Source organism: Haloferax denitrificans ATCC 35960, from assembly GCF_000337795.1.
Lineage (GTDB): Archaea > Halobacteriota > Halobacteria > Halobacteriales > Haloferacaceae > Haloferax > Haloferax denitrificans.
The window spans coordinates 111,805-169,475 of the sequence record NZ_AOLP01000009.1; the positions used below are offsets into that span (position 1 = coordinate 111,805).

At 67.1% G+C, this 57,671-nt stretch carries 52 protein-coding genes (2 of these 52 only partly in view); 18 read left to right on the top strand and 34 right to left on the bottom strand.

Translation table 11 applies throughout. The features are described 5' to 3' along the window. The 3 genes from C438_RS07620 to C438_RS07630 all read left to right on the top strand — a co-directional run. Positions 1–328, top strand: partial view of an NUDIX hydrolase gene (locus C438_RS07620; RefSeq protein WP_004968768.1) — the 3' portion only. It extends 95 nt beyond the left edge of the window; only the last 328 of its 423 coding nucleotides appear in the window; its start codon lies off the left edge, out of view; it ends in the stop codon at positions 326–328. A 408-nt stretch (positions 329–736) separates the two neighbouring features. Further along, positions 737–1,819, top strand: coding sequence for a sulfite exporter TauE/SafE family protein (locus tag C438_RS07625; RefSeq protein ID WP_004968770.1), 1,083 nt, complete (start codon positions 737–739; stop codon positions 1,817–1,819). 68 nt (positions 1,820–1,887) lie between these two features. After that, positions 1,888–2,328, top strand: a complete 441-nt coding sequence (locus C438_RS07630; RefSeq protein ID WP_004968771.1) for a universal stress protein — start codon at positions 1,888–1,890, stop codon at positions 2,326–2,328. 27 nt (positions 2,329–2,355) lie between these two features. Here C438_RS07630 and C438_RS07635 read toward each other — a convergent pair whose 3' ends face one another. Next, positions 2,356–2,850: an acyl-CoA thioesterase gene (locus C438_RS07635; protein WP_004968772.1), complete on the bottom strand. Its 495-nt coding sequence runs from the start codon at positions 2,848–2,850 to the stop codon at positions 2,356–2,358. 446 nt (positions 2,851–3,296) lie between these two features. Next, entirely contained in the window at positions 3,297–4,511 is a 1,215-nt protein-coding gene (locus tag C438_RS07640) for an SPFH domain-containing protein (RefSeq protein WP_004968773.1), read from the bottom strand. Positions 4,512–4,603: 92 nt separating this feature from the next. Between C438_RS07640 and C438_RS07645 the strand changes: the two genes are divergently transcribed. Next, positions 4,604–4,798 (top strand): DUF7554 family protein, encoded by a 195-nt coding sequence (locus tag C438_RS07645; protein WP_004045037.1) that lies wholly within the window; start codon positions 4,604–4,606, stop codon positions 4,796–4,798. A gap of 55 nt (positions 4,799–4,853) precedes the next feature. Beyond that, the gene (locus C438_RS07650; RefSeq protein WP_004968776.1) at positions 4,854–5,351 is read left to right on the top strand and encodes a 2'-5' RNA ligase family protein; all 498 of its coding nucleotides are present in this window, start codon (positions 4,854–4,856) and stop codon (positions 5,349–5,351) included. 51 nt (positions 5,352–5,402) lie between these two features. On the opposite strand, the gene C438_RS07655 is transcribed toward C438_RS07650, so the two are convergent. From C438_RS07655 to C438_RS07765, 23 genes are all read right to left on the bottom strand, one after another. Further along, complete coding sequence (locus C438_RS07655; RefSeq protein WP_004968777.1) at positions 5,403–6,779, bottom strand: cytochrome P450; 1,377 nt, start codon at positions 6,777–6,779, stop codon at positions 5,403–5,405. A 78-nt stretch (positions 6,780–6,857) separates the two neighbouring features. After that, on the bottom strand, positions 6,858–9,062 hold the full coding sequence (locus C438_RS07660; protein ID WP_004968778.1) for an ATP-dependent DNA helicase: 2,205 nt from the start codon (positions 9,060–9,062) through the stop codon (positions 6,858–6,860). A 142-nt stretch (positions 9,063–9,204) separates the two neighbouring features. Continuing rightward, the gene (gene argF, locus C438_RS07665; protein ID WP_004968779.1) at positions 9,205–10,101 is read right to left on the bottom strand and encodes an ornithine carbamoyltransferase; all 897 of its coding nucleotides are present in this window, start codon (positions 10,099–10,101) and stop codon (positions 9,205–9,207) included. 92 nt (positions 10,102–10,193) lie between these two features. Then, the gene (locus tag C438_RS07670; RefSeq protein ID WP_004968781.1) at positions 10,194–11,336 is read right to left on the bottom strand and encodes a [LysW]-lysine hydrolase; all 1,143 of its coding nucleotides are present in this window, start codon (positions 11,334–11,336) and stop codon (positions 10,194–10,196) included. Continuing rightward, on the bottom strand, positions 11,333–12,469 hold the full coding sequence (locus C438_RS07675) for an aspartate aminotransferase family protein (protein WP_004968783.1): 1,137 nt from the start codon (positions 12,467–12,469) through the stop codon (positions 11,333–11,335). Before C438_RS07675 ends, C438_RS07670 begins: the two co-directional genes overlap by 4 nt. Then, positions 12,466–13,398 carry an acetylglutamate/acetylaminoadipate kinase gene (locus tag C438_RS07680; RefSeq protein ID WP_004968784.1) on the bottom strand — a complete coding sequence of 311 codons (933 nt, stop codon included), beginning with the start codon at positions 13,396–13,398 and terminating at the stop codon, positions 12,466–12,468. Before C438_RS07680 ends, C438_RS07675 begins: the two co-directional genes overlap by 4 nt. A gap of 54 nt (positions 13,399–13,452) precedes the next feature. Continuing rightward, positions 13,453–14,496 (bottom strand): N-acetyl-gamma-glutamyl-phosphate reductase, encoded by a 1,044-nt coding sequence (argC, locus tag C438_RS07685; RefSeq protein ID WP_004968785.1) that lies wholly within the window; start codon positions 14,494–14,496, stop codon positions 13,453–13,455. Further along, positions 14,493–15,416: a lysine biosynthesis protein LysX gene (gene lysX, locus C438_RS07690; protein WP_004968786.1), complete on the bottom strand. Its 924-nt coding sequence runs from the start codon at positions 15,414–15,416 to the stop codon at positions 14,493–14,495. The genes argC and lysX overlap by 4 nt, the downstream gene beginning before the upstream one ends. Before the next feature lies 1 nt (position 15,417). Then, positions 15,418–15,597, bottom strand: coding sequence for a lysine biosynthesis protein LysW (gene lysW / locus C438_RS07695; protein WP_004968787.1), 180 nt, complete (start codon positions 15,595–15,597; stop codon positions 15,418–15,420). A gap of 281 nt (positions 15,598–15,878) precedes the next feature. Continuing rightward, positions 15,879–17,345: an argininosuccinate lyase gene (gene argH, locus C438_RS07700; RefSeq protein WP_004968788.1), complete on the bottom strand. Its 1,467-nt coding sequence runs from the start codon at positions 17,343–17,345 to the stop codon at positions 15,879–15,881. Between the two features lies 1 nt (position 17,346). Then, positions 17,347–18,564, bottom strand: a complete 1,218-nt coding sequence (locus tag C438_RS07705) for an argininosuccinate synthase (RefSeq protein ID WP_004968789.1) — start codon at positions 18,562–18,564, stop codon at positions 17,347–17,349. A gap of 531 nt (positions 18,565–19,095) precedes the next feature. Next, positions 19,096–20,310 (bottom strand): cation:proton antiporter, encoded by a 1,215-nt coding sequence (locus C438_RS07710; protein ID WP_004968790.1) that lies wholly within the window; start codon positions 20,308–20,310, stop codon positions 19,096–19,098. Next, positions 20,310–20,795 (bottom strand): cation:proton antiporter regulatory subunit, encoded by a 486-nt coding sequence (locus tag C438_RS07715; RefSeq protein ID WP_004968791.1) that lies wholly within the window; start codon positions 20,793–20,795, stop codon positions 20,310–20,312. The genes C438_RS07710 and C438_RS07715 overlap by 1 nt, the downstream gene beginning before the upstream one ends. Positions 20,796–20,838: 43 nt before the next feature. Next, a complete protein-coding gene (locus C438_RS07720; protein ID WP_049917870.1) occupies positions 20,839–21,441 on the bottom strand; it encodes a dolichol kinase in 603 nt (200 codons plus the stop codon). A gap of 6 nt (positions 21,442–21,447) precedes the next feature. Next, the gene (gene glyS / locus C438_RS07725) at positions 21,448–23,232 is read right to left on the bottom strand and encodes a glycine--tRNA ligase (RefSeq protein WP_004968793.1); all 1,785 of its coding nucleotides are present in this window, start codon (positions 23,230–23,232) and stop codon (positions 21,448–21,450) included. Then, positions 23,225–24,079, bottom strand: coding sequence for a CBS domain-containing protein (locus tag C438_RS07730; protein ID WP_004968794.1), 855 nt, complete (start codon positions 24,077–24,079; stop codon positions 23,225–23,227). The genes glyS and C438_RS07730 overlap by 8 nt, the downstream gene beginning before the upstream one ends. Positions 24,080–24,210: 131 nt before the next feature. After that, on the bottom strand, positions 24,211–24,795 hold the full coding sequence (locus C438_RS07735) for a DUF7529 family protein (protein WP_004968795.1): 585 nt from the start codon (positions 24,793–24,795) through the stop codon (positions 24,211–24,213). 61 nt (positions 24,796–24,856) lie between these two features. Then, a complete protein-coding gene (locus C438_RS07740; protein ID WP_004968796.1) occupies positions 24,857–25,312 on the bottom strand; it encodes a DUF7555 family protein in 456 nt (151 codons plus the stop codon). 2 nt (positions 25,313–25,314) lie between these two features. Then, positions 25,315–26,649 carry an ABC transporter ATP-binding protein gene (locus C438_RS07745; protein WP_004968797.1) on the bottom strand — a complete coding sequence of 445 codons (1,335 nt, stop codon included), beginning with the start codon at positions 26,647–26,649 and terminating at the stop codon, positions 25,315–25,317. Further along, positions 26,646–27,725, bottom strand: coding sequence for an ABC transporter ATP-binding protein (locus C438_RS07750; protein ID WP_004968798.1), 1,080 nt, complete (start codon positions 27,723–27,725; stop codon positions 26,646–26,648). The genes C438_RS07745 and C438_RS07750 overlap by 4 nt, the downstream gene beginning before the upstream one ends. After that, positions 27,722–29,161, bottom strand: a complete 1,440-nt coding sequence (locus C438_RS07755) for an ABC transporter permease (RefSeq protein ID WP_004968799.1) — start codon at positions 29,159–29,161, stop codon at positions 27,722–27,724. Before C438_RS07755 ends, C438_RS07750 begins: the two co-directional genes overlap by 4 nt. A gap of 6 nt (positions 29,162–29,167) precedes the next feature. Then, positions 29,168–30,217: an ABC transporter permease gene (locus C438_RS07760; RefSeq protein ID WP_004968800.1), complete on the bottom strand. Its 1,050-nt coding sequence runs from the start codon at positions 30,215–30,217 to the stop codon at positions 29,168–29,170. A gap of 211 nt (positions 30,218–30,428) precedes the next feature. Next, the gene (locus C438_RS07765) at positions 30,429–32,258 is read right to left on the bottom strand and encodes an ABC transporter substrate-binding protein (protein WP_004968801.1); all 1,830 of its coding nucleotides are present in this window, start codon (positions 32,256–32,258) and stop codon (positions 30,429–30,431) included. 234 nt (positions 32,259–32,492) lie between these two features. On the opposite strand from C438_RS07765, the gene C438_RS19660 reads away from it, so the two are divergent. The 3 genes from C438_RS19660 (at position 32,493) to C438_RS07775 (ending at position 36,768) form a co-directional block, all read left to right on the top strand. Further along, the gene (locus tag C438_RS19660; RefSeq protein WP_004968802.1) at positions 32,493–32,660 is read left to right on the top strand and encodes a DUF7556 family protein; all 168 of its coding nucleotides are present in this window, start codon (positions 32,493–32,495) and stop codon (positions 32,658–32,660) included. 74 nt (positions 32,661–32,734) lie between these two features. Then, a complete protein-coding gene (locus C438_RS07770) occupies positions 32,735–33,154 on the top strand; it encodes a PPC domain-containing DNA-binding protein (RefSeq protein ID WP_004968803.1) in 420 nt (139 codons plus the stop codon). Positions 33,155–33,156: 2 nt separating this feature from the next. Next, a complete protein-coding gene (locus C438_RS07775) occupies positions 33,157–36,768 on the top strand; it encodes a DNA polymerase II large subunit (protein WP_004968804.1) in 3,612 nt (1,203 codons plus the stop codon). Positions 36,769–36,922: 154 nt separating this feature from the next. Here the strand turns inward: C438_RS07775 and C438_RS07780 are convergent, their stop codons facing one another. Continuing rightward, entirely contained in the window at positions 36,923–38,200 is a 1,278-nt protein-coding gene (locus tag C438_RS07780; protein WP_004968805.1) for an outer membrane protein assembly factor BamB family protein, read from the bottom strand. A 169-nt stretch (positions 38,201–38,369) separates the two neighbouring features. On the opposite strand from C438_RS07780, the gene C438_RS07785 reads away from it, so the two are divergent. The 4 genes from C438_RS07785 to C438_RS07800 all read left to right on the top strand — a co-directional run bounded on the left by C438_RS07785 (position 38,370) and on the right by C438_RS07800 (position 42,195). Further along, entirely contained in the window at positions 38,370–38,657 is a 288-nt protein-coding gene (locus tag C438_RS07785) for a DUF7130 family rubredoxin-like protein (protein ID WP_004968806.1), read from the top strand. A gap of 137 nt (positions 38,658–38,794) precedes the next feature. Beyond that, a complete protein-coding gene (gene hisD / locus C438_RS07790; protein ID WP_004968807.1) occupies positions 38,795–40,063 on the top strand; it encodes a histidinol dehydrogenase in 1,269 nt (422 codons plus the stop codon). A 106-nt stretch (positions 40,064–40,169) separates the two neighbouring features. Continuing rightward, the gene (locus C438_RS07795) at positions 40,170–40,949 is read left to right on the top strand and encodes an SDR family NAD(P)-dependent oxidoreductase (protein ID WP_049917872.1); all 780 of its coding nucleotides are present in this window, start codon (positions 40,170–40,172) and stop codon (positions 40,947–40,949) included. 148 nt (positions 40,950–41,097) lie between these two features. After that, positions 41,098–42,195 (top strand): glycerol dehydrogenase, encoded by a 1,098-nt coding sequence (locus C438_RS07800; RefSeq protein ID WP_004968809.1) that lies wholly within the window; start codon positions 41,098–41,100, stop codon positions 42,193–42,195. 70 nt (positions 42,196–42,265) lie between these two features. On the opposite strand, the gene C438_RS07805 is transcribed toward C438_RS07800, so the two are convergent. Beyond that, positions 42,266–43,447 carry an extracellular solute-binding protein gene (locus tag C438_RS07805; RefSeq protein WP_004968810.1) on the bottom strand — a complete coding sequence of 394 codons (1,182 nt, stop codon included), beginning with the start codon at positions 43,445–43,447 and terminating at the stop codon, positions 42,266–42,268. A 387-nt stretch (positions 43,448–43,834) separates the two neighbouring features. Here C438_RS07805 and C438_RS07810 point away from each other — a divergent pair, with 387 nt between their 5' ends. After that, positions 43,835–44,485, top strand: coding sequence for a helix-turn-helix domain-containing protein (locus C438_RS07810; RefSeq protein ID WP_004968811.1), 651 nt, complete (start codon positions 43,835–43,837; stop codon positions 44,483–44,485). Between the two features lie 71 nt (positions 44,486–44,556). Next, on the top strand, positions 44,557–45,675 hold the full coding sequence (locus tag C438_RS07815) for an ABC transporter ATP-binding protein (RefSeq protein ID WP_239640667.1): 1,119 nt from the start codon (positions 44,557–44,559) through the stop codon (positions 45,673–45,675). Positions 45,676–45,747: 72 nt separating this feature from the next. Here C438_RS07815 and C438_RS07820 read toward each other — a convergent pair whose 3' ends face one another. From C438_RS07820 to C438_RS07835, 4 genes are all read right to left on the bottom strand, one after another. Next, positions 45,748–46,731, bottom strand: a complete 984-nt coding sequence (locus C438_RS07820; protein WP_239640668.1) for a C-terminal binding protein — start codon at positions 46,729–46,731, stop codon at positions 45,748–45,750. A gap of 67 nt (positions 46,732–46,798) precedes the next feature. Further along, positions 46,799–47,950, bottom strand: a complete 1,152-nt coding sequence (locus C438_RS07825) for a pyridoxal phosphate-dependent aminotransferase (RefSeq protein ID WP_004968814.1) — start codon at positions 47,948–47,950, stop codon at positions 46,799–46,801. A gap of 54 nt (positions 47,951–48,004) precedes the next feature. Further along, the gene (locus C438_RS07830) at positions 48,005–48,448 is read right to left on the bottom strand and encodes a RidA family protein (protein WP_004968815.1); all 444 of its coding nucleotides are present in this window, start codon (positions 48,446–48,448) and stop codon (positions 48,005–48,007) included. Between the two features lie 61 nt (positions 48,449–48,509). After that, complete coding sequence (locus C438_RS07835; RefSeq protein ID WP_004968816.1) at positions 48,510–49,757, bottom strand: Zn-dependent hydrolase; 1,248 nt, start codon at positions 49,755–49,757, stop codon at positions 48,510–48,512. Between the two features lie 114 nt (positions 49,758–49,871). Between C438_RS07835 and C438_RS07840 the strand changes: the two genes are divergently transcribed. The 3 genes from C438_RS07840 (at position 49,872) to C438_RS07850 (ending at position 53,593) form a co-directional block, all read left to right on the top strand. Then, on the top strand, positions 49,872–50,378 hold the full coding sequence (locus C438_RS07840) for an LUD domain-containing protein (RefSeq protein ID WP_004968817.1): 507 nt from the start codon (positions 49,872–49,874) through the stop codon (positions 50,376–50,378). Continuing rightward, complete coding sequence (locus C438_RS07845) at positions 50,375–52,585, top strand: LUD domain-containing protein (RefSeq protein ID WP_004968818.1); 2,211 nt, start codon at positions 50,375–50,377, stop codon at positions 52,583–52,585. Before C438_RS07840 ends, C438_RS07845 begins: the two co-directional genes overlap by 4 nt. Before the next feature lie 105 nt (positions 52,586–52,690). Beyond that, entirely contained in the window at positions 52,691–53,593 is a 903-nt protein-coding gene (locus tag C438_RS07850) for a carbohydrate kinase family protein (RefSeq protein ID WP_004968819.1), read from the top strand. A gap of 42 nt (positions 53,594–53,635) precedes the next feature. On the opposite strand, the gene C438_RS07855 is transcribed toward C438_RS07850, so the two are convergent. Then, a complete protein-coding gene (locus C438_RS07855; RefSeq protein WP_004968820.1) occupies positions 53,636–54,445 on the bottom strand; it encodes an ABC transporter permease in 810 nt (269 codons plus the stop codon). Then, complete coding sequence (locus C438_RS07860; RefSeq protein ID WP_239640669.1) at positions 54,442–55,401, bottom strand: ABC transporter permease; 960 nt, start codon at positions 55,399–55,401, stop codon at positions 54,442–54,444. Before C438_RS07860 ends, C438_RS07855 begins: the two co-directional genes overlap by 4 nt. A 288-nt stretch (positions 55,402–55,689) precedes the next feature. On the opposite strand from C438_RS07860, the gene C438_RS07865 reads away from it, so the two are divergent. After that, entirely contained in the window at positions 55,690–56,586 is an 897-nt protein-coding gene (locus tag C438_RS07865) for a ketopantoate reductase family protein (RefSeq protein ID WP_004968822.1), read from the top strand. A gap of 9 nt (positions 56,587–56,595) precedes the next feature. On the opposite strand, the gene C438_RS07870 is transcribed toward C438_RS07865, so the two are convergent. Further along, a protein-coding gene (locus C438_RS07870; protein ID WP_004968823.1) for a sulfatase crosses the window boundary here: on the bottom strand, positions 56,596–57,671 show its 3' portion. Its footprint extends 466 nt past the window's final position; 1,076 of the gene's 1,542 nt are visible here — the last part of the coding sequence; its start codon lies off the right edge, out of view — the gene reads right to left on this strand; its stop codon occupies positions 56,596–56,598.

Here is a 57,671-nt window from a genome sequence, read left to right on the forward strand (position 1 = left end):
CGACTGGTCGCTCCCGAAGGGGAAACTCGAACCCGGCGAGACGCTGGTCGAGACCGCGGTCAGAGAGGTCCGCGAGGAGACGCGTTGTAACGTCGACTGCGACCGGTTCGCCGGGCGCTACGAGTACCGCGTCCCCGACGGCGCGGGGACGCCGGGCGGGCCGAAAGGCGTGTTCGTCTGGCACATGCGCGTCGCCGACGAGCGCCCGTTCGAACCGGACGGCGAGGTGGACGCGCGCCAGTGGGTCACCCCGGCCGAAGCCCGCCAGCGGCTCACCTACGAGACCGAACGGGCGCTGGTCGGACGGGCGTTCGAACTCAACGAGTGAACGCAGATTTTGGATAGAAACACATGTTACTGGTTTTTCGACGCGCGTCGGTGTGTGGACCGTACCCAAAATGCCGGGGAGACACCAAGACTTATTAGCCCGTCCTCGCTATGCCCGTTCCACCGTGATCCGCACCTCGGCGGACGAGCCTGCAACCCACACCGTTCACCACGCCTTCCCCAACGGAGGCATTACCTGAATGGTCCGCGGATTCGAGCACTCCGTGCTCGACAGTTCGGGCGACCACCGCACGCCGGTCCACCCGGCGTGCGACGCGGTCGCATCCTCGGGAGACGGTGAACACGCGCGGGTCGGTGCCGCTGATGACTCGGCAAACGGGCTGTTTTCGACGCGTCACTCCACGCGAGTGCACGCGAACGCTACTGCGAACTGACAACAACGAGAACCATGAGCTCTCAGTCTCTCAGTCACGTTCAGAAGTCGTTCCTGAAGTACCAACACATCCTCGTGTTCATCGCTCCCCTGCTGTTCCTCGTCTCGGTGTTCACCATGGCACCGACGCCGTCGGGTGCAGGCATGGAGTACTGGCTCCAGTACTGGTGGCTGTTCCCGGTGTTCCTCACCGGCGCGACCATCGTGAACACGGTCGGCATCAGCGGGTCGGCGCTCTTCGTCCCGTTCTTAATCTTCATCTTCCCCATCTTCGCGCACCCGCTGGACTCGTCGACGCTGGTGAAGGTGGGCCTCATCAGCGAGGCGTTCGGCCTCTCCAGTTCGGCCGTCGCCTTCATCCAGTACGGGCTCGTCGACCGTCGACTGGCGCTGACGCTCGTCGGCGGGTCGATTCCGTTCGTCGTCGGCGGCGCACTGCTGTCGTTCGTCATCCCCGACGTGGTGTTCCACGCACTGCTCGGCATCGCACTGCTCGCCGCGTCGTACCTGCTTTTCACCGCCGACCTCGGTCACGAGGACCACGGCTCGTCGGATTCCGACCACGCCGCGGCCACCGACGGCGGCGTCTCCGCGAGCCTCCCCAACGACCCCGGTAAGCTCGGTCCCGCGGGCGTCAACACGGCCGACGACGGGACCGTCACCCGCGTCGACCGCGACGGCGACGACTACACCTACACCCGCGGTGGCTACCTGCGCCGCTTCGCCAACTACAGCGTCGGCGGGATGTTCCAGGGCCTCGCCGGCTTCGGTATCGGCGAACTCGGCATCATCTCGATGCTCGGCACGAAAGTTCCCGTCCGCGTCGCCATCGGCACGAACCACATCGTCGTCGCGCTGACCGCCATCCTGGCGTCGCTCGTCCACGTCTTCGGCGGCGGCCTCGTCGGCGGCCACTCGCTGAGCCTCGCGACGACGCCGTGGAACATGGTCGTGTTCACCGTCCCCGCGACGGTGCTCGGCGGCCAAATCGCTCCCTACGTGTCGAACGCGCTGGAGACCAGCGTCATCAAGAACTTCGTCGGCGTCCTCTTCGCCGTCATCTCGGTCGCGCTGTTCCTTATGGCGCTGGGTATCTAACGACTCGGACCCACCCGAACCACCTCGCTGGCACCACTTTCACAGTCCCCGATTCTGAACGTCCACCCATGTACGACCACATCCTGCTTCCGACCGACGGCAGTGACGCGACCGACGCGACCATCGAGCACGCGGCGACCCTCGCGGAGACCTACGGCGCGACGGTCCACGTGCTGTCGGTGGCCGACTCGCGCAACCGCTTCGAATCGCCCTCGGCCGGCATCGCGCCGGACGTGTGGAAAAAATCCGAACTCGAACGCGCCGAGTCCGCGGCCGACGCCGCAATCGAGGCGCTTCCCGACGGCGTCGAGACCGAACGAACCGTCGTGGAGGGCGTCCCGCACTCGACTATCGTCGACTACGCCGCCGACGGCGACATCGACCTCGTCGTGATGGCGACCCACGGCCGCACCGGCCTCGACCACTACCTCGTCGGCTCCGTCACCGAGCGCGTCGTCCGCCAGTCGGACGCGCCGGTGTTGACCGTCCGCGCGACGGACGAAGAATAAGAACCCGCGGCCCGCTCGCGGGCCGCGCTACTCGAACTCTTCCGCCAGCGCGGCGCGGTGCTCGCGGCGCTTCTGGAGCGCCGAGTCGCGCAGTTCGCGCTCCTCTTGGGAGTCGCAGACGAGGTCCGGGACCGGAACCGGCTTCTCGTCGTCGTCGAGCGCGACGAAGGTGAAAAAAGAGGTGAGCGTCTCGCGGCGGTCGCCCTCGCTCGGGCGCTCGGCCGTCACGTCGACCTTGATGTCCATGCTGGTGCGACCGGTGTCGAAGACGTACGCCTCGACGGTCACCACGTCGCCCACGTCGATGGGCGCGAGGAAGTCCACGTGGTCCATCGACGCCGTGACCACCTGCCGCTCGGCGAAGCGCCGCCCGGCGATGGCCCCGCAGACGTCCATCCACTCCAAAATCCGACCCCCGAGGGCGCGCCCGAGGTTGTTCGTGTCGTTGGGCATCAGAATCTCGCTCATCTCGGCGCGAGACGCCGACAGCGACCGCGTCCCGACCGACGACTGCTGTTGCATACCACACGGTCCGTGACGAGCGGGGTTAAATTATTCTACGTCGTAAAAAATAGAAATAAAGGCGATTAATCGCTCGGGTTGGGTGGTTTTGCGGGTCGCTCGTCGTTTCAACGACCTAAATGATTAATAGTGTTTATCCCGTTTAGTACGGTGTCTGCGCGAACCGCAGACCGGTGGTGGGACGCCGACACCCGTCTCTCGTCCGCGTTCGGGGGGACGTTCCCGAAGGTTCCGACTCTCGTTCGACCGGACGGGCGGGGAATCAGCCGCGACCCGAAGTCGACGCACCGAACGGTCTCCCGTCTCACGTCCGCCTCGCGCCTCGCCGAACCGCGACGGCCGGATGACGGGACCGACGTCGGTTGCCCGCAGGCCGGCCACGACGCTGTACCGGCCCCCGGTGCGTCGAACGGGTCTCCGACTGATTCGCGTATCGGATTTTTCGCTCACTCGACGCGTTCAGTTTCGACGCCGCCGTCTTCGATTTCGATATCGACCGCGTCGGCGGAGATATCGGCCCTCTCGATGCCGTCCAACTCACCGAGTATCTCGCTGATGTCGTCGAGACCGAGGAGTTCGCGGGTCTCCTCGTCGAACGCCTTGCTTTCGAGGCCTGCGGCCTGCTGTATATCGGAACCGCTCAGCCCTTTCCCGTAGCGACCGAGAAGCGACGTGAGTTCCTGCGGCAGGACGTACGTCGTCGACGGTGAGGTGCCGATGTTCGCCAGCGTCTCCATGCCCTTGTCGATGATGGCGCGCTCGCCCATCGACTCCGCCGCGCGGGCCCGAAGCACCGTCGAGATGGCGTCCCCCTGCGCTTCGAGAATCTGTGACTGCTTTTCGCCCTGTGCGCGGATGATGTTCGACTGCTTGTCACCCTGAGCTTTCTCGACGGCGGAGCGACGCTTGCCCTGCGCTTCGAGAATCATGGCGCGGCGGCGGCGCTCGGCGGAGGTCTGCTGTTCCATCGCGTTCTCGACGTCCTTCGAGGGCTTCACCTCGCGGACCTCGACGGACTCCACGCGGACGCCCCACTCGTCGGTCGGCTCGTCGAGTTCCCGGCGGATGCGCGCGTTGATGTGGTCGCGTCGCGCCAGCGTGTCGTCGAGTTCCATGTCGCCGAGGGCGGCCCGGAGCGTCGTCTGTGCGAGCAACGAGACGGCCCGGCGGTAGTTGTCCACCTGCAGGAAGGCGCGTTCGGGGTCCATCACGCGGATGTAGACGACGGCGTCGGCCGTGACCGGCGAGTTGTCTTCCGTGATGGCCTCTTGGGAGGGCACGTCCAGCGTCTGGGTCCGCATGTCGAAGCGGTAGGTCTTCGAGACGAACGGCGGGACGACGTTCAGCCCCGGTTCGAGGATGCCCTTGTAGTCGCCGAACACCGTCAGCGTCCGCTTTTCGTACGCCTGCACGATTTCGACCGCGTCGTACACCGCGGCGACGGCGAGCGCGAGGGCGACGTAGCCCGCGAGCGTCAGCGGCGTGACGGGGAAGACGACGACGGCGAGGCCGAAGACGAGCACCGCGACCGCGAGGGGACCGAGCCACCGCGGGATTCGGCCGGGCTCGCTGTCGACCCGTGCCGCGCCCGACGAGGAGGACGAGGAGGACGACGACCCCGACGCCGAGAGCTTCCCGAGTTGGTAGAACAGGCTGTCCATGGTGGAGAGTGACACCGAGGCGGAATAAAGCTACCCGGCTGTTCCCCCACCCGGCCGCCAGCTATTTGTCCGCGAACGCCCCACGGCCCCGTATGCGAACGAACCGCGGCCGAATCGACGTGGAGGACCTGCTGAAAATCATCCTCCTGCTCGTCCTCGTCTGGCTCGTCCTCGAAATCATCGGCGAGGTGCTCGGGCTGTTCGGTGCGTTGCTCGGCCCGCTCCAGCCGCTCTTGGGCCTCGTCGTCGCGGCGCTCATCGTCCTCTGGCTCCTCGACCGAATCTAACCGCCCTCCGCGGCGACGACGATACGCCTTTGTGTCTCTCGCGTGAGACACGGGCGTGTACAGTCTGAACGTCCCGGTTCCGGGGCGGGTCGCCCGCCTCGCGTCCGACCTGTTTCCGTACCTCGCCTCGTTCGACCGGGTTCGCGACCGGCACACGCTCGTCTGTAAGCGGTTCGAAGACGACGACCTCGACCGCCTACGCGAACAGTTGCGGCACGCGCTCGCCGGCCAGCCGGCGTTCGAGGCCCGCGTGACCGACATCCGGTTCTTCGAGGACCCGCCGCGCGGGGCCGCGCCGGTCGTCTACCTCGCGGTCGAGAGCCCCGGCCTCCTCGACCTGCACCGCGCGCTCGCCGACGAGTTCGGCGCTATCGAGGGTATCGAGGGCGACGACTACGTCCCGCACGTCACGCTCGCCCGCGGCGGGAGCGTCGCCGACGCCCGCGCGGTCGCGAGCCAGCCGCTCGACCCCATCGAGTGGACCGTCTCACAGCTCGACGTCTACGACTCGTCGTTCCGCGAGACCGCCGCCTCGATTTCGCTCCCGGCCTGACCGCGAGGTCCCGACTCCCAGCGACGGCGCGTCGAGCCGCCGGTCCGCGCGTCAGTCGCGCGCCCGGAGCCGCATCCCCATCGGCTCTTCGGGGTGCATCGTCAGCGACCCGCGGAGCGAAAACGGCTCGTCGCGGACGTAGTCGAGTTCGTACCGCTGGGCGACGGTACCGAGGATGAGCCGCCCTTCGAGGAGCGAGAGGTGCTTGCCGATGCAGTGGCGCGGCCCGCCGCCGAACGGGAAGTACGCAAAGCGCGGGCGGTCGCCGGTCCGCTCGGGCGCCCAGCGGTCCGGGTCGAACGAAAGCGGGTCGTCCCACCACCGCTCCGACCGGTGGACGACCCACTGCGGGAGCATGATGGCCGACCCCGCGGGGACGCGGTAGCCGCCGAGGCGAACGTCCACCTTCGGCTCGCGGAACATCACGTACACCGGCGGGTACAGCCGCATCGCCTCGTTCAGCACGCGTTCTGTGTACTCCAGTTTTCGCACGTCCTCGAACGTCGGCGTCCGCCCGCCGAGCACCTCGTCCAGTTCGCGGTGGAGTTTCGCCTCCGCCTCGGGGTGTTGCGAGAGCAGATACCACGCGTACGTCAGCGTCAGCGCCGTCGTGTCGTGGCCCGCGAGGAGCATCGTCATCAGCTCGTCGCGGAGGTTCTTCTCCGTCTGTTCGCCCTCGTCGTAGGCGCGGAGCAGAATCGAAAGCAGGTCCATCGGCCCCTCCTCGCCCGTCGCGCCGCCCGACACCGACGACGCCGGCGTCTCGCCGTACTCGGTCCCGCGGCGCTCCTCGACGATGTCCCAGACGAGCGATTCGAGCTCCGACAGCGCCTCCTTGTACTGGCGGTTCTCCCGCGTCGGTACCCAGTCGGGCGTCAGGAACCGAAGCGGGTCGGGTTCGAACCGCGCGCCGAGTGGTTCGAGGTTCTCCTGTACCCGCCGGACGCGCCCCTCGTCGAGGTCGGTGCCGAACATGGCGTCGACGATTATCTCGACGGTCAGCCGCGCCATCTCCAACTGCACGTCGACCACGTCGCCGTCGCCCCACGACGACAGCATCGACGCCGTCCGGTCTGTCATCATGCCGGCCATCGTCGAGATGCGCCGCACGTCGAACGCCGGCTGGGCGAGTCGGCGCTGTTTCTTCCACGTCGCGCCCTCGCTCATCAGCAGGCCGTCGCCCAGCAGGTCGCCGATGGCTCTGTCTTGGAACTGCGGCTTTCTGAACTTCGACGCCTCGCTCACGAGCACCGTCTCGACGTCCGCCGGGTTCGTGAGCATGTACGTGTCGAGCGGGCCGAGGTCGAAGTGGACCACGTCGCCGTAGGCGTCCGCGACGGCCGTCAGGAACGTAAACGGGTCGCGGGCGTACTGTCTGCTCGCGCCGAACAGCGGGAGGCCCTTCGGTCCGGGAGGGGTCGAACTCATCACCCTGTGTTGGTTCGAACAGGTAAGAATCGCACGGCGGTCGCCGTCGCTGTCGCTCCGACTGCGAGCGCGACGCGCTCAGGGCCGCGGCGGGTCGCCGTCGTAGGCGTCGCGGTCGGCGTAGAAGTTCAGCATCGCGAACTTGAGTTTGTTCGGCGCGATGTCGACCATCTCGGCGCGCTCCTCGACCGGGAACGACCCGCGGACGCCGTACTTCCCCATGGAAGAGCTCTCGCGGGTGTAGCGCTTGTCGGCCAGCACGCGGACGCCGAAGTCGTCGGGCGCGCGGATGACCCGGCCGAGCGCCTGTCTGGTCTTCCGAATCGTCGGAATCTCGACGGCGTAGCGCCAGCCGGCGTCCCTCTTGCCGCGGTAGGCGCGGTCGTAGGCGGCCTGTACCGCCTCCAGCCGCTCGGAGAGATGCGGGTAGGGCACGCCGACGACCACGACGGTTCGGGCGTCGTCGCCGTCGAAGCTCACGCCCTCGGCGAGCGTCCCCCAAAGCGAGGTGAGAAGCACCGCGCCGTCCTTGCCGACGAACTCCCGGCGCAGTTCCTCGGCGCGGACGCCCGGCTCGTCCAGAAACAGCTCCGCGTCGACGTCCGGGTTCGCCCGCAGGCGCTCGTGGTGGCGCTCCGCCTCGGCGTACGACGGGAAGAACACGAGCGTGTTGCCCGGCGTGAAGGCGGCCGCGTCCGCGAGCATCTCCTCGATCGTCTGTTGGGTGCCGGGGTCGTCACGCTCGGAGGAGAACAGCGCGGGCAGTGAGACCGAAAACGTCCGGCGGTTCTCCTCGGGGTATTCGAGGCCGTAGGCCATCGTCACCGGGTTTTTGAGGCCGAGCGTGCCCTCCGTCACGTCGAACGGGCGGAGCGTCGCCGACATCAGGATGCTCGCGTGGACCTCCTCGAACAGCTCTTTGGTGACCTCTCGCGGGATGCAGGTGTACAGCTCGGCGCGGCCGTAAATCTCGTCGGTGCCGCCGTCGCGGCGGACCGACAGCATCGGATGGCGGCCGAGTTCGCCGCCCATCTCCGTCCAGTCGGCGATGAAGTTCGCCGCCTGTAGCGTCTGGCACTCCTTGCGCGTCGTCGCCTCGCCGTTCTTGTACGCGTCTTCGTACTGCTCGTCCAACTGCTTGCCCAACTGGAGGGCGAGTTCGACCTCCACGTCGATGCCGCGGCCCTCGTAGGACTGCAGGAACTCCATCGTCAGGTCGTCGCGGCGGCCCTGATTGGCGATAGAGAGGTCGTACCAGTTCTCGCCGACCTGCTCGCGCTCGCCGAAGCCGAACGCCTCCTCGTAGCTGTCGCGAAGCGCGTCGAGGAACGTCCCGATGACGTTGCGGGCGCTCTCGGCCCGCGAGTCGTCTTCGTCTTCCAGCTCGTTCATCGCGCTTTCGAGCGTGTTCTCCGTGAGCGCGCGACTGGCGTGGTCACGGGCGGCGCTCTCGATGTTGTGCGCCTCGTCGAACACCGTAATCACGTCGTCGGGATCGCGGTCCAGCCACCGGAAGAACTGCTCGCGTATCATCGGGTCGAGCAGGTGGTGGTAGTTGCAGACGACGAGGTCGATGCCCTCCATGCCCTCCTTGAGCAGTTCGTAGCCGCAGAGGTTCTGCTTGCCCGCGTACTCGAAAATCTCGTCGGGCGTCCGCACGTCGTCGAACAGCCACTGGAAGAACTCGTCGGTGTTCCGCGTGAGGTTGTTGTAGTAGTGCTCGCAGTAGTTGCCCTCCTTCAACTCCTCCAGTTCGTCGTCGATGCTGTCGAGTTCGTCAGTGACGGCGCTCCGCGCGTCGGCCGCGCCGGACTCGCCCTCGCGCATCCCGTCGAGGAGCGACTGCGCCTGCTCGGAGAGTTCGGCCTTGTCGGACTCCTTTTCGACGATGCTCCGGGTCGTATCGCGGAGGGTCTGACACTCCTGAAAGCCCACGTCGATGTGGCACATCGAGGACTTCCCGCGGAACACCACCGCACGGATGGCCTCCTCTCTGGTGATGGCGCGGGCGTCCTCGACGAACTGGCGCATCTGCTGGTGGACGTTCGTCGTGATGACGACCGTCTTGTCGTGCTCGCGGGCGTACGAGAGCGCGGGCACGAGCGCGGAGATGGTCTTGCCGGTCCCGGTCGCCCCTTCGAGGAGGACGTTCCGCTCGTCGTCGAGCGCGTCGGCGATGCCGGACATCGCCGCCTCCTGATTGGGGTACGGCTCGTCGTACGGGAAGAACCGCCACGCTCCGTCCGCGTCGCCGTCGTCGGGTGCGCCGTTGGCGTGGGCCACGGGAGAATCTCGGCCGCCATCCGATTAAAAGGCTCGGAGGCCTCGACACCGCCGGAGGCGACGGGAACGGTATAGCGTACCTCCGCGCTCGACGGCGTCTTCTGAGAAGCTGAAAAGAGCCGCGACCGCCGTGGACCCGAATTTATTCGAGCAGTTCGACGATGAGGCCCTTCTGGGCGTGCAGGCGGTTCTCCGCCTGGTCCCAGACGAGCGACCGCTCGCCTTCGAGCACGTCGCCGGTAATCTCCTCGCCGCGGTGGGCCGGCAGGCAGTGCATGACCTTCGCGTCGGTCCCCGAGAGCAACTCCTCGTTGAGCTGGAACCCCTCGAACGCCTGCAGTTTCTCGTGGCGCTGGTCTTCCTGCCCCATCGAAATCCACACGTCGGTGTAGACCACGTCCGCGTCCGAAACGGCTTCTTCGGGGTCGGTCGTAATCGTCGGTGCCGAGCCGAGTTCGTCCGCCTTTTCGAGCACGTCGTCGTCGACGCCGTACGCCGGCGGGGTCGCCACCGTGAGGTCGATGCCGGCCATCGCACAGCCGAGGACGAACGACTGGCCGACGTTGTTGCCGTCGCCGACCCACGCCGCGGACACCTCGTCGAAGTCGCCGACGTGCTCGCGGATGGTGAGCAGGTCGGCGAGCGTCTGACAGGGGTGGGCGTCGTCGGTCAGGCCGTTGATGACCGGCGCGTCGGAGTGCTCGGCGATTTCGAGCAGGTCCTCGTGTTCGAACAGGCGGACCATGATGGCGTCGCCGTAGCGACCCAGCACGCGCGCGGTGTCCGAAAGCGGCTCGCCGTGGCCGAGCTGGATGTCCTCGGGGCCGAGGAACAGCGCGTGGCCGCCCAGTTCGGTCATCCCCGTCTCGAAGGAGACACGCGTCCGGGTACTCGGCTTCTCGAAGAGCATCGCCAGCGTCGCTCGGGTGAGTTGCGTCTCGTCGTCGCCGGACTTGATGTCGGCGGCGCGGGTGAGGACGCGGTCTAACTCCGATGCGCTGATGTCGTCGATGTCGGTGAAATGGGTGGTTTCGAGCATTGTGTCGTGTGTCGTGTCTCCGTGTCGGTTCGTCGTCTCGGATGTGTGTCTGTCGCCCCGGTCGTTCGGTCGTCGCCGCCGCTCGGCTCGCCTCAGTCGTCGGCGAGGCGCTCGCACACGTCGACGAGCACGTCGATGGCGCTGTCGAACTCGGCGAGGTCGAGGTGTTCGTTCGGGGCGTGGTCGAGGTCGGAGTCGCCGGGACCGTAGGTCGCCATCGGGCAGTCCCACGTGCCGGCGAAGATGTTCATGTCGCTGGTCCCGGTCTTGCGGAGGAGCCGGGGCTTCACGCCGCCGACGTTGCGGATGGCGACGCGGAACGCCCGCGCCACGTCGGTCCGGGGGCTCATCATGACCGGCGGGATGGGCTTGTTCCAGTGGACGCCGCCGCGGGTGAGTTCGCCCTCCGCGACCTCGCGCACGTCGTCGATGGTGAGCCGCGGCGGGACGCGGAACTGCACGTCCACCGTCGACTCGACCGCGAGGCCGTCTTCGGTCGGGCCGCCGTCGAAGCGCACCGGCTTGGTCGTCACCGTGTCGAAGACGCCGTCGCGCTCCTCGTCGAAGAAGTCGGCCACGCGGGACCACCACGCGACCGCGGACTGGATGGCGTTCTCCTCGGGGCGCGAGGAGTGGCCCAGTTCGCTCGTCGAGATGTACGTCCCGGAGAGGAAGCCGCGGTAGCCGAGGGTGACGCCGTCCCAGCCCGAGGGTTCGCCGTTGACGACCGCGTCGGGCTCCTCGCGGTCCTCCACGAGGTGCCACGCGCCGCGCGAGGAGGTCTCCTCGCCGACGACGCCGACGAACGAGACGCCCGTCTCGACGGCCGCCGCGGCCATCGAACAGAGCGGTCCGGTCGCGTCGACGCTCCCGCGACCCCAGAGGACGCCGTCTTCTATCTTCACCGGCACGTCGCCGGGGACGGTGTCGATGTGGGAGGTGAGAAGCACCGCGTCGTCGGCCGGCGCGCGGACGTTGCCGACCTCGTCTATCCACACCTCGCGGTCGTGCGCCTCGAAGAACGCCTTCAGCACCTCGGCGGCCGCCTCCTCGTCGCCCGACACCGAGGGCGTCGAGACCATGTCGTAGAGGAGGTGGCGCGCCTCGGCCCACTCGCCCTCGTCGAGGGCGTCGGTCCCGTCGTCGGAGACGGCGCTCGCGTCGGTCTCGGCGTCGGCCGCTCCCGCGTTCTCCACGTCTGCCTCGTCGTCTTCGCGTTCGATTTCGGCGTTCATGATAACACGTTCGTCATGGCGTCGACCGCGCGGTCGGCGTGTTCCTCCTCGATGACCAGCGGCGGCAGGAACCGGACGACCGTCCGACCCGCGGGGAGCGCGAGCAACTGCTCGGACAGCGCGAGGTGCTTCAGCGTGCGGTTCGCGCCGCGTTTGACCTCGACGCCGACCATGAGGCCGTCGCCGCGGACCTCGCGGACCGGCAGGTCGTGGTCCTCGACGGCGGCTTCGAGCTCCGTCGTGAGGTAGTCGCCCACCGCGGCCGCGTGGCCGGGCAGGTCCTCTTCGACGATGGTGTCGAGCGTGGCGTTCGCCGCCGCGCAGACCACGGGGCCGCCGGAGAACGTCGAGCCGTGGGAGGCCGCGCCATCGGCAATCCAGTCGGCACACAGCGTCGCGCCGAGCGGGAGACCGTTGGCGATGCCCTTCGCGCTCGTGAGGATGTCGGGGACGACGCCGGCGTTCTCGCAGGCCCACAGCGACCCGGTGCGACCGATGCCGGTCTGAATCTCGTCGAAGACGAGCGCGGCACCCGCCTCCTCGGTCAGGTCGCGGGCGGTCTGAAGGTACTCGGTCGTCGCGGGGTTGATGCCGCCTTCGCCCTGAATCGGCTCTAAGAACACGGCGGCCGTCTCGTCGTCGACGGCCTCGGCGAGTTCTGCTTCGTCGCCGTAGCTGACGAACTCGACGCCGCCGGCGACCGGCTCGTAGGGCTTTTTGTACTTCTGTTTCCACGTCAGCGCGAGGCTCCCGAGGGTGCGACCGTGGAAGGCGCGCTTCGTGGCGACGATTTTCTGGCGACCCGTCGCCGAGCGGGCGAACTTCATCGCCGCCTCGTTGGCCTCGGTGCCGGAGTTACAGAGCCAGACGTTCGAGATGTCGCCGGGCGCGAGCGTCGCAAGCTTCTCGTACAGTTCCGTGCGGACCTCGACGGGGTACGACGCCTGCACGTAGGTCAGCTTCGCGGCCTGTTCCTGAATCGCGGAGGTGACCGCGGGGTGGGAGTGGCCGAGCGCCGCGACGGCGTAGCTCGCGCCGAAGTCGAGGTACTCGGTGCCGTCGTCCGAGTAGAGATACGGCCCCTCGCCGGACTCGATGGCGATGGGTTTCTCGTTGAAGACGAAGCCGCTCATTGTTCGGCCCCCTCGGCTTCGACCAGCGCGCCGGGCGTCACGTGCGTGCCGCCGCCGTTGAGCGCCGTCACGATGGGGTCGTTCAGGTTCGCGTCGGAGACGACGACCTCGGCGGCCCCGCCGTCGAGCGCCTCTTTCGCGGCCATGACCTTCTTCGTCATGAACCCTTCAGCGGCCGATTCGAGCGCCGAGAACTCCTCGGGCGTGTCGGCCGTCTCGATGAGCGTGGACTCGTCGTCGGGGTCGGCGTAGACGCCCTTCACGTCGGTGAGGACGACGAGTTTCGCGCCGAGCGCGCCAGCGACCGCGGCGGCGGCGCGGTCGGCGTCGGCGTTGACCGGTACGCCGTCGTCGGCGAGCATCGGAACGGTCACGATGGGCGTGTAACCGCCGTCGAGGAGCGTTTCGAGGAGCGTCGCGTTCACCGAGGTAATCTTCCCGGAGTGGTCGCCGCGCTTGATTTTCTTCTTGCCGTCTTCGACGACGCGGACGGCCGACTTGCGCGGGCCGGTCAGGAGGCCGCCGTCGACGCCCGAGAGGCCGAGCGCGTCGACGCCCGCCTCGCGGAACAGCGCGGTCAGGTCGGTGTTGAGCTTGCCGGGCATCACCATCGAGAAGACCTCCATGGTGCGCTCGTCGGTGAAGCGGCCGGAGACGCCCGAGGGCGACTCGACGTAGGTCGGTTCTTCGCCGAGTTCTTCGAGCGTCTCGTCGACGGCGGTCGAGCCGCCGTGGACGACGACCACGTCGGTGCCGTTGGCGACGAGGTGGGCCACGTCGGAGACGGCTCCCTGCGGGTCGACGGCCTTCGCGCCGCCGATTTTGACGACGACCGGCGGCTCGGAGCCGCCATCGGTGAGTAGGTTCGCTTCGTTGTCGACGAGCTGTTCGTGTGCCGCGAGCAGTTCCTCGCGTGTGTATCCTGTCATAGTCGAAATGGTGCGTAAATCGTGGGTCGGAGCGAGCGTTCGGGGGCGGTGCGGTCAGGGCGAGCCGATGGGGTGGAAGCCGGTGAAGTCGAGTCCGGCGGTCTCGTCCAGCCCGAGCGCGATGTTGGCGGCGTGGACCGCCTGCCCCGCGGAGCCTTTCATCATGTTGTCGATGGCCGAGAAGACGACGAGTCGTCGGTTTCCGGGGTCGATTTCGAAGCCGACCTCGCCGAAGTTCGTCCCGGCGACCGACTTCGGTTCCGGGTAGCGGTAGACGCCGCCGCCGCCGGCGACGGTGCGCATGAACGGTTCGTCGCCGTAGGAGCCGCGGAACGCTTTCCACATGTCGCCCTTCGAGACGGGGCCGTCGGGGAAGACGTGACAGGTCGCCGCCGCGCCGCGGACCATGTCGACCGCGTGGACGGTAAACGAGACCGAGAGGCCGAGGTACTCCTCGATTTCGGCCTCGTGGCGGTGGCCGGTCGGCGCGTAGGGGCGGACGATGCCCGAGCGCTCGGCGTGCGACGACGCCTTGCTCGCGCCCGCGCCGCCCTCCGACGAGCCGACTTTCACGTCCACGACGACCTGCTCGTCGCCGGAGAGGATGCCGGCGTCGAAAAGCGGCTTGAGGCCGAGAATCGTCGCGGTCGCGTTACAGCCGCCCGCGGCGATGAGGTCCGCGCCGGGGAGGTTCTCGCGGTTCAGTTCGGGGAGCGCGTACTCCGACTTCTCCAGATACTCGGGGCAGACGTGGCCGTCGTACCACTCGTCGTACTGCGCCGCCTCGGAGAGACGGAAGTCCGCAGAGAGGTCGACGACGGTGTCCGCCGCGTCCTGAAAGGCGTCGATGTGCTCCATCGAGACGCCGTGGGGCGTCGCCGTGAACAGCACGTCGACCGATTCGAGGTCCTCCGGCGAGGTGAAACGGAGGTCGAGGTGACGAAGGTTCGGGTGGACGTGACCGACGGTCTTGCGCTCGTAAGAGCGGCTCGTGGCCTGTTCGACGTCGAAGTTCGGGTGGCCGTCGAGCAGGCGGAGCAGTTCGCCGCCGGTGAAGCCGGAGCCGCCGACGACGCCCGCGGTGAGCTGGTCGCTCACGCCGAGACCTCCGCCAGCGACTGCTCGCCGTCGACCTTGGCTTCGAGCCAGTCGACGACCGTCGCGGGAACGTCCGCCTCGACGGCGTCGTTGAGCGCCTTGAACTCGACGGTGTGGTTGACCTCGTGGACGGTGTAATCAACGTCAGACTGCGTCTGACGGGCCTCCGAATCACCGGATTCGGAGACGACTCCCGTCTCCATGAGGTCGACGCCGAGTAAGCCGCCGCCGACCGCGTCGGACGCCTGCTTGACGAGTTCTTTCGCGCGGTCGTCGAGTTCGAACTCCTCGACGCTCGCGCCCTTCGCGGCGTTCGTGAGCCAGTGGTCCGACGAGCGGACCATCGCGGCCACGGGTTCGCCGTCGACGGCGAGCACGCGGATGTCGCGGCCCGGTTTCTCGACGAACTCCTGGATGTAGAACACCTTGTGCTCGTAGTTACCGAGCGTCGACTTGTGTTCGAGGATGGCCTCGGCGGCCGACTCGGAGTCGATTTTCGCCATCAGGCGACCCCACGAGCCGACGACCGGCTTGAGGACGCAGGGGTAGCCGAACTCCTCGACGATTTCCATCGCCGACTCGACCGTGAAGGCAACTTTCGTGTTCGGCGTGGGTACGCCCGCGTCCGCGAGCGCGAGGCTGTTTTTCGCCTTGTCGGCGCAGATGTCGGCGGTCTCGTGGGAGTTGACGACCGGGATTCCGTACGACTGCAGGAAGCGCGTGATGTAGATGCTCCTGCTCGTCGCCAGACAGCGGTCGACCACCACGTCGAGTCCGTCGAACGATTCCGGCGGCTCCGTGAGGTCGAACTGCTCTTTCCGAACGTCTATCTTCGTCACCTCGTGGCCGCGGTCGCGAAGCTCGTTGAGAAGCAGCTTCTCGTCGCGGCGAATCCGGGAATAGAGCAGTCCAACGTGCAATTTACTCTCCCCAGTCCTCTTCGAGCTCGGGCGCTTCTTCGAGTGTCACGGGGTCGAGGGAGACGACTTCCAGCTCTGCGCCCGTGGCGGGGCTGTCGATGATTTCGCCGACTTCGACGTCGGACGGCAGTTCGATTTCCTCTCCGCTCAGCGGGTCTTCCGCGGTGATGGTGTCGCTCATTACATCCGTGGCTGGTCGACGGACGGTATTAAAGGCGTCGAAAATTACGCGACAAAAATTAATGCAAAGAAGTCTCTAACGGGTGTTATCTGTCGAATCGGCCGAACGCACGGGCCGGCCGAACGACGCGTCGAGCTTGGGTGCCACGCTCACTCGACGCCGGAGACGGGACCGGTCGTCGGACCGGTCGACCCGTCTCCCGCGTCGGGCGTGGTGGTCGTCGTCGCGGCGCGGTCGCTCGCGGTCGTCGAAGCAGGCCCGCGGGCGTCGCGTGGTCGGACTCAGACATAGCTCGAAACCTCCTCGTCGAGGCCCTCGGCGGCCGCCGCGAGCGAGTCGCGGGCGTCGGCGACGGCGGCGGCGTCGTCCGAGAGCTCGTCGCGGGCCGTCGAGAGCGTCGCCTCCACGGCGGCGGGTGCGGGCCCGCCGACCGAATCGCGACTCGCCACGCTCTCGGTCGGGTCGAGCGCGGCTTCGACGGCCTCGGCTGTCACGTGCGTAAAGAGTGACTCACCTAATACGTCCGTAGCGACGGCGTCAAGTGTTGCCACGTCGGGCGTTCCCTCGGAGCGGGCGGCCGCCTCCGCGACGACCTCGTGGGCCGTGCGGAACGGCAGGCCGGCCATCGCCAGCAGGTCCGCCACGCCGGTCGCGGTCGAGAAACCGTCGCCGGCGGCCGCGGCGAGTTCGTCTTCGGGCCACGTCGCCGACCCGACCGCGCCGGCGGCCACCGCGGCCGCCTCGGCCACGTCGTCGACGGTGCGGAACGCGTGTTTGTGGGCGCGCTGGAGGTCGCGGTTGTACGCGCGCGGCAGTCCCTTCAGCGTCGTCAGGAGGCCGGTGAGCTCCCCGACGGCGTCGCCCGCAACGGCGCGGACGAGTTCCATCGTGTCGGGGTTCTTCTTCTGCGGCATGATGGAGGAGGTCGACGAGTAGTCGTCCGACAGCTCGACGAGCCCCTTGTTCGAGAATATCACGAGGTCCTCGGCGAGGCCGGAGAGCGTGACCGCGTGGGTCGTGAGCGCCGACAGCGTCTCGGCGAGGAAGTCGCGGGTCGCGGAAGCGTCCATCGAATTCTCCATCACGCGGTCGAAGCCGAGCAGGTCGGAGACGAGTTCGCGGTTCACGTCGAAGGGCGTGCCCGCGAACGCCGCCGACCCGAGCGGCGACTGGTTGATGCGCTCGTACGCGCACATGAGGCGGGCGCAGTCGCGGGCGACCGCCCGCTCGTACGAGCACAGGAAGTGCGCGACCGTCGTCGGTTGCGCGGGCTGGAGGTGCGTGTAGCCGGGCATCACCGTCTCGGTGTGTTCGGCGGCCGTCTCGACCAGCGACTCGCGCAGGGCGAGCGCCGCGTCGAGGGCCGAAAGCACGTCCTCGCGCAGGCGGTAGCGGATGCAGGTCGCCACCTCGTCGTTGCGCGAGCGGGCGGTGTGCATCTTCCCGCCGTCGGGACCGACGATGTCGATGACGGCGGCCTCGATGGCCTCGTGGACGTCTTCGCCGCCGGAAAGCGAGCCGTGGCCCGCGGCCTCGACCTCGTCCAGCGCGGCGAGAATTTCGCTCGCGACCTCGGACTCGATGATATCCTGCGACGCGAGCATCACGACGTGCGCCCGGTCGACGGCGAGGTCGGCCTCGAAGATGCGTTCGTCGGCCGCGAGGCTCGACATGAACCCGCGGGCGGGGCCGCCGCTGAAGCGGTCCCGGCGGATGACGCCCTCGGAGTCGCCGTCCTCGCCTGCCATCTTACTCGTCGCTACCGCCGTCTGCGGCCAGTTCGGGCTTCTGCTTCTTCGCGCTCTGGTTGGCGAGACGCGCCTGGAAGCCGTGGTACTTGGCGACGCCCGTAGCGTCGGCCTGCTCGATGCCGTCGACCGTCTCCGTGTTGAAGGAGGCGGCGGACTCGGAGTACGCGGCGTACTCGGACTCGCGGCCGACCGGGCGGGCCTGTCCGCCCTCGAACTTGATGGTCACGGTGCCCGTGACGCGCTCTTGGGTCTTTTCGAGGAAGGCGTTCAGCGCGCCCACGAGCGGGGCGTCGATGAGGCCCTCGTAGGCCTTCTGGGACCACTCGTTGTCCACGGTGGCCTTGAAGTCGCGTTCCTCCTTCGTGAGGACGAGCCCTTCGAGCGCCTCGTGGGCGTTCAGGAGCGTCGTCGCGGCCGGGTGCTCGTAGTTCTCGCGCACCTTGAGGCCGAGCATGCGGTCTTCCATCATGTCCGTGCGGCCGACGCCGTGCTTGCCGGCCTTCTCGTTGAGAAGCGAGATGAGTTCGAGGGGTTCGAGCTCCTCGTCGTCGACGGCGACCGGGTAGCCGTCTTCGAACGTGATTTCGATGAGTTCCGTCTCGCTCGAGGGCTGGTCGGTCCACTCGTAGATGTCCTCCGGCGGGACGTAGCCGGGGTCTTCCAGTTGTCCGCCCTCGATGGAACGGCTCCAGAGGTTCGTGTCGATGGACCAGACGCCCTCGTTGCCGCCCTGCACCGGGAGGTCCTTCTCGGCGGCGTACTCGATTTCCCACTCGCGGGTCATGCCCATCTCGCGGACGGGCGCGATGACTTCGAGGTCGGAGGCGCGCCAGACGGCCTCGAAACGGAGCTGGTCGTTGCCCTTGCCCGTACAGCCGTGGGCGATGCCGTCACAGCCCTGCTCCTCGGCGAGTTCGAGGATGGCCTTGGCGATGACCGGGCGCGCGAGCGCGGTGCCGAGCGGATAGCCCTGATAGTCCGCGTTGGCGCAGACCGAGTCGAGACAGAGCTGTGCGAACTCCTGTTTCGCGTCGACGACGTGGTGTTCCAGTCCGAGGGCCTCGGCCGTCTCGTAGGCCTCCTCGAACTCCTCTTCGGGCTGGCCGACGTCGACCGTGACGCCGACGACCTCGTCGTATCCGTACTCCTCTTCGAGAATCGGGACGCAGACTGTCGTGTCGAGTCCGCCCGAGAACGCGAGTGCGACTTTCTTCATGTACTCGTCTGTGGCGGGGACATACAGATAAATTCTTTGCATTCGTTTTATGAAATTAAGTGGTAGAGATGCCTATAGGCACGAAAACAGGAGATTAGCAATTTCGACGTGTCCCGAAGGAGATGATGATTGTGGCCCTAAAGGGCCCGTCGTCGGGGTCGGACAGCCGCGGCTCGCAGTGGGGCAAAAGTGGCGCAAGTACTGCGAGTCGCCATTGTTGTGGAACGCTACGATGTCATCCCTATTAAACGCTTCCGGCGACGCAAACGTTTCCTCAGTCGAGCAACTCCCCGGCGAGTTCGACCAGCAGTTCGTTGTCGACGAGCGCGAGGACGAGCGCGACGAGCGCGACCACGACGACTGCGATGACGAGCCACTCGATAAGGGTCATAGCACCCGCAACGTGACGGCTCCTCGGGTAAGTGCTCTGTGGCCGGCCGAGTCAGTCGAGTCGTTCGAGTCGGCCTCGGCGTTCGAGTCGGTCGCGTTCGTCGCGGCCGCAACCGACGGGCAGAAACCGCGCCGGGCGACTCAGGCGCTCTCCGTCGTCCCCTCGCCGTCCGCCGCGCCGCCGCGGAAGACGAGTCGCTCCACGAGGTCCGACCGTTGCATCAGCACCGTTCCGAGCGCGCTCATGACGAAGACGTAGCCGACGGCGAACGCCGGGATGATTTCGCGCATCACCGGCGTCGTGCCCGCGGCGGCCAGCGCCGCGATGACGAGCGAGAACTCGCCGCGGGGGACCATCCCGACGCCGACCCGGAGCGACCGGTGCGCCGAGAGGTCGTACGCCCGACCGCCGAGGTAGCCCGAGAGAACCTTCGACGGCGTCGACACGACGACCGCGATGACGAGCGGGACGGCCGCCGCCGCCAACAGCGCCGGGTCGGTGCCGAGGCCGATCCAGAAGAAGAACACCGCGGCGAACACGTCGCGGACCGAGACGAGCAGGTGTTCGAGCCGCTCTCGGTGGCCGCTCGTCGAAAAGCCCATGCCGACGAAGAACGCCGCGACGGCCTCGCTCACCCCGAGCGCGAGCGCCGCGCCCGAGATGGGGACGACGACCGCGAGCGCCCGCAGGACGAACGCCTCTTGGTTCTCTACGTCGAGGACGCGGGCGAAAAGCGCCGTCCCGTACTGGACGGCCACGAACAGGAGGCCGAGGAAGCCGAAGGCGATGGCGAGCGACCGGCCGATGGCCGCGACGCCGCCGTCGCCGCCGAGCACGAGCGAGGTGACGACCGCGAGGTAGACCGCGATGGCGAGGTCCTCGAAGACGAGCGTGCCCAAAATCGGCTCCGACTCGGGGTCCGCAATCCACCCGAGGTCGATGAGCGTCTTCGTCACGATGGCCGACGACGAGATGTAGACGATGCCGCCGAGAAGCAGCGCCTCGACCGGCGACCACCCGAGGACGAGCCCGATGGCGATACCGATGGGGAGGTTCACCGCGAGGTCGATGACGCCCGCGCGGCCGATTTTCGCCCCGGACGCCCGGAGCCGGTCGAGGCTGAACTCCAAGCCGAGGAAAAACAGGAGGAGGACGATACCGAGCTCCGCCAGAATCGTCACGACCTCGCCGTTCGGGACGTACGGGAGGCCGAACCGCCCGGCGACGTACGGCCCGGCGACGACGCCGCCGACGACGTAGAGGGGAATCACCGACAGGCCGAGGCGGAGCGCGACCGCTCCGACGACCGCGAGGACGGCGAACAGGTAGCCGAATTCGAGGAGCGCCGCCGCCATCAGGTCCCTTTGACGAGCGCGACGAAGTCGCGGCAGGCCGTCTTGGGACCGATGACGACGAGCGTGTCGCCGGCTTCGACCATCGCGTCGCCGCCGGGCGAGGTGATGACCTCGTCGCCGCGCTCGATGGCGATGACGGACGCGCCGGTCGCCTGTCTGAGGTCGGACTCGCGGAGGGTCTTGCCCGCGATGTCGGAGTCCGCCCCGACTTCGACCCACTCGATGAGCGTGTTGTCGCCCAGAAGCGTCTCGATGGTCTCGGTCTGGACCGGCTGGAAGTACGCGCCTTCGAGGAGCGTCCCCACCTGCCGGGCGAGCTGGTCGGTGAGTTCGAACAGCTTCTCCGAGTCGCTGTCGGCGCTCGCGCGCCGGAACACCTCTCGCTTGCCGGTGTTGTGCGTCACGATGATGAGCCGGGAGCCGTCGCCGAGCTCAACCTCGTGTTTCTTCCCGACGCCCGGAAGGTCGCTCTCGTAGACAGTCATGACTCGACGATTAGCGAGCGGACGAAATAAAGCCGCCTTCCGCTCAGGCGAGAAGCCAGAGCGTCACCGCGATGGCGGTACAGGCGACCGGCGGAATCGAGAGGTTGTCGTCGATGACGTAGCCGGCGACGACCGGCTTCGCGCCGTCGGCCAGCGTCGCGCCGGCGGCTCCGGCGGCCGCGGCGAGCCCGCCCGCGACGACTCCCGAGACGGGAATCACGAACGGCGCGGCGAGGATGAAACAGACCGCGAACATCGCCGCGAGCGTCCGCGCCGACTTCAGCTCGCCCACCGGCGCGGAGCCGAGAAGCCCGCTTATCGGGTCGCCGATGGTGAGCATGAGCATCCCCGGCACCGCGATGTGGGGGCCGAACACCAGCGCGACGGCCGTCTGGCTGTAGACGTACAGCGCGTAGCCGGCGACGTTGTCCTGTTCGTACTCGCGGGTGAGTTCGTCGTAGATTCCCCACTGGAGACCGCCGAACAGCCGGAGCAGTTCGAGGACGCTGACGACCGCCGCGAGGAAGACGAACAGATACCCGAGGGTACGCCACTCGACCAGCCCGAGGAGGTACAAAAGCGGCATCCCCGACCCGCTCGCGTGGACCAGTCGCCGCTTCACCTCGGCGGTGCTCGGTCGCCCCACGGCGGGTTACGCCTCGACGACCTCGTTGTCGTCGAGCACGTCGTCGAACGAGGCGGTGCCGGCGCGCAGGCCAACGAGCGTTCCGACGAGGTCGTCGACGGGCAGTCGGACCTGCTTGCCGCTGTCGCGCTCGCGGATGGTGACGGTATTCGCGCCGTCGCCTTCGAGCCCGTCGCGGTCGATGGTGATGCAGAACGGCGTGCCCACCTCGTCCTGCCGGCGGTAGCGCCGACCGATGCTACCGGAGTCGTCGTAGACGACCGCGAAGCCGGCCGCGCGGAGTTCTTCGGCCACGTCGTCGGCGAGGTCGACCAGCTCGTCGACGTTGCTCACGAGCGGGAAGACGCCGACGTTCGTCGGCGCGACAGACGGCGAAAGCGAGAGGTAGCTCCGCGCCTCGCCGTCGACCTCGTCGGTCTCGTACGCGTGCGCGAGGAGCGTGTACACCGTGCGGTCGATACCGAACGAGGGCTCGACCACGTGCGGCGTGATGTGCTCGCCCGCCTCGGTCTGCGTCTCGACCGAGAAGTTGGCCACGTCGGTGTCGACGGTGACTTCCTCGCCGTCGATGTCGAGGGTGACCTCGTCGGCGTCGAAGGCGTCGGGGTCGCGCTCGGCGAGCGTCTCCAGCGCCTCTGCCACGTCGGCGGCCTGCGCGCCGAACTCGGGGCCGAGCGTCGCCATGTCGGGGTCGACGACGGCGCGCTCGACCGTCTTCGGCTCGTCGTACTGCTGGAAGACGGTGAAGTCGTCGTCGCCGTACTCGCCGTGCTTCGAGAGGTCGTAGTCGCTCCGGTAGGAGAAGCCCGCGATTTCTATCCAGTCGCCGTCGACCTCGCTCTCGGCGTCCCAGCAGTCCGAGGAGTAGTGGGCGCGCTCGCCCGCGAGGTGCTGGCGGAAGCGGAAGCGATCCATGTCGACGCCGACCGTCTCGTACCACTCCTGGGCGATGCCGAGGAAGTAGCCGAGCCACGCGTTGCCGATAACGCCGTCTTCGACGGCCTCGCCGATGGTCGTCTCGACGTAGTCGCCGTCGTCGGCCTCCTGTTCGGTCGCGGGGTACAGAAGCACCTCCACGTCCTCGACCGCCGAAAGGTCGGCCTCGTCGCGCTCGGGGTCGATGAAGTGCTCCAGTTCGGCCTGCGTGAACTCGCGGGTGCGGACGATGCTCTTCCGCGGCGAAATCTCGTTGCGGTAGGCGCGACCGACCTGCGTCACGCCGAACGGGAGGCTGTTGCGCGCGTACTCCTTGATGCGCGGGAACTCCACGAAGATGCCCTGCGCCGTCTCGGGCCGGAGGTAGCCCGGCGTCGACGAGCCGGGGCCGATGTTCGTCTCGAACATGAGGTTGAAGTCCTCGACCGACTGGCCGGCGAGGTCCGCGCCGCAGGTCGGACAGACGAGGCCGAGGTCGGCGATTTTCTCGGCCGCCTCTTCGGGCGACAGCGTCTCGGCGTCCTCCAGCTCCGAGTTGTCCTCGATGAGGTGGTCCGCGCGGTGGGACTCGCCGCACTCGGCGCACTCGACGAGCATGTCGTCGAAGCCGTCGAGGTGGCCCGACGCCTCGAAGACGGGCTCGGGCATGATGGTCGGGGCTTCGATTTCGAGGTTGCCCTCCTGGACGGCGAAGCGTTCGCGCCACGCCTCCTCGACGTTGGACTTCAGGGCCGCGCCCTGCGGGCCGTAGGTGTAGAACCCGCCGACGCCGCCGTAGGCCTCCGAGGAACCGAAGAAGAACCCGCGGCGCTTCGCGAGTTCGGTGAGCGCGGCGGACTCGTCGCCCTCACTCATACAGCGCCTCCAGCAGGTTGATGTCCCGGACGATGCCGATGAGTTCGTCGCCGGAGACGAGCGGAATCTGCTCGATGTCCTCGCGAATCATCGTCTGGGCGGCGTCCTTGGCGGTGGCGCGCGTCGGGACGCTCACGAGGTCGTCGGTCATGAACTTCGAGACCGGTTCGGCCGGAATCTCGACGTTCCGGGTCGGGATGTAGCGGTTGCCGACCGCCTTGATGCCCTCCCACATCCACTCGTCGTCCTGGTTGGCGACCGAGTCGCCGGTGCCGGCCTCGCCTTCGACGACGCGGGCGACCTCGATGATGTCGACTTCGGTCACGATGCCGGCCAGCGAGGCCTCGTCGTCGAGGACGACCGCGTACGGCACGTTCGCGTAGAATATCTCGCGCTCGACGATGTGCAGGGGAACGTCGACGTACGTCGTGTTCACGTCGCGGGCGGCGAGGTCGCCGACCTCGGTCTCGCCGTCGATGTCGCCGCGGGCGATGGCCCGGACCACGTCGGTGACGGTGAGGATGCCCTCGATGGCGTCGCCGTCGACGACGGGGATTCGGCGCGCGCCCTCCGAGACCATCGTCGCGGCCACGGCTTCGAGGTCGTCGTCGGCGCTCGCGGTCGGCACCTCGCGGACGAGCACCGCCAGCTGGTCCTCGTCGGGGTGTTCGATGAGGTCCTCCCGAGAGATGAGCCCTCGGTACTTCGTCCCCTCGTCGGTCTCTTTCACCACGGGAACGGAAGAGAACCCACGCTCTTGGAGGTATTCCAGAACGTCGTCGCGGGTGCCCGGCAGGGACACCGTCACGACCTCCTCGCCGCGGGTCATCGCGTCGGCTACTTTCATACACCCGCTTTCTTCCCCCCGCCTAATGTACTCTGCGAACGCTTTCGCCTCGCTGACAGGCGTCCGCCGCGGCTCGCGGGGGTCGGGGACGGGCGATGCGCACACGGCGCAGAAGCAGAACGGCTCTCGGCTCAGTTGCCGTCGTCGGTCTCGCCGTCGCCGTCGCCGCCGTTCGGCGCGTACCGCCGAATCGCGTCGAGGTTGGGGAAGAACTTCTCGGGGTCGTCGTGTTCGACGACGCCGACGACGGTGCCGTCGAGCTTCTGGAGATAGGAGTACATCCGCCCCTCTTCGACGGCGACGGTCGCACACTCCAGCGCCTCGCGGAGGTCCCACGCGCCGGCGAGGAAGATAGCGGTCTCGGCGTCCGGTGAGAACAGCGCCGTCACCATGTAGACGCGGCCGTCGTTCTCCGCGCGGTACACCTCGTACTCGGGGAACGACGTTTCCTCGAACAGGTCGGCGACCGTCTCGGCCTTGTCGCCGGGGATGACGTACGCGAGGCCGAACGCCCCCTCGTCGCCCTTCCCGCTGGAGGGACCGAACGGGCCGCTGTCGCCCGCGGCGATGCGGACCGTCGTCCACCCCTCGTCCTCGAAGTCGTCGGCCATCGCGGCCATGTCGTCGAGCGTCGCGCCCCACGCCTCGCGGCGACGGTCCGCCTCGCCGGCGATGCGTTCGACCTCGGGCGTCTCGTCGTCTCCGAGTTCGGCCATACCCGTTCTGGACGACGTATATGGTAAAAGGCATCGAAGGTCGCGGGCGGCCCCGCGTCGGTCAGTAGTTGATTTCGAAGACGACTTCCATCGCGTAGGAGGCCGCGAGGATACAGACCGACGCGAGGAGCAGTTTCACCCCGCTCGACGGCCGCTCGTCGCCGGTCGCCGGTCGCAGTCGCGGCGGCAGTATCGCGTCGAGGGCGTCTCCGACGAGCTTCTCGACGCCGACGGGCTCGTCGCTCCCCGAGAACAGGCCGCCGTCGGTGCCGCCGTTTCCGCCGTTGCCGCCGTTTCCGTCTCCGCGCTTCCACGCCGCCTTCGGGCGGACCTTCAGCGACGAGTAGCCGAACATGGCGAACCCGAGAAAGAACATGAGCCACTTCGCGCCGGGCAGTCCGTTGCCGGCGAGCGTACTCACGACGGCGGTCACGACGAACACCACGCCGGTGAGGGCGACGGCGTAGACCACGGCGTCGATGGCCTTGACGCCGAATCGGCGTGGGTCGAACTCCATGGCTATCGGACGAGCGTCTCGAAGACGGTCGCCGGCTCCTCGTACTCGGCGTCGTGGCGGTGACAGAGGCTCAGCCGCCCCCGGTCGCCGACCGCGAGCTGTTCGGGCCGCTCGTGGTCACAGACGCTTCCGAACTCCTCGCGGAGGTAGGTCCGAGCGGCGTTTTCGTCGTCGTTTTCGGCGTAGTCGGCGGCCTCGCGGACGTGGGTCATCACGTCCGAAGGCACGTCGAGGTCGCCGAACAGCTCGGGGATGATTTCGTCCATCCCGGCGCGGTGGCTCTCCCGGCCGAGCAGTTTCCGGACGCGGTCGCTCAGCGAGGGGTCCGCGCGCGAGCGCTCCCGAAGCACCTCGCGGAAGATTTCGATGCGCTCCCAGACGTCGGGGTCCATGTCCCTGTACGCCGCCGGACGAATCTTCACCGGACAGCGGGTCGAGAACGGACAGCCCGCCGGCGGGTCCCGCGGGCTCGGCGGCGTCCCGCGAAGGGTGATTCGGTCGCGCTCGACCGTCGGGTCCGGCTCCGGAATCGACGACAACAGCGCGTGGGTGTAGGGGTTCGCCGGCTCGTCGAACAGCTCGTCGGCCGGGCCGATTTCCATCATGTTGCCGAGGTACATCACGGCGACGCGGTCGCAGATGTGGCGGACGACCGCGAGGTCGTGGGCGATAAACAGGTACGTCAGCCCGAACTCGTTTTGCAGGTCTTCGAGCAGGTTGAGAATCTTCGCCTGCACGGACACGTCGAGCGCCGACACCGGCTCGTCGAGGATGATGAACTCCGGTTCGAGCGCGAGCGCGCGGGCGATGCCGATGCGCTGGCGCTGGCCGCCGGAGAACTGGTGGGGGTAGCGGTAGTAGTGCTGTTCCTGCAGTCCGACCGTTTCGAGCAGTTCGCGGACGCGCTCGCGGCGCTCCGACGGCGTCTTCCAGTCGTGGACGTCGAGCGGCTCGCGGACGATTTCGCCGACGGTCATCCGCTCGTTGAGGCTCGAATCGGGGTCCTGGAACACCATCTGTACGTCCTTGCGGAACTGCTTGAGGTCGGAGCCGGACAGCGTGGTGATGTCCGTGCCGTTGAGTTTGACCTCGCCCGCGGTGGCCTCTTCGAGGCGCATCAGCGTGCGGCCGAGCGTGGACTTCCCACAGCCCGACTCGCCGACCAGCCCGAGCGTCTCGCCGCGCTGGATGTCGAACGAGACGCCGTCGACCGCCTTCACGGGGTTGCTCCCGAGCAGGCCGCCGTCCTCGTAGTAGGTCTTGAGGTCGTTGACCTCAAGGATGGTCTCTCCGCGCGCCGTCGTGGTTCGCTCTTCTTCCGTGGATGTCGTACTCATCGCGTGTCACCTCCGCGCTGTCCGCCCTCTCGGTGGACGGCGACCGCCTCCTCCGTGGGGAGGTCTTCCGGGTACAGCAGACACGACGCACGGTGCTGGCCCGTACCGTCACCGACTTCGACGGGTTCGGGGTGGACCGTGTCGCACTCGGTGAACGCCTTCGGACACCGGGGCGCGAACCGGCAGTAGGTCGGGTCCTCGTTCGGCGTCGGCACGTCGCCTTCGATGGTCGCGAGGCGCTCGTTCTCGTCGAGTCCCTGTCCGGGGATGGAGTTGAGAAGCCCCTGCGTGTAGGGGTGTTTCGGCGATTCGAACAGTTCGACGACGGGGGCGCTCTCGACGATTTCGCCCGCGTACATCACGTTGACGCGGTCGGCGATTTCGGCGATGACGCCCATGTCGTGGGTGATGAACATGATGCCGAGGTCGCGCTCTTCTTGAAGCTCTTCGAGGAGCTCCAGAATCTGCGCCTGGATGGTCACGTCGAGCGCGGTGGTCGGCTCGTCGCAGATGAGCAGTTCGGGGTCGCACGCGAGCGCCATCGCGATGACGGCGCGCTGGCGCATCCCGCCGGAGAACTGGTGGGGGTACTCGCGGACGCGACGGTGGGCGTCAGGAATCCCGACCGCTTCGAGCAGTTCGATTGCCTCTTTCGTCGCCTTCGACCCGCTCAGCCCGCGGTGGAGGCGAAGCGCCTCCTTGATTTGGTTGCCGACGGTGTAGACGGGGTTCAGGCTCGTCAGCGGGTCCTGGAACACCATGGCGATACTGCCGCCGCGGATAGAGCGCATCTGCTTCGGCGACTTATCGAGGAGGTCCTCGCCGTCGTACATGATGCGGCCGTTCTCGATGCGGCCGGGGTTCTCGACCAGTCGCATGATAGAGCGGGCCGTGACGGACTTGCCGGAGCCGGACTCGCCGACGATGCCCACGGTCTCGCCGCGGAAGATGTCGAACGAGATGCCGTCGACCGCGCGGATGACCTCCTTGTCGGTGTAGAACGACGTTCGGAGGTTCTCGACGGAGAGCAGGGGCTCGCCCTTGGTGCGGGCGGAGCGCGCCTGTTCGGTGCTCATGCGCCACCTCCCGTGGCGGCGGCCTCGTCACCGGTGTCCGCCTGCGGGTCGATGGCGTCGCGGATGCCGTCGCCGAAGGCGTTCAGCCCGGTCACGACCAGCGTGATGAGGAGGCCGGGGACCAGCGAGATGTGCCACGAGGGGCTGGCGACGTACTGCTGGCCGTTGGCGATGAGCCGGCCCCACTCGGGGGTCGGCGCGGTGATGCCGAGCCCGAGATACGAGAGCCCGGCGACGCTGATGATGATACCACCGAGACTGAGCGAGGCGTAGATGAGCATGTAGCTGAACACGTAGGGGGCCATGTGCTTGCGCATGACCTGCGTCGGCGTCTGTCCGAACGACTTCGCGGCGTCGATCCAGTCCTCCTCGGACACCTGGAGCGCCGGGCCACGTATCGACCGCCAGATGAACGGCCAGTAGACGACGCTGAAGATGAGGATGATGAGCACCGCGCCGTCGTACAACTCCCTGACCCAGGTGTTCTGGAAGATGACGAGCATCAAGATGAGGACCATGATGACCGGCAACGCCTGTACCGAGTCGGAGACTAACACCGTCGCCAAGTCCGCCAGCCCCTTGTAGTACGCCGTTATCATGGCCAAGCCGAGTCCGATGAGGCCGGCGATGCCCATGGCGACGACGGCGATGGTCAGGGATATCCTGGCCCCGAACACCACCTGTGTGAACAGGTCCTTCCCGTTTGTCGCCGTGCCGAACGGATGGAACCTGCCGTAGTCGTCGTACGTCAGCGGCGCGACGTTCTCGTCACCCGCGCCCTGCGACCCCGAGCCGAGGTTGGCCTCGCCGACGAGGACTGTCTCGGTGCTCTGGGTGTCTTCGCTCCAGTAGGTGACCTCGTAGTCGTACGGCTGGAGGATGTTCCGCTCCATCGTGGTCGGCCCGAGCGCGGGCGCGAATACCGCCATGACCACAAACGTGATGACGATAATGAGCCCGAACTTGCCCCAGGAGTGACCCCGGAAGCGGTTGACCACGTCGTCCCGCGGCGTCCAGTCGACGCGGCGGTAGTGGCGGCGGAACCGGGTGTAGCCGTTCCACGCCCACGCCAGCACCGCGAAGGCGTACGCGTAGACGAACGCGACGCGGATGACCCACGCGACCGCGGGCGAGAGCCCGAGGAAGGTGTTCTCGTAGCCCGTGCCGTTCCAGTAGCCCTGGTTCGGAATCACGTCGCGGGAGACGAGCGTCGGAACCGCGTCGAACGCCGCCTGAAGCGATTGGACGGCGGACGCGCCGGGGTCGCCCGGGAGGAGGTTGACGACCACGCCGGCGACGGCGCCGACGACTTGGAGGATAGCGCCCAGCTCGACGCCGATGAGGACGGCACCGACGGCGGCCCAAATCAGCGCTGGCTGGGGGTTCTCAGCGACTCGTTGTCGGAGCGGAATCTCGGTTTCGGTTGTCGTGCTCACTGTGATTCACCCGTCGTACCCGACGCGCGGGTCGATAATCGTGTACAGGAAGTCCTGAAGGATGTTCGTGCCGACCAGGATGAGGATGAAGATGAACATCAGCGTCCCGATGAGCGGCAGGTCCCCGTTGATGGCGGCGTTGAAGAACAGCCACCCGAGGCCGTTGATGGCGAAGACCGTCTCGACGAACACCGACCCGCCGAGAAGCAGGAACGCCTCACCCGTGATGATGGGCACGAGCGGGATGAGCGCGTTCCGGAAGATGTGCTTCCAGACGAGCGAGCGCCCGGAGACGCCCTTCGCGCGGGCGGTCTCGACGTAGTTCGAGTTGATGGTTTCGAGGACGGCGGTGCGGCCGATACGCATCTCGTTGCCCATCGACGCCGACCCGAGGACCAGCGCCGCCGGGGCGATCTGCTTCGTCGCCCGGATGAACGACTCGGTCCACCCGCCGGGGTCGGCGAGGAACTGCTCGACCGGCGATTGGAAGAAGCCGAGCGCCGGGGGCGTGACGACGTTCGTCCTGACGATCCACGTCTGCCACGTGAACAGGCCGTTCGTCCACGTCCCGAGCTGTGAGAGGGCCGTGACGAGCATGATTGCCAGCCAGAAGTTCGGCATCGCACGCCAGACGATTCCGCCGAAGGAGGCGACGTAGTCGGAGGGCGTGTTCGGGTTCAATCCGGCGTAGAAGCCGAGCGGAATCCCGACGAACAGCGCGATGAGCACCGACCAGAAGCCGAGCCAAATCGTCCGGGGCGCGTAGATTTCGATGAGTTCGTACGCGGTCGTCCCGGGCGCGATGACCCACGACTGGCCGAGTTGGAAGGTGAACAGCTCGTACATGAAGTCGAGGTACTGACTCCAGAGCGGCTGGTTCAATCCGAGGTTCGTTCGAATCTGTTCTGCCGCCTGCGGGTTGTATTGCGTCCCCAGAATCGCCGACACGGGGTCGAGCGGCCCCAGGCGGATGAGGGCAAACGTAATCGTCGTCCCGAAGATGACGACAGGAATCGACATCAGTACCCTGCGGAGGAAGTACTGCCATCGACTCATGGCATCACCTCGCAGACCGTTCGAGCGGACATTATTGTAAGGGTTTACTGAGTGGTATGGTTATGTCTTGCGCTTCGAATTCCCAATACTGCTGTTTCAGCAACTCTACCGCCGGATTATGCCACATAGTAGCGACTAACTATACGCTTGTCAAAAATATCCGGGAGTTCGATTTAGACGGGACGTGGGGACGTGCCCGTGTTCCCCGGCGTTATCGGTTGAGGGTGACGTTGTTGAGCTTCTGGCGGCTCGGACCCATGCCACCGAACGGCTCGATTTCGACGGTGTCGTACCAGAACGTCTCCTCCTTCTGGTTGTAGACCGGCAACATCGCGACGTCTTCCCAGTTGGCCGTCTCGATGTCGACGTAGGCCTCGTCGCGGACCTGCTGGGCCTCGTCGGTCGGCGCCGGGTTGTCGACGACCTGCTGGTAGGCGTCGGTCGCCTGCTGGTAGGCGTCGCCGTTCTCGGCCGTCCAGTTGACGTACGAGATGGGGCCCTGCTCGGACGTGTCCGTCTGCGGCGGGTTCAGAAGTTGCAGGAAGTTGTCCGGGGCCGGCCAGTCGGCAATCCAGCCGAGAGTGTACGCTTCGAGCTGACCGTTGCGGCCGCGTTCGAGGAGCGTCGAGAAGTCGGCCTTCTGAATCTGCATGTTGATGTGGGCCGACGCGAGCTGGTCGCGGAGGATACTCGCCATCTCCTCCCACGCGTTGTTGTTGTACTGGGTCCACTGGACCTCGAACTGGTTGTCCGGCCCGTAGCCGGCTTCCTCCATGACTTGGCGGGCGGCCTCGATGTCCGTCTCGCCCGCGCTGTACGGGTAGTCAGAGCTGACGAGGTCGCTCGCGGCCTGCGCGCCGCCGGGGAAGATGGTCGGGGGCGTAAAGAGCTCCGCCGGGGAGCCGCGGCCCTTGAACACCTCGGAGACCATCTGGTCTTGGTTCAGGACGTAGGCGAACGCCTGGCGGACCTCCTTCGGGACCTTCTCCATGTTGAAGCCGATGTAGTAGATGGAGAGGGTCGGGACGCCGACGTAGTTGAGCGTCTTCCCGTTGCGGACGGGACCGTACTGACCCACTTCACGACCGTACTCGTCGGTCGAGTCGACCTGAACGAGCCCGGGGTCGTACTGCGCGGTGGGCAGTCCGAAGTAGTCCGCGTTCTCGTTCATCGCGTAGTTGTAGCGGGCCGTGTCGTCCTCGATGACCTGCCAGCGGACGTTGTCGACCTGCGCGACCTGCCCGTAGTAGTCGTCGTACTTGGAGACGGCCGCGGCGGTGCCCTGCTCCCAGAAGGCGAACTCGAACGGACCCGCGCCGATGGGGTTGTTCGACGCGAACTCGGTGTACTCCATCTCGCCGTCGTACTCCTCGATGTCGCCGAGGATGCCCTCGGGGAGGGCGGCGAAGGAGGTGTAGGCGAACATCTCGAGCGTGTCGTGGAACGGCTCTGCGAGGTTGACGACGAGTTCGGTCTCGCTCTCGCCGACCTCGAGGCCGAGCGACCCGGGGACGTAGTTGTCCTCGTCGTCCGTCTCGTGTTCCACGCCGACGGAGTCGAGGATGAAGTAGGCGCGACGGCTGTTCTCGGAGGCCGCGAGGCGCTCCCACGCGTAAATGAAGTCGGAGGCGGTGACCTGGTCACCGTTGTGGTAGGTCGCGTCCGCGAGCTCGAACGTGTAGGTCGTGAAGTCGTCGGAGACCGTGTAGTCCGCGGCGAGTTCGTTTTCGACCGTCGGGAGGGCGTTCTGGTAGGACATCAAGCAGTCGAAGACCTGCTGGATGAGGATGCCCGACGACGTGTCGGTCGCGGCGACGGGGTCCATCGTCGTGATGGTTCCGTCGAGGATGCGGTTGAACACCGAACCGGACAGCTCCGTGCCCGTGTCCTCTTGGGTGGTCTCGGTCTCCCCGCCACCGGACTCGGTCGTCGTCGTCTCTTCACCGTCACCGCCGGTACAACCGGCGAGGGCGGCGGCCGTGGCGGCCCCCCCCGTTGCCTTCAGAAAACGGCGACGCGAGAGTTTGTTAGTGTCTGGCATTCAGAACAAAATTTTCGCGGCGCGTGGATAAACTTACCGTATTCGATTTGTTTGATATAGTGTAGCGTGGAAAGCACGTAGTTCCACACCCAAGCGGCGAAAACTGCCACGAGACTCCCTACAAAACTCGTTTCAGGTTTCACCCTCTGTTCTGAGGGACTGAACCGGCCGTCCCGGCTCGTCTCGCCCCGTCGTTTCGGTCCACTTATATAGGGGTGTCACTATGTATCATACATGACGCCGGATGCGACGGCTTCCGTCGACGACTCGGGCGCCGAGGTCATGGCCTCGGTGGATCGCTCTCAGACGGGCCAGCGTCTTATTATCGCGGATATCTCCCGCGACGACGCGTGGCTCGCTTCTGACGTAGCCGACGCGCTCGCGCTCGACGAGTGGCGGTAATCGCTCCGGCACCGTTCGCCTCCCCGGCGAGCAGACCATTCACATTTTAGTCCGACTCGCTCGTGGTACGCTACATGAACGCTCGAGCGGTGACGGTGAGCGAGGAGTACCTCGCCCGTCTCGAACACGGCGCGGACTGGCGCGAGGAGATCGAGGAGTTCTGCGCGCGCAAGGGCATCGAGTCCGCGTGGTTCAACGCCATGGGTGCCGTCCAGGACGCCGAACTCTGGTTCTACGACCAGACGGACCAGGAGTACCAGTCCGTGACGTTCGACGAGCCGCTCGAAGTCGCCGCCTGCGTGGGCAACGTCGCGCTCCTCGACGGCGAACCCTTCGCACACACGCACGCGATTCTCTCCCGACGGAGCGGCCAGGCGCTCGCGGGTCACCTCGACTCGGCGACCGTCTTCGCGGGTGAACTGAACCTCCGCGCCTTCGAGGAACCGCTCGAACGCGACCACGACGCGGTGACCGACCTCGACCTCTGGCTGTAACCGTGCGCGAGGAGGAAACCCGGTACTTCCGTCGCATCGAAGCCCGCCTCGACGAGGCGTTCGACCTCGCGGAGGCCGCGAAGGCGACGGGGTACGACCCGAAGACCGAAGTCGAGATTCCGGTCGCCAAGGACATGGCCGACCGCGTCGAGAACATCCTCGGCATCGACGGCGTCGCAGAGCGCGTCCGCGAACTCGAAGGCGAGATGTCACGCGAGGAGGCCGCGCTCGAACTCGTGACCGACTTCGTCGACGGCAACGTCGGCGACTACGACTCCCGCGAGGGCAAAGTCGAGGGCGCGGTCCGCACCGCCGTCGCCCTGCTCACCGAGGGGGTCGTCGCCGCGCCCATCGAGGGCATCGACCGCGTCGAAATCCTCGAAAACGACGACGGCACCGAGTTCGTCAACGTCTACTACGCCGGCCCGATTCGCTCGGCGGGCGGCACCGCACAGGCGCTGTCCGTGCTCGTCGCCGACTACGCCCGCTCGCTCCTCGATATCGACGAGTACAAAGCCCGAACTGACGAGGTCGAGCGCTACGTCGAGGAGGTGAACCTCTACGACAAAGAGACCGGTCTCCAGTACTCGCCGAAGGACAAGGAGTCGCGCTTCATCGCCGAGAACATGCCCATCATGCTCGACGGCGAGGCCACGGGCGACGAGGAGGTCTCGGGCTACCGCGACCTCGAACGCGTCGACACCAACTCCGCCCGCGGCGGCATGTGTCTCGTCATGGCCGAGGGAATCGCGCTCAAGGCCCCGAAGATTCAGCGCTACACCCGCCAGCTCGACGAGGTCGACTGGCCGTGGCTCCAGGACCTCATCGACGGCACCATCGGCAAGGACGACGGGAAGGCCGCGAAGGCCGACGACGCGGGAGACGACGCTGACGAGGCCGACGACGCCGAGGCCGACCCGGACGCAGACGCCGACGACGCCGAGAGCGACGCCCCCGACGGTCCGAATCGCGTCGAACCCGCGACCAAGTTCCTCCGCGACCTCATCGCGGGCCGCCCGGTCTTCGGCCACCCCTCCGCGCCCGGCGGCTTCCGCCTCCGGTACGGCCGCGCCCGCAACCACGGCTTTGCGACCGCGGGCGTCCACCCCGCGACGATGCACATCGTTGACGACTTCATCGCCACCGGCACCCAAATCAAGACCGAACGCCCCGGCAAGGCCGGCGGCGTCGTCCCCGTCGACTCCATCGAGGGGCCGACGGTCAGACTCGCCAACGGCGACGTGCGCCGCATCGACGACCCCGAGGAGGCCGAGGAGCTACAGAACGGCGTCGAGAAGATTCTCGACCTCGGCGAGTACCTCGTCAACTTCGGCGAGTTCGTCGAGAACAACCACCCGCTCGCGCCCGCCTCGTACGTCTTCGAGTGGTGGATTCAGGACTTCGAGGCGACCGAGGCCAACGTGCAGGCGCTCCGCGACGACCCCGCGGTCGACCTCGAAGAGCCGTCGGTCGAAGACGCCCTCTCGTGGGCGACCGAGTTCGACGCCCCGCTCCATCCCGTCTACACCTACCTCTGGCACGATATCTCCGTCGAGCGGTTCGACGCGCTCGCCGACGCCGTCGCGGCCGGCGAGGTCGTCGCCGCCGAGGCCGACGGCGGCACGACCGCCGCGCTCGAACACGACAACGAACCCGAGCGCGGACTGGAGGGCACGCTCGTCCTCGACAACACGCCCGAGATTCGGGAGGCGCTCGAACACCTGCTCGTCGCCCACCGACAGACCGACGAGACGCTCCGGGTCCCCGTCTGGCGACCCCTCGCCCGGAGCCTCGGCCTCACCGACGACCGCGAGCGGACGTGGGAACTCGATGATCTCTCCGAGCGCGCCCGCGAGTGGGACGACGGCGACAACGCCGTCGAGGCCGTCAACGAAGTCGCGCCTTTCACCGTTCGCGAGCGCGCGCCCACCCGCATCGGCAACCGCATGGGCCGCCCGGAGAAGTCCGAGCGCCGCGACCTCTCGCCCGCGGTCCACACGCTGTTTCCCATCGGCGAGGCCGGCGGGAGCCAGCGCGACGTGGGCGACGCCGCCAGACACCGCGGCGAGTCCGGCAAGCGCGGCCAGATTTCGGTCCGCCTCGGCCGGCGCAAGTGCCCCGACTGCGGCGCGTTCGGCTTCAAGTCGAAATGCCCCGACTGCGGCGGCCACACCGAACCCCACTACGAGTGCGACGACTGCGGGACCGTCCTCGAACCCGACGAGTCCGGCCGCGTCTACTGCGAGCGCTGTGACTGGGACGTCGAGAGCGCCGAGTGGCAGGACATCGACCTGAACACCGAGTACCGCGACGCCCTCGAACGCGTCGGCGAGCGGGAGTCGTCGTTCCAGATTCTCAAGGGCGTGAAGGGGCTCACCTCCGCGAACAAGACGCCCGAACCCATCGAGAAGGGCGTCCTGCGGGCGAAACACGACGTGTCGTCGTTCAAAGACGGCACCGTCCGCTACGACATGACCGACCTGCCCGTCACCGCGGTCCGCCCCGAGGAACTCGACGTGACGGCCGACCACTTCCGCGAACTCGGCTACGAGACCGACATCGACGGCGAACCCCTCCGGTTCGACGACCAGCTGGTCGAGCTCAAAGTCCAGGACATCGTCCTCTCGAACGGCGCGGCGCGACACATGATGCAGACCGCCGACTTCGTCGACGACCTCCTCGAACAGTTCTACGGCCTCGACCGCTTCTACGAAATCGAAGAGCGAGACGACCTCATCGGCGAACTCGTCTTCGGGATGGCCCCCCACACCTCCGCCGCGGTCGTCGGCAGAGTTGTCGGTTTCACGACAGCCGCAGTCGGATACGCTCATCCGTACTTTCACGCCGCGAAACGCCGGAATTGCGACGGTGATGAAGACTGTGTCATGCTCCTTATGGACGGTCTTCTCAACTTCTCGAAAGAATACCTCCCCGACAAACGCGGCGGGCAGATGGACGCGCCGCTCGTCATGTCCTCGCGCATCGACCCCTCGGAAATCGACGACGAGGCGCACAACATGGACATCGTGCGGCAGTACCCCCGCGAGTTCTACGAGGCGACCCTCCGAATGGAAGACCCCGACGACTGGGAAGACGAGGTCACTATCGCCGAGGAGTACCTCGGGACGGACCGGGAGTACACCGGGTTCGACCACACCCACGACACGACGGACATCGCCGCCGGCCCGGACCTCTCGGCGTACAAGACCCTCGGGTCGATGATGGACAAGATGGACGCCCAGCTGTTCCTCGCGCGGAAGCTCCGGGCGGTCGACGAGACGGACGTGGCCGAGCGCGTCATCGAGTACCACTTCCTACCGGACCTCATCGGCAACCTCCGCGCCTTCTCGCGGCAGGAGACGCGGTGTCTCGACTGCGGCGAGAAGTACCGGCGGATGCCGCTTTCGGGCGACTGCCGGGAGTGCGGCGGCCGGGTGAACCTGACGGTCCACCAGGGCTCCGTGAACAAGTACATGGACACCGCGATTCAGGTGGCAGAGGAGTTCGACTGCCGCGACTACACGAAACAGCGGCTCGAAGTGCTCGAAAAGAGCCTCGAATCGGTCTTCGAGAACGACAAGAACAAACAGTCGGGTATCGCGGACTTCATGTAGTCTACTCGGTTTTTTTCCTCCAGGTTTTGCGAGTCGAGCGGAGCGAGACTCGGAAAAAGTGGAGAACGAGCAGTCTGGCATCGCGGACTTCATGTAATCTCGCGGGTTTTTTCCTCCAGGTTTTGCGAGTCGAACGGCGCGACCGCTCGGCGTCTCAGTCCCGCGCCGGCCCCAACCCGTGGAAGCCGTCGGCGGCGACGACGTACACCGCGCCGTCGACGGGGACGGCGGCGGCGACGCCCTGCGAAATCACGTCCGCCACCTGCACTTCCGGGGTCTGGTGTGACCACAACTGACGTTCTTCCCCAGTGTCGAACACTGCTAGCCGTCCCTGTTCATCGGAGACAACTATTGCTTCTCGTGCGCGCGCGTGAGGAACGCCGACAAATCGCGCCGCCGCCTCGCGTCCGTCGTCGCGCGACAGCGTCGCGGTCTCCCCGTCGACCGCGACGTGGAGCACGTCGTCGGCGACGACCGGAGCGCCGCTTCCCGGCGACCGCCATCGTTCGGTGCCGTCGCTCGGGGCGAGCGCGAGGAGTTCGTCGTCGCGGGTGGACAGATACGCGGCCTCGGGCGTCGCCACCGGCGTCGTCCACTCGCTCGTCCGGGTCTCGACGCGGAAGCGTCGCTCGCCGGTCGCGAGGTCGACGGCGTGGACGGCGTCGCCGGTGACGACGAACACCGCCCCGTCGGCGACGGCGGGCGCGCCCTTCGCGTCGCTTTCGAGGTCGTAGCGCCAGCGTTCGCTCCCGTCCGCGAGTTCGAACGCCCGAAGCTGGGTCGGGACGCCGTCGTAGCCGCCGCCCGAGACGACGGCGACGCCGTCGTCGTCGTCGCCCACCGCGGGCGGGCCGTGGATACCGTCCATCTCGGGGCCGCGCCACAGCACCTCGTCGCGGTCGGCGGCGAGACAGAACGCCTCGATGAAGGTCGCGACGACGACCCGGTCGCCCGCGACGACGGGCGGCGAGTTCACGCCGTAGCCGACAAGCGGGGTCGCCGCTCGCTCGGCCATGGTCGCTGGGTCGCGTCGGACGAGCGCGCGCTCGTCGCGTCCGCGTCCGTGGAGGTTGTAGAGGCGGTCGCCGTCGAGGACGGGCGAGCCACCGGCGTTCAGTCGCCAGTACTCTTCGGCGTCGGCCGGAACCGAAACCTCGGGGTTGTAGCCGGTGTTTCCCGCGTCGAAGCGGTACTGCGGCCACGACCCCGACGGCGAGAGCGCGGGGTCTCCCGGCGGCGTGGCCGTCACGCGCTCGTCGGGGCCGGACGTCGGACCGTACGTCGTGGTCGGTTCCTCGGTGGTCGTCGCTTCGGTCGTCGTCTCGGTCGTCGGACTGGTGGACCCGCTGTCGCGGCCGAGACAGCCGGCGACACCGAGCGACGCGCTTCCGAGCAGTTGGAGGTATCGGCGACGGCTCCGAAGACGGGGCATACTGTCGAATCTATGATGGGACGGTAAGTGTTTTGTCGCACCACGAAATTCTATATCGCGATATTCGATTTATTATTTATATGGGGCTCACGACTGGTCGAACTTCCCGCGGATGCTCGCCTCGATTCGGCCGTTCCATTTTATTCGCTCGCGCGACGACTAGTCGCATATGGCTGACGAGACAAAGCCGACGGTGGGAATGACGGTGTACGCCGAAGACGGAAGCAAACTCGGTAGCATCCGCGGGTTCGACGAGGACGGCTTCTACGTCACGATTCGCGAGGGCATCGCGGGGATGTCCATCGAACACGAGCGCGCCGGCCACGAGTTCGGCGAGGCCGAGTTGATGTGGCGGTGTAGCGACTGCGGCGAGATGGGCGACCTCGACGAACTGCCCGACACCTGTCCGAACTGCGGTGCCGAACGGGAGCAACTCTACTACTGGACCGAGGACTGAGCGGTCCGGTCGCCGTCTCCTTTTTTTAGTGTCCGTGTTCGCCCATCGCCCCCGAGAGTGCCCGACACCGCCTCGAACGCGGATTCCCACATGGCGGGTGTCAATTAATGCGAAAACCGAAGCGAGAGACTACTATCATGGACATCCAGTCACTCGACGCCCTCGACGAGTCCGAGTTAGCGTCGGTTCTCGACAGAGACGCGGGAATCGACGAGATACGGGCGGACGTTCGCGGTATCGTCGACGAGGTTCGGGACCGCGGGGACGACGCGCTTCGAGAGTTCAGCGAGAAGTTCGACGGCGTCGAGGTCGACGCGCTCGACATCACGGCGCGGACGGAGCGGGCGGCGGAGGCGATAGACCCCGAGCTACGCGAGGCTATCGAGGCCGCAATCGACAACGTCCGCGCGTTTCACGAACGGCAGGTCCGGACCGACTGGACGGACTCCTTCGGCGGCGCGAGACTCGGTCGGCAGTTCCGCCCGCTCCGGCGAATCGGCGCGTACGTCCCCGGCGGGAGCGCCACCTATCCGTCGACCTCGATTATGACGGTCGTTCCGGCGAAGGTCGCGGGCGTCGAAGAGGTCGTCGTCGTGACGCCCCCCGCGGAGGAACTCAACCCGGTCACGCTCGCGGCCATCGGCCTCGCGGGTGCCGACGAGGTGTACAGCGTCGGCGGCGCACAGGCCATCGGCGCGCTCGCCTACGGCACCGAGACGATACCCCCGGTCGAGAAGGTCGTCGGCCCCGGAAACCGATGGGTTTCGGCGGCGAAAGCCGAGGTTCGCGGCGACGTCGCCATCGACATGATCGCCGGGCCGACCGAGGTGCTGGTCGTCGCCGACGAGACCGCGTCGCCCCGACTCGTGGCCGCCGAACTCGTCGGGCAGGCGGAACACGACCCGCACTCGTCGGTCGTCGCGGTCACCCCCGACGAATCGCTCGCGCGGGCGGTCGCCGACGAGGTCGAAGCCCAGGTTCCCGACCGCGCTCGCCCCGAGATAATCCGCGAGGCGCTGGCGAACGAGACCAGCGGCGTCTTCGTCGCGCCCTCGATGGACGAGGCGACGGCGTTCGCGGAGGCCTACGCGGTCGAACACCTCGTCGTGATGACCGCCGACGACGAGGCGACCGTCGACGCGATAGACAGCGCCGGAAGCGTCTTCGTCGGGGAGTACAGCCCCGTCGCCGCCGGTGACTACGCCAGCGGGACGAACCACGTCCTCCCGACCGGCGCGGGCGCGAAGACCACCGGCGGCCTCTCCGTGGACAGTTTCGTCCGGTCGCGGACCGTCCAGCACCTCGACCGCGACTCGCTCGACTCGCTGTCCGACACCATCGTCACGCTGGCCGAACTCGAAGGGCTCGAAGCCCACGCCGAGAGCGTTCGGAAGCGATTCGAGTAAGCAACGTCTCCCGACCCGACCCGACCCGACCCGACCCGACCCGACTCCCGTTTGACCCGCCATTCGGCGGCTACCGATTAGTGGTCTCTACCGCGGTACCGTGTGTATGTCTGTCTTGGATGAGTTCACACTGCACGGCAAAACCGCAATCGTAACCGGGTCGAGCAAGGGAATCGGTCGGGCGCTCGCCGTGGCGCTCGCGGAGGCCGGCGCCGACATCTGTCTGGTCAACCGGAGCGAACGCGCCGGGCGACTGGCCGCCGAGGAAATCGCGGCTGAGACGGGCGTCGAGACGCTCGCCGTGCCCGCGGACGTCACCGACGAAGACGACGTGGAGGCGATGGTCGAGGCGACGCTCGACGCGTTCGGCTCCATCGACATCCTCGTCAACAACGCGGGTATCGCCCGGACGGCCCCGGCCTACGAGATGTCGCTGGAGACGTGGAACGAGGTGCTTCAGACGAACCTGACCGGCGTGTTCCTCTGTACGAAGCACGCGGGGAAGGCGATGATAGACGGCGGCGGCGGGACCATCGTCAACATGGCCTCGATGTCCGCGTTCGTGGCGAACTACCCGCAGGAGGAGGTCGTCTATCACGCCTCGAAGGGCGGCGTCGTCTCGTTCACCCGCCAGTTGGCCTCCGAGTGGGCGAAGTACGACGTGCGGGCGAACGCGATGGCCCCGGGCTACATCCGCACCGAGATGGTCGACGAACTCCTCGCGGAGAACCCCGACATGGAGTCGGCGTGGCTCTCGGAGATGCTCATGGAAGAGATGGCTCCACCCGAGGACCTCGGCGGCACCGTCGTCTACCTCGCGTCCGACGCCTCCTCGTATATGACCGGCGAGACGGTCGTCATCGACGGCGGGTACACCGTCAGATAGCGCCGCGCTCCCGGCGTTCGCGGCGGCATCGAACGGGGAGCGCCGCGACGTATATATCGCCCTCCGTATGGCTGTAGTGCGTTGATGCGTTTCTCGATGCGTGTTCACGCATGAACAGCGACCCCGCGACGCTAGCGAGGCACACCCCGTGATTCGAACGTTCAACGCCCCGAGCGCCTACGTTCAGGGATGTGGCGTGCTCGACTCCATCGGCTCCTACGTCGACGCCGACGGCACCAGCGCGGTCGTCCTCGCCGACGAGACCGTGTTCGACCTCGTCGGCGAGTCGCTTTCGACCGGTCTCGAAGCGAGCGGGTTCTCGGTCGACCGAATCGAGTTCGGCGGCGCGTGCACGCACGCGGAAGTCGCACGAATCGCCGAGCAGGCGGCCGACGCGGACGTCGTCGTCGGTGTCGGCGGCGGACGGGCGCTCGACACGGCGAAGGCGGTCCGAGCCGAGGTCGGCTCGCGGCTGGTGACCGTGCCGACGATTGCCTCGACCGACGCGCCGACGAGCAGTATCTCGGTTCTCTACACCGAGGCCGACGAGTTCGACGAGTTCCAGTTCCACGGCGCGAACCCCGACCTCGTGGTGGTCGATACCGCCGTCGTCGCGGGCGCGCCGACTCGGCACTTCCGGTCCGGCATGGCCGACGCGATGGCGACGTGGTTCGAAGCCGACACCGCCGTTCGGGCGCACGCGACGAACGTCTTCGAGGGCCACTCGACGCGCACCGCGCACGCGATTGCGCGGACGTGCTACGAGACCGTCCGCGAACACGGACGGAGCGCGGTCGCCGCCGTCGAGCGCGACGCCGTCACCGAGAGCGTCGAAGCCGTCGTCGAAGCCAACACGCTCATGAGCGGTATCGGCTTCGAAAGCGGGGGGCTGGCGGCCGCCCACTCGGTCCACGACGGACTCACGCAGGTGGCCGAGACCCACGGCGCGACCCACGGCGAGAAGGTCAATCTGGGGACGCTCACCCAGTTCGTCCTCGAAGGGCGCGACACCGACGAACTCGTCGACCTGATAGACTTCTCCCTCGACGTCGGTCTCCCGGTGACGCTCGCGGACGTCGGCCTCGACGACCCGACGGAGGCGCACCTCCGGACGATCGCCGAGGCGACGTGCGAGCCCTACGAGACGATTCACAACGAACCGTTCGAGGTGACGCCGCGGGCGGTCAGAGACGCCCTCGTCACGGCGGACGAACTCGCCCGCGAGCGAGTCTCCGAGCGTCGCTGACTGCGTTCCGTCTCGCTTTTTCTCACTTCTCAGAAAAGAACTGCACTCCGGCGGGACCGTCGCCGTCGGCTTACGCCTGCATCATCTCGTTGACTCTGCTTTCCCACGCCGCTTGGTGTTCTATCAACAGGTCCAGCGGGACCGTAATCATCTGGTTGAACTGCTCTTCGCTCGTGGGGAACGCGACGGACTCTCTCATCCAGTCCGGAATCGTCGCGTCGGCGTGGAGCGGCGCGACGCCGAGCTCCGTCGACCACGGGCCGAGGTTCTCCGCGTTTGCGGCGGTGTCGATGAACTTCTGTCCCCAGTAGACGTACCGTTCGTCCTGATTCGTCGGCGTCCACATCGTGTCTCGCCCCGCGCGAGCGCCCTCCTCGGGAATCGTGTAGTCGACGGGCGCGCCGTCGTCCTGCGCGTTGATGATGTTCGCCGGGAGCATCACCGACATCGCGACCTCCCCCTGTCTGAGGTTCTGCGTGAGATGCGAGTCGTCGCCAATCGTTCCGACGTTCGGCTTGAGCGCGGTGTACTCGTCCCAGACGGGCGTCATCTCTTCGACCGGCCCGAGTTCGGTCCCGGTCATCTTGGCGATGAGCGGCGTCATCCCGTGACCGCCGGGGTACAGCCCGATGGAGTTCTCCCACTCGTCGTCCCACCAGACGCTCCACGACGTCGGCTCGCTCGAAACGAGGTCGGTGTTGTACGTCAGGGCGTACGTGTACGAGTAGAGGTTGACGAACGGCCACTCCGCGTCCTCTACCTCCGGCTTGCTCGCGCCGAGCAGTCCTTCGAGGTTCGGAGCCACCTCGGTGTCGAGCGGTTCCATCAGGCCCATCTGGTAGGACCGGTAGCTCGTCTTCGACAGCGACCAGTTGACGTTGACCGGCGGGGTTCGGTCCTGCGTAATCGCGGTGCGAATCTTCCCCTGCATCTCCTCTTCGGTCGAGTTGTCGTACTCGACTTCGATGCCGGTCTCGTCGGTGAACGCCTGCGCGATGTGCTTGTCGAGGTTCTCCTGCCACGCGCCGCCCCACGCCCGCACCGTGATGCTGTCCGGCTTCGGCGGCGTCGTGTCCTCGGTTCCGGTCGTGGTCCCCGACGACGCGTCCCCGCCCGAGTCGCCGTCGGAACCGCCTCCCCCGGTACAGCCCGCGAGTCCAGCGAGTGCCGCCGCGCCCGCGGCCGAGATGAACCGGCGACGAGACCGTCCCGTGGCTCGCGCCGACGGTTGTGAATTGGTGTGCTTTCTCATGCGTAGGTATTCCATGTGGGGTGACGGTCATACATGGCCACCCTCCATATGTGGAGAGCTTTAACAAGAACCCGACGCGATCCGTTCGTGTAGTGAGTTGTACTCGAATTATGTGGTTGTTTGTAGTGTATTAGGCACTTCATAGTGTATGTCTACAACTATGTGGTATGCGAGCACGACAATCCGGTCGGCTCTGGAATGAAACATGCGGTGAAATCGGTTTCTGTGAGCCTTCAGCTCTGGTTCTCTCGATTCGACGAGCGAGGATACGCGCGGCCGTTTATGCCTTTCCACTGAACATTTCCGAAATAGCGGTGGTGGACAAATGTGCAAATGGAGGTGTATATAAGTAGTATAACGGGCAACAAACTGCCGAATAGGTAGCTAATGTACGAAGCAACTCTCCGAATAGACCACCAAAGCCCGTACGCGGATGTGACGCTCGGAAAAGACGTGCACGTCGAGATGTGGTGCAACCAGTACTGCGACCTCGTCTACGTGAGCGGGTCCGACATCGAGACGCCGGTCGAGACGTTCGACGACACGGTCGGTATTCAGGAAATCGTCTACAAGGACGAAGAAGCGGTGCTCATCACGGACTCGTGTCTCCTCGACTACCGAGACAACCTGTTAGAGGGGTACTTACAGCCGCACCAGTGTCTCTCGTTGCCGCCGTTGACGTACAGCGACGGGGCGCTTTTCGCCCGCGTGCTCGCCCTCACCGAAGAACAGCTTTCGGGCGTCTACCACAGCATCAGCGACAGCCACCGGGTGACCGTCGAGGCCAAACGCGAGATTCGCTCGATCGCGCCCGACATCCCGATACTCATGCTCGACTCCGCGCTCCCGACGCTGTCCGACGGCCAACAGCGCGCGCTCTCCCTCGCGGTCGAGATGGGGTACTACGAGATTCCCCGCGGCTCGACGACGGGCGAAATCGCCGACGAGATGGGCGTCTCCCGCCGAACGTTCGAAGAACACCTCCGGCGCGCGGAGAACAAGATAATCAAGAACCTCCTGCGGTACTTCCTCACATGACTATAACGACACCACCGTGTGGAGGGTCGTCTTTTGTCCCGTCGGGAACGCAGAGGTACGGACAGTAGACGATGGCCACCCAGCAATTCGACTCCACAGTGAACGATTCGAGCGAGACCGTCGTTCGTATCGACGGCGTAACGAAAGAGTACGGCACGCTCCGCGCCGTCGACGACGTGACGATTCCCATCACCGACGGGGAGTTCATCACGATACTCGGCCCCAGCGGCGCGGGGAAGACGACGCTCCTGCACATGATCGCGGGATTCCAGAAGCCGACGTCCGGCGAGATTTACATCGACGGCCGACCGGTGTCGGACGAACCGCCGTACGAGCGGGACATCGGGCTCGTGTTCCAGAGCCACGCGCTGTTCCCGCACATGACGGTCAAGGAGAACATCGCGTTCCCCCTCAAGATGCGGCGCGAGCACACAGACGACATCGACCGGAAGGTCGAAGACGTGCTCGAACTCGTCCGACTCCCGGTCGACTACGCGGACAAGCCGGTCGACGAGCTCTCGGGCGGCCAACAACAGCGCGTCGCGTTCGCCCGCGCCATCGTCTACGAGCCGACGTTGCTCCTGTTGGACGAGCCGCTTTCCTCGCTCGACAAGAAACTCCGCGAGGAGATGCGCGCCGAACTGACGCGCATCCACGAGGAGACGGAACTCACCATCGTCCACGTCACGCACAACCAGACCGAGGCGCTCTCGATGGCCGACCGAATCGCGGTCATCAACGGCGGCGGACTGGAGCAACTCGACTCCGCACAGGACATCTACGCCTCGCCGAACACGCCGTTCGTCGCCGACTTCATCGGCAACACGACGCTGTTGTCCGGGTCGGTGGCCGGGGTCGACGGCGACGTGGCGACGGTTTCCGTGGCCGACGGGACGGTTCGCGTTCCCGCGGCGACCGTCGACGGCCTCTCGGACGTCGTCGTCGCCATCCGCGCCGAACAGGTCGCGCTCGACGCCGACTGCGACAACACGTACCCGGCGACCGTCGAACAGGTGTCGTTCGAGGGCGAGCGGACGCAGTACCACGTCTTCGTCCCCGCCTTCGGCGAGACGGTTCGCCTCATCGACCAGTCCGCGGACGCCCGCGTCGTCCACGACCGAGGCGACAGCGTCACCGTCGGCTGGAACGTCGGCGACGGATTCGTCTACCCCGACGAAGACGACGAATAAGCGCGGTTCCGACGCGAGACGGCCTCGCGACCCCGCCGCGTATCGCGTTTTTGAGACGTCTTCCGCCGACGTTTACCGGTCGAGCGCCTCGGGATTGACGAGTCCCTCGACGGCGTCTCCCCGGTAGGCCGCGACCGCGGTCTCCGTGCCGAGGCGTCGCAGTTTCTCCGCGGTTCGCGTCGAGTACCACGCCGCGTGCGGCGTCACGATGACGTCCTCGCGGTCGAGAAGCGGGTTCTCGGGGTTCGGTGGCTCCGCTCTGAGCACGTCGAGTCCCGCTCCGCGGAGCCTGTCGCCCCGGAGCGCATCGAGGAGCGCGTCTTCGTCGACGACGCGGCCGCGCCCGGTGTTCACGACAATCGCGTCGTCGTCGAGCGCGTCGATGGCGTCGGCGTCTATCATGTCCGCCGTCTCGTCCGTCAGCGGCGCGTGAATCGAGAGCACGTCCGCCTCCGCGAGGAGCGCCTCGAAGCCCACGGGCCGGACGCCCGCGGCCTCGATGTCGCCGTCGTCGACGTAGGGGTCGTACGCGCAGACGTCGAAGCCGAGCGCGAGCGCCTTCTCCCCGGCCGACCGGCCCTTGTTCCCGAACGCGAGGAGACCGAACGTGAGCTCGGAGACCGCCCGAATCGGCATCGCGTCCGCCCAGTGCCAGCGTCCGTCGGCGGCCGCGGCGTCGTAGGTCGGAAGCCCGCGAACGAGCGCGAGCGCGAGCGAGACGGCGTGCATCCCGACCTCGTCGTTGCAGTAGGTCGGCACGCGGGTCACCCGGACGCCGCGGTCGGTCGCCGCCTCGACGTCGATGCCGTCGATACCGGTCGCGTAGCGCGAGACGACCGAACAGCCCGTGGCGTCCATGCTCTCCGCCGACACGCCGGTGTCGTGCGAGAGCAGGAGGTCCGCCGCGCCGACCGCGTCGGCTATCTCCGCGTCGGTACAGTCGACCGCGTCCACGACGACGGACGACCCGAGCAACCGCTCGAAGTGGGCGCGCTCCGCCTCGACGTCGCCGAACCAGTCGGGGTCGAGCATGACAGCGCGTACCGTCTCAGTCATGGGTGAGTGAACCCGAGACGACCGAATATACCCACAACCTCCATATGTGGACCGCGGGCTCGCCAGCTCAGAGCGCGCGTTCCAGTCGGTCCATCGCGGTCGTCAGCGTCTCGACGTCCGCGGCGTACGAAAAGCGCACGTACCCCTCCCCGGCCGCGCCGAAGACCGCACCCGGGACGGAGGCGACGCCGGCCTCCGACATGAGGCGCTCCACGAACGCCCTGCTGTCCGTCGTGTGGGCCGAGACGTCGGCGAACACGTAGAACGCGCCGCGCGGCGTCCCCGGGTCGATACCGTCGATGGCGGCCAGTCGGTCGAGCACGAGTCGCCGCCGCTCGGCGAACGCCTCGCGGAGTTCGCCGACGACGTGCCGGTTCGCTAACGCCGCGCTCGCGGCGACCTGCGCCGGCTCGGGGACCGACGAGATGGTGTGTTCCTGCAGGACGCGCATCGCGTCGATGACGCGCTCGGGGGCGCTCGCGTATCCGATTCGCCACCCGGTCATCGCGTACGACTTCGAGAAGCTGTGAACCGTCACGATTCGGTCGAACCGGTCGCCGTCGCTCGCCAGCGAGTGGTGCGTCGCGTCGTCGTAGACGAGGTCCTCGTACGTCTCGTCCGCGATGACCCACAGGCCGTGTTCGGCCGCGACGTCGTCCAGCGCCCGGAGCCGGTCGGGGGGGATGACGGCCCCGGTCGGGTTCCCGGGGGAGTTCAGCATCATCGCCGTCGTGTCGTCGCTCACCGCCGCCTCGACGGCTTCCGGCGTGGGGACGAACTCCTCGTCGGTCGAGACGGGGGCGAGCCGGGCGCTCGCGCTGGCGACGTGGCCGTGGTAGTTCGGCCAGTACGGCTCGGGGACGAGCACTTCGTCGCCGGGGTCACAGAGCACGTGGACCGCGGCGAACAGCGCACCCATCGCGCCCGGCGTGACGATAATCTCCGACTCGGGGGCGGCGTCGATGCCGTTTTCGACGGCGAGCTTCTCCGCGAGCGCGGCGCGTAACTCCGGCCGCCCCACCGTTTCGGTGTAACTGCTCGCGCCGGTGCCGACCGCCTCGGAGACGGCGGCGGCTATCGGCTCGGGCGTCGCGAAATCGGGCTCGCCGATACTCAGGTCGGCGAGGTCGTCGTACGACTGCGCCGCGTCGAACACCTCGCGGATTCCCGACTGCGGCATTCTCGTCGAGAGCCCCGAGAGTCCGGGTCGCTTCATCATACACTCGGGTGCGCGTCCGGGACAGTAAACCGACTCACCTCCGTATGGCGGCGCTCAGAGTTCGCGAATCACGTCGCCGTCGGGCTCGATGGCGTCGACGTCGGCCTCCGTGAGCGGGAGTTCGACCTCGACTTCGACGAGGTAGTCCTCGTTGGCCAACTGGTCGTGTCCGAGGACGGTGTGGCACGGATACGGCTCTTCGAACGTCTCCAGGTACACCTCTTTGTAGCCGTCGTAGTAGTGTTCCTTCGCGTCGACGATGTGGGTCGTGACCTTGGCGACGTCGGCGTACGTCATGCCGATGGCTTCGAGCAGGACGCCGACGTTCTCGTACGCCTTCCGCGCCTGCGTCTCGATGTCGTCGCCGACGACGTTCGAATCGGCGTCCATCGAGACCTGTCCGGCCATGTAGAACTGCTGACCGTCGATTATGGCGTGATTGTAGCCGATACTGCGCGCGTCCTTGAGCTCCGGCGGGTTGATAGCGTAACGTGTCACGGTCGAACTTCCGAGAACGAGTTAAAAAAACGCCACCCTCCGGATGGTGGTGTCGCCGGGCTCAGTCCGACGCCAGCGAGCGGACCGTCTCGGCGAGGACGCCGGTCGCGGTCGCACAGTCGTCCCAGTCGGTCCACTCCCGCGGGGAGTGGGAGACGCCGTCCCGCGAGGGGGCGAACAGGAGTCCCGCGTCCGTGACCGCCGCGAGGTTCGCCGTGTCGTGCATCGCCGCCGAGTGCAGGCGAAGCGCGTCGACCGACCTCGCCGCCGCCGCGGCGTCCGCCGCCGCGAGACACCGGTCCGCCATCCGACTCGGCGGGCTGTCCCGATACCGCGATATCGACGTTTCGACGCCCCTGTTTCGTTCGAGTCGCGCGAGGCTGGTCCGACAGCGCTCGACGAGGCGGTCCATCGTCTCGTGTTCCACGTCTCGGATGTCGAGCTGGAGTCGGACCTCGGCCGGCACGATGTTCCGGGCGTTCGGTTCGATGGTTCCCCTCCCGGCCGTCCCGACGGCGGCCTCGCTCGTCGTCGCCAGCTCCTCCGCCGCGCGTTCGAGGTCGAGGACGAACTCGGACGCGGCCGCGAGCGCGTCGGACCGCTCGTACATCGGCGTCGACCCGGCGTGGTCGGCCTCGCCGGTCACCGCCACCTCGCAGTTGGTGATGCCCGTGATGGAGTCGACGACGCCGACGCCGGCGTTCGCCCCGGTCAGGCGCGTCCCCTGCTCGATGTGGAGTTCGACCCACGCGTCCCACTCGGCGGGGTCGACGGCGTCGCTCCCGGCGAAGCCGACCCGTTCGAGGTGGTCGCGTAGCGTGACGCCGTCGTCGTCTTCGAGCGCGAGCGCCTCGTCGACGCTCAGCTTCCCCGTCGCCACCGACGACCCGAGCGTCCCGACGCCGAACCGACCGCCCTCCTCCTCGGTGAACGAGGCGACTTCGACCGGGCGGGCGGGGGCGACGCCCGCTTCCTGCATCGCCCGGACGCCTTCGAGCGCGCCGTACGTTCCGAGCGGACCGTCGAAGATACCGCCGCGGGGGACGGAGTCGAGGTGGCTCCCGAACGCGACGGGGGCCGCCGACGGGTCGCACGAAGGCGGCGTCCATCGGCCGAAGATGTTCCCGACGGCGTCGACCCGCACGTCGAGACCGGCCGCTTCGAGGCGGTCGACGAAACGCTCTCGCACCGCTCGGTCCGCCTCGCTTCCGGTGAGTACGGTTCGCCCGACACCCTCGTCGGCGTCGACGTCCCCGAACGCGGCGTTTTCCTGTAGGTCGCGTCGGAGTCTCTCCGTGTCGATGTTCATACCCGGGACCTGAACGGCCGTGCGGATAAACCCGAATCCCCCATGTGGCGGCGAGGCCGGCGACCGCCATACGGAGCGGGTAGCTCTTAGTGTCTCTCCGAGAACTGGTGGACAATGAGTGATACTGACACACAACTGTTCGCGTCCTCGCTCGCGGCCATCGACGTTCCGCTGACGCGGACCGACACGGCGGGGTTCGCCTCGACTATCGACTCGCTCGTGACGGGGCCCGCGGTCGGCGTCCCCCTCCACCTCGACGGCGTCTCGCTGGACGACACCGTCGTCCAGACGCCGCCCACGCCCCGCCTGCTCCGGGAGGCCGAGACGGGCGTCACGGGCGTCGGACACGCTATCGCCGAACACGGGACGCTCGTCATCGACAGCGACGACGCGGGCACCGAACCCGTCAGCCTCTACCCGCCGACGCACCTCGCGGTCGTCCGCGAGAGCGACATCCTCCCCGACGTCGCGTCCGCGACTGACTCCGTCGGCGAGCGCTTCGCCGCCGGTAAGTCCTCGATTTTCGCCACGGGCGTGAGTTCGACCGGCGACATGGGCGCGCTCGTCAAGGGTGTCCACGGTCCCAAACACGTCGAAGTCGTCCTCCTCACCGACCAATGAGCGCGCAGTCCGAGCGCCGACGGAAGGCGCGAAAACTCCGCGAACTCCTCGACGCCGAGGGCGACGCGGTCTACGAGAACGTCACGCACCTGAATCAGGGCCGATACGACGCCATCGAGCGGTTCGACGAGTTCGAGACGCTCCGAACCGAGGCCCGGAGTATCAAGGAAGACGCCGTCGAGAACCTCCCGTCGCTCATCGAGACGCTCCGCGAGAGCGTCGAGGAAAACGGCGGGTCGGTGTACGTCGCCGACGACGCCGACGACGCCACCCGCTACATCCGCGAGGTGGCCGAGGCGAAGGACGCACGGACGCTCGTGAAGTCGAAGTCGATGACGACCGAGGAAATCGAGCTCAACGAGTCGCTCGAAGCCGCCGGCGTGGACGTCTGGGAGACCGACCTCGGCGAGTTCGTCCTCCAGGTCGCCGACGAGAGCCCGTCCCACATCGTCGGTCCCTCGCTCCACAAGTCCCGCGAGGAGGTCGCCGCCCTGTTCAACGACGTGTTCGACCCCGAGGTCCCCTTCGAGACGGCGGAAGAACTCACCGAGTTCGCGCGGGACTACCTCGGCGACCGGATACGAGAGGCGGACATCGGGATGACGGGCGCGAACTTCGTCCTCGCGGACTCGGGGACCATCACCATCGTCACGAACGAGGGGAACGCCCGGAAGTCGGCGGTGACGCCCGACACCCACATCGCGGTCACGGGCGTCGAGAAAATCCTCCCGAGCGCCGCGGACCTCGACCCGTTCGTCAACCTCATCTCGCGCGCCGCGACCGGACAGGACATCTCGCAGTACGTCTCGATGCTCACGCCGCCGGTCGAGACCCCGACGATAGACTTCGAGAACCCCGACGAACCGCTCGGAAGCGGCGACGCGGAGCGGGAGTTCCACCTCGTGCTCATCGACAACGGCCGGCTCGCCATGCGCGACGACGACCAACTGCGCGAGACGCTCTACTGCATTCGGTGCGGTGCGTGTGCGAACTCCTGCGGCAACTTCCAGCACGTCGGCGGCCACGCCTTCGGCGGCGAGACGTACACGGGGGGCATCGCCACCGGCTGGGAGGCCGGCGTCGAGGGCCTCGACAGCGCCGCGGAGTTCAACGACCTCTGTACCGGCTGTTCGCGGTGCGTGAACGCCTGTCCCGTCAAAATCGACATCCCGTGGATAAACACGGTCGTCCGCGACCGACTCAACGGGGAGGCGACGCCGTCCGACCTCGAATTCCTCGTCGAGGGGCTGACGCCGGACGCCGAGGGGACCGTCACGCCGCAAAAGCGCCTCTTCGGTAACTTCGGGACGCTCGCGCGACTCGGGAGCGCCACCGCACCGCTGTCGAACTGGGTGGCGGACCTCGGTCCCGTCCGGACGCTGATGGACCGGTATCTCGGCGTCGCGCCCGACCGGGAACTCCCGACGTTCCAGCGCGAGACGCTCGTCGACTGGTTCGACTCCCGGCGACCCCGCGCGCCGAACGCGACCGCGACCCGCAAGGTGGTGCTCTACCCCGACGCCTACACGAACTACGTCCTCGTCGACCGCGGGAAAGCGGCCGTCAGAACCCTCGAAGCGCTCGGCGCGCACGTGGAACTCGCCACCCCGATAGAAAGCGGCCGCGCGCCGCTCTCGCAGGGGATGGTCGACACGGCGACCCGACAGGCCGAGGCCGTCGCGAGCGACCTCGCGCCGTATCTCGACTCGTCGTTCGACGTCGTCGTCGTCGAACCGTCCGACCTCGCGATGATGCGCCGGGAGTACGGCAAGCTTCTCGACGACGAGACCCACGCCCGGCTCTCGGAACACAGCTACGACGTCATGGAGTACGTGTTCGGCCTGCTTTCGAACGGCGCGGACCCGGCGGCCCTCGCGGCCCCCGACGAGCCGGTCGCCTACCACAGTCACTGCCAACAGCGGACGCTCGGCGTCGAGACGTACACCGAGGCGGTGCTCGACGACCTCGGATTCGACGTCGTCACCTCCGACGTGGAGTGTTGCGGGATGGCCGGGAGCTTCGGCTACAAATCGGAGTACTACGAGCTTTCGATGGACGTGGGCGCGGAGCTCGCCGACCAGTTCGCCGACGCGAGCGACCGCGTGGTCGTCGCCAGCGGCACCTCGTGTACCGAGCAACTGACCGACCTCCTCGCCCGCGACGTGACCCACCCGGTCGAACTCGTCGCGCCCGACGAGGCCCCCTGAGCGGCGACCGGCCGTCGTCGCCGCCCGGCGTTCACAGACGGCAGGACTCTCATTCATGTGTGACCCTTCACCGACTCGCTCGCGCCCGCCGGCGGTGTCCCGACGATGACCGACGTGCTCGTCTTGGGCGACGCCATCGTCGACGCCGTCTTCGCCGGTCTCGACCGCTACCCCGACCGCGGGGAGGAACTCGTCGCGCCGTCGTTCGAACTGCGGCCGGGCGGCTCCGCGGGCTACGCCTCGCTCGGCCTCGCGGCGCTGGGGAGTCGCCCGGCGGCGGTCACGTACGTCGGCGACGACGTGCTCTCTACGCACTGGCGCACGTTTCTCGACGCCCGCGGCGTCGACACGAGCCGCGTGGTCGAACAGCCGGACGCGACGGTGAGCGTCGCCGCCGGCTTCCTGTTCGACTCCGACCGCTCGTTCGTCACCCACCGGGGCGCGATGAGGGACGGCGCGGTTCCCGCCGTCACACCCGACGGGTTCGACGCGCTGTTCGTCGCCGGGCTGTCACAGGCCCCGTACCTCTGGGGCGACGACGTCGTCGCCGTCGCCCGCGAGTTCGCCGCCCGGGGCCGCCCGGTGTTTCTCGACACGAACTGGTCGCCCGGCGACTGGCTCTCGACGGCAGAGGCGCTTCTCCCGCACGTCGAGACGCTGTTCGCGAACGACGCGGAAGCGCGTCGTCTCTCGGGGTGCGACGACCTCTCGGACGCGGCGGAGACGCTCGTCGCCGACGGGGCGTCCGCCTGCGTCGTCAAGGCCGGCGACCGCGGCTGTCTCGTCGCCGACGACCGCTCGGGGACGACGTGGATCGAGACCGAACCGGTCGCATCGGTCGACGCCTGCGGGGCGGGCGACTTCTTCGACGCCGGCTTCATTCACGCGCGGCTCGCTGGAGCCGACAGACCGGCGGCCGCGGCCGTTGCCAACCGCTGTGCGCGGGCGGCAATCACGAACTTCGAACTTCGGGCGAAACTCGGCGCGATAGCTGACCTGTCCGAGTGACTGCCCGCGGTCGGCATCCCCCGGGAAAAAAGCGCCCCGCCGTTAGCTGTGGAGGAACCGTTCGAGGCCGACGACGCGGTCCGCGACGACGATGGCGACGATGGCGATGATGACGTAGATGCTCGCCACGGCCGCGATTTGGGGGCTGATGTTCCCCCGAATCGCGCCGTAAATCGCGACGGGAAGCGTTTCGGTCGCCGTCGTCGTGATGATGAGGCTCACGATGAACTCGTTCAACGCGAGCATGAACATCAGGAACGACCCCGAGATGACGCCGGGCATCAGGGCCGGGAGCGTCACGTATCTGAACGTCTGTATCTCCTCCGCGCCGAGGCTCTGTGCGGCGTCTTCGAGCGTGGGGTCGAACGCGTTGACGCTCGACGAGACGCTCCATATCATGAAGGGGATGTTGATGATGGTCAGCGCCAGCCCGACGGCCCAGAGCTCGGCGATCCACCCAAGCCGGCCGAAGATGATGAGCAGGATGAACCCCGACACGACCAGCGGGACGGTAAACGGCAACAGGAGGTAAATCTGGATGCCGTGTTCGAACCTGATGTCGTATCGGTTCAGTCCGAGCGCCGTCATCACGCCGATGGGAATCGCGAGGGCAGTACAGAAGACGGCGACCATGACGCTGTTGAAGAACGGTTCGAGATAGCCGGGCTCGTGAATCAGCGACGCGTACCACCTGAGGCTCAGTTCGCTCGGCGGGAACGAGATAATCTGGTTCGCTCCCAGCGAGACGACGAGGATGATGACCGACGGGAGAATCAGGAAGACGAACTCGAAGAGCGTGAACGCCGTCAGGTACGGGTGGTCGGTGCCGAACCGACGGAGGAGTCCGCTCATTGTTCGCCCGCCTCCACGCCGAGGGTCCCGGTCCCGTACAGTTTGAACACGGCGAACACGAACACCGACGCCACGAGGACGAGGATGATACACAGCACCGCCGCGAACGGGTAGTTCATCATGTCGAACACTTTGCTGTAGATGAAGTTCGCAACGAAGCTGTTCGTCCCGCCACCGAGCAGGTTGGGAATGGCGTAGTTCGCCATCGACAGCGTGAACACGACGATTGTCGCCGCGGTGATTCCGGGGCGGGCGAGCGGTAACACGACGTGTCTGAACGTCTCCCAGTTGTTCGCCCCGCAGTTCTGCGCCGCGCGTTCGAGGTCGGTGTCGATGCTCGCTATCGCGGGCGTCAACATCAGCACCGCGAACGGCATCAGATACTGCAGGAGCCCCACGACGATGGCGGCGGGGGTTCCGATGATGCTCACCGTCTCGATTCCGAGCGCGTTCAGTCCCCAGTTCAGCAGGCCGTTTTTCCCGAGGACGATGAGCCAGCCGTACGCTCGGATGATGACTCCCGTGAAGAACGGCACGAACAGGCCGAACAGGAGGACGTACCGGAACACCGGCCGCCTCGTGCGAACGACGAGATACGCGTACGGAACCGCGAGCCCGACGCTTCCGACCGTGACGAGCGCCGAGTACAGCAGGGTCCTGAGGAACACGGTGTGGAACGCCCCCGTCTCGACGAGGCGCATCCAGTTATCGAGCGTGAGTTCGTAGACGAATATCTCGATGGTGTCGTACGTGAGCACGCTGTACCACGCGAGCATCACCATCCCGACGGCGAGGAAACTAACCAACAGGATGCTCGGCGCGATGAGCACGTATCCGAACCGGTCCGCGACCGACGACGTATCGAGGGGCAGGCGGTTCTTTGCCGCGATAAGCCCGTCCATCACTTTCCACTTCGCGCGCAGTCGCTGATGTTGGAACTCGTCTCGAATGCTCACGGCGCTCTCCCCCTCGGGCCGGCCGCCGGGAATCGGCGCGTCGCCACCGCGCCGACGAGCGATACGCAGTTACTCGATGCGTTCATGTTACTCGGGCTATGGACAGAGACGTTCTTACGTAGGTGTCCACCATATGGCGTGTGATTTTTAACACGTAGGTGTTCTCCCGGCAAATATAGCACGAACTCGGGGCCAATATGGCAAATACGCTTCGTTTGTTCTCTCTGGTGGCGCGTCTTTCACACCGCGAAACTCGCCATTTTTGTCGTCCGCCGAGAACGGGTAGCCATGCGTATCCTCGTCTTCGGCGCGGGCAGTCTGGGCACGCTCGTCGGCGGCCTCCTCGCGTCGGTCCACGACGTAACGCTCGTCGCGCGCGACCCGCACGCCGCGCGAGTGTCGGCGGCCGGTCTCGATATCGTCGGTGCCGAGTCGGCGCACGCCTCGCCGGCCGCGACGACGGCCGAGTCGGGCCACTCGGCGGACCTCGCGCTCGTCACGGTCAAGTCGTTCGACACCGCTCGGGCCGCCGACGCGCTCGCCGACTGCGACGTGGGCGCGGTGCTGTCGCTCCAGAACGGACTCACCGAGGAGACGCTCGCCGCTCGCCTCGACGACCCGGTTCTCGCGGGCACGGCGACCTACGGAGCGCGGCTCGTCGAACCGGGTCGCGTCGAGTGTACCGGCGTCGGCCGAATCGTCTTGGGCGCACTCGACGGCGGGCCCGACCCCCTCGCCGAGCGGGTCGGCAAGGCGTTCCGCGACGCGGGAATCAACACGCTCGTCGCAACTGACATGCCGAGACGCCGCTGGGAGAAACTCGCCGTCAACGCCGGCATCAACGCCGTCACCGCGCTCTCGCGGGTCGAAAACGGCGCGCTCCGGTCGAGCGACGCCAACGACCTCGCACACCGCGCCGCCCGCGAGACGGCCCGCGTCGCTCGATTAGAACGGGTCTCGCTCCCGAACCGCGTCGCCCGCGAGGCGGTCGACCGCGTGGTCGAGAAAACCGCCGCGAACCGCTCGTCGATGCTACAGGACGTGGCGGCCGAAAAGCGGACCGAGGTGGACGCCATCAACGGCGCGGTGGTCGATATCGCCGCCGAACACGGCTTCGAGGTGCCGACGAACCGGACGCTCGCGGCGCTCCTCCGGGCGTGGGAGCGGGGAGAAGGGATACACTGAGATAGGTCGCTATTCGAGGTAGCCGAGGTCGCGCAGTCGGTCCTGTGTCTCGTCGTCCATCTGGTCGACGGAGTCGTCCGAAACGTCGGTGTCGAGCGCGTCGGTCCACGCGCCGCCGATGGCGTCTTCGAACTCCGCGAGGGCGGCCTCGGTCTCCGCGATTGCCTCGTCGTCCGCGTCGGCGACGTTCTCGGCCTCCTCGGGGTCGGCGTCGAGGCGGTAGGCCTCGTCGGGGATGCGGTCGATTCGGACGTACTTGGCGTCGGTCCGCCGCGCCGCCCGCATCCGGGAGTAGAACCGCGAGTCCTCGGGGAGCGTGATACCCGCGCTCGACGCCTTCTCCTCTAACTGCTTGAGTTCGACCACGGGGCGGGAGTACTCGACGAAGGCGTACTCGCCGTCTCGGCGCTGGCCGGGGTCGTCGTTCTCTGCTCGCGCGAACTCCCGGTAGTCGGCCGACAGGAGCGAGCGCGTGCGGTCGAGGCCGACCGCGTCGTCGCCGGGGTTCGCGGGCTCGCCGCCCTCGACGCCGAGCGAGTCGAGCACCGTGTGGTAGAGGTCGACCAGTTCGACCTGGTCGTCGCGTCGCTCCGCGTCGAGGTCGGGGTGTTTGACCATGAGCGGGACGTTGACGAGCGGGTCGTACAGGCAGAACTCGTGGCCGTAGAGGCCGTGTTCGCCGTGAAGCTCGCCGTGGTCGGCGCAGACGACGACCATCGTGTCGTCCCAGCGGTCGGTCTCTTTCAGGTGGTCGAAAAGCCGGGTGAGCTGGTCGTCGATGTGGGCGATTTCGGCGTCGTAGAGGCCGCGGATGTCCGCCCACTCGTCGTCGTCAATCTCGTGGGCACCGGCGTTGTACTCCTTGGAGTTCTGGCAGACCTCGGTCGAATCGACGCCGGGCGCGAAGCGCTCTTTGTACTCCTCGGGCGGGTGGTACGGCAGGTGCGCGTCCATGAGGTTGACGAACGCGAAGAACTCCTCGGAGTCGTCGACGAAGTCGATGGTCTGGTCGATGACGGCGGGCGTCTTCGAGTCCGCGCCCTCGCCGCCGGCGAGGTACTCGTGGGCGGTGTTGCCGAGGCTGA

Coding starts and splice junctions, on each gene's coding strand:
- C438_RS07625 (WP_004968770.1), top strand. CDS start 737: ATGAGCTCTCAGTCTCTCAGTCACGTTCAGAAGTCGTTCCTGAAGTAC.
- C438_RS07630 (WP_004968771.1), top strand. CDS start 1,888: ATGTACGACCACATCCTGCTTCCGACCGACGGCAGTGACGCGACCGAC.
- C438_RS07635 (WP_004968772.1), bottom strand. CDS start 2,850: ATGCAACAGCAGTCGTCGGTCGGGACGCGGTCGCTGTCGGCGTCTCGC.
- C438_RS07640 (WP_004968773.1), bottom strand. CDS start 4,511: ATGGACAGCCTGTTCTACCAACTCGGGAAGCTCTCGGCGTCGGGGTCG.
- C438_RS07645 (WP_004045037.1), top strand. CDS start 4,604: ATGCGAACGAACCGCGGCCGAATCGACGTGGAGGACCTGCTGAAAATC.
- C438_RS07655 (WP_004968777.1), bottom strand. CDS start 6,779: ATGAGTTCGACCCCTCCCGGACCGAAGGGCCTCCCGCTGTTCGGCGCG.
- argF (WP_004968779.1), bottom strand. CDS start 10,101: ATGCTCGAAACCACCCATTTCACCGACATCGACGACATCAGCGCATCG.
- C438_RS07670 (WP_004968781.1), bottom strand. CDS start 11,336: ATGAACGCCGAAATCGAACGCGAAGACGACGAGGCAGACGTGGAGAAC.
- C438_RS07675 (WP_004968783.1), bottom strand. CDS start 12,469: ATGAGCGGCTTCGTCTTCAACGAGAAACCCATCGCCATCGAGTCCGGC.
- C438_RS07680 (WP_004968784.1), bottom strand. CDS start 13,398: ATGACAGGATACACACGCGAGGAACTGCTCGCGGCACACGAACAGCTC.
- lysW (WP_004968787.1), bottom strand. CDS start 15,597: ATGAGCGACACCATCACCGCGGAAGACCCGCTGAGCGGAGAGGAAATC.
- argH (WP_004968788.1), bottom strand. CDS start 17,345: ATGGCAGGCGAGGACGGCGACTCCGAGGGCGTCATCCGCCGGGACCGC.
- C438_RS07705 (WP_004968789.1), bottom strand. CDS start 18,564: ATGAAGAAAGTCGCACTCGCGTTCTCGGGCGGACTCGACACGACAGTC.
- C438_RS07710 (WP_004968790.1), bottom strand. CDS start 20,310: ATGGCGGCGGCGCTCCTCGAATTCGGCTACCTGTTCGCCGTCCTCGCG.
- C438_RS07715 (WP_004968791.1), bottom strand. CDS start 20,795: ATGACTGTCTACGAGAGCGACCTTCCGGGCGTCGGGAAGAAACACGAG.
- glyS (WP_004968793.1), bottom strand. CDS start 23,232: ATGAGTGAGGGCGACGAGTCCGCCGCGCTCACCGAACTCGCGAAGCGC.
- C438_RS07730 (WP_004968794.1), bottom strand. CDS start 24,079: ATGAAAGTAGCCGACGCGATGACCCGCGGCGAGGAGGTCGTGACGGTG.
- C438_RS07735 (WP_004968795.1), bottom strand. CDS start 24,795: ATGGCCGAACTCGGAGACGACGAGACGCCCGAGGTCGAACGCATCGCC.
- C438_RS07740 (WP_004968796.1), bottom strand. CDS start 25,312: ATGGAGTTCGACCCACGCCGATTCGGCGTCAAGGCCATCGACGCCGTG.
- C438_RS07745 (WP_004968797.1), bottom strand. CDS start 26,649: ATGAGTACGACATCCACGGAAGAAGAGCGAACCACGACGGCGCGCGGA.
- C438_RS07750 (WP_004968798.1), bottom strand. CDS start 27,725: ATGAGCACCGAACAGGCGCGCTCCGCCCGCACCAAGGGCGAGCCCCTG.
- C438_RS07760 (WP_004968800.1), bottom strand. CDS start 30,217: ATGAGTCGATGGCAGTACTTCCTCCGCAGGGTACTGATGTCGATTCCT.
- C438_RS07765 (WP_004968801.1), bottom strand. CDS start 32,258: ATGCCAGACACTAACAAACTCTCGCGTCGCCGTTTTCTGAAGGCAACG.
- C438_RS19660 (WP_004968802.1), top strand. CDS start 32,493: ATGACGCCGGATGCGACGGCTTCCGTCGACGACTCGGGCGCCGAGGTC.
- C438_RS07770 (WP_004968803.1), top strand. CDS start 32,735: ATGAACGCTCGAGCGGTGACGGTGAGCGAGGAGTACCTCGCCCGTCTC.
- C438_RS07780 (WP_004968805.1), bottom strand. CDS start 38,200: ATGCCCCGTCTTCGGAGCCGTCGCCGATACCTCCAACTGCTCGGAAGC.
- C438_RS07785 (WP_004968806.1), top strand. CDS start 38,370: ATGGCTGACGAGACAAAGCCGACGGTGGGAATGACGGTGTACGCCGAA.
- hisD (WP_004968807.1), top strand. CDS start 38,795: ATGGACATCCAGTCACTCGACGCCCTCGACGAGTCCGAGTTAGCGTCG.
- C438_RS07795 (WP_049917872.1), top strand. CDS start 40,170: ATGTCTGTCTTGGATGAGTTCACACTGCACGGCAAAACCGCAATCGTA.
- C438_RS07805 (WP_004968810.1), bottom strand. CDS start 43,447: ATGAGAAAGCACACCAATTCACAACCGTCGGCGCGAGCCACGGGACGG.
- C438_RS07810 (WP_004968811.1), top strand. CDS start 43,835: ATGTACGAAGCAACTCTCCGAATAGACCACCAAAGCCCGTACGCGGAT.
- C438_RS07815 (WP_239640667.1), top strand. CDS start 44,557: ATGGCCACCCAGCAATTCGACTCCACAGTGAACGATTCGAGCGAGACC.
- C438_RS07820 (WP_239640668.1), bottom strand. CDS start 46,731: ATGACTGAGACGGTACGCGCTGTCATGCTCGACCCCGACTGGTTCGGC.
- C438_RS07825 (WP_004968814.1), bottom strand. CDS start 47,950: ATGATGAAGCGACCCGGACTCTCGGGGCTCTCGACGAGAATGCCGCAG.
- C438_RS07835 (WP_004968816.1), bottom strand. CDS start 49,757: ATGAACATCGACACGGAGAGACTCCGACGCGACCTACAGGAAAACGCC.
- C438_RS07840 (WP_004968817.1), top strand. CDS start 49,872: ATGAGTGATACTGACACACAACTGTTCGCGTCCTCGCTCGCGGCCATC.
- C438_RS07845 (WP_004968818.1), top strand. CDS start 50,375: ATGAGCGCGCAGTCCGAGCGCCGACGGAAGGCGCGAAAACTCCGCGAA.
- C438_RS07850 (WP_004968819.1), top strand. CDS start 52,691: ATGACCGACGTGCTCGTCTTGGGCGACGCCATCGTCGACGCCGTCTTC.
- C438_RS07855 (WP_004968820.1), bottom strand. CDS start 54,445: ATGAGCGGACTCCTCCGTCGGTTCGGCACCGACCACCCGTACCTGACG.
- C438_RS07865 (WP_004968822.1), top strand. CDS start 55,690: ATGCGTATCCTCGTCTTCGGCGCGGGCAGTCTGGGCACGCTCGTCGGC.